The organism is Streptomyces sp. NPDC086787, from assembly GCF_044745865.1.
Lineage (GTDB): Bacteria > Actinomycetota > Actinomycetes > Streptomycetales > Streptomycetaceae > Streptomyces.
In genome coordinates, this window is sequence record NZ_JBIVBC010000016.1 from 57,984 (window position 1) to 112,842 (window position 54,859).

55 protein-coding genes (2 of these 55 only partly in view) are annotated in these 54,859 nt (G+C 71.9%); 25 read left to right on the forward strand and 30 right to left on the reverse strand.

All coding sequences use genetic code 11. The features are described 5' to 3' along the window. Positions 1-277: the 3' end of a family 2B encapsulin nanocompartment shell protein gene (locus ACIPK3_RS28605; RefSeq protein ID WP_402574215.1), read on the forward strand. 1,145 nt of this gene lie to the left of the window's left edge; the window shows 277 of its 1,422 coding nt (coding positions 1,146-1,422); its start codon lies off the left edge, out of view; its stop codon occupies positions 275-277. 578 nt (positions 278-855) lie between these two features. On the opposite strand, the gene ACIPK3_RS28610 is transcribed toward ACIPK3_RS28605, so the two are convergent. Next, positions 856-1,830, reverse strand: coding sequence for a threo-3-hydroxy-L-aspartate ammonia-lyase (locus ACIPK3_RS28610; protein ID WP_402574217.1), 975 nt, complete (start codon positions 1,828-1,830; stop codon positions 856-858). 236 nt (positions 1,831-2,066) lie between these two features. Here ACIPK3_RS28610 and ACIPK3_RS28615 point away from each other — a divergent pair, with 236 nt between their 5' ends. Further along, the gene (locus tag ACIPK3_RS28615; RefSeq protein ID WP_402574218.1) at positions 2,067-3,113 is read left to right on the forward strand and encodes a ricin-type beta-trefoil lectin domain protein; all 1,047 of its coding nucleotides are present in this window, start codon (positions 2,067-2,069) and stop codon (positions 3,111-3,113) included. Between the two features lie 21 nt (positions 3,114-3,134). Here ACIPK3_RS28615 and ACIPK3_RS28620 read toward each other — a convergent pair whose 3' ends face one another. Next, positions 3,135-3,962 carry a TetR/AcrR family transcriptional regulator gene (locus ACIPK3_RS28620; protein WP_402574220.1) on the reverse strand — a complete coding sequence of 276 codons (828 nt, stop codon included), beginning with the start codon at positions 3,960-3,962 and terminating at the stop codon, positions 3,135-3,137. A 237-nt stretch (positions 3,963-4,199) separates the two neighbouring features. Here ACIPK3_RS28620 and ACIPK3_RS28625 point away from each other — a divergent pair, with 237 nt between their 5' ends. Beyond that, on the forward strand, positions 4,200-5,912 hold the full coding sequence (locus ACIPK3_RS28625; protein ID WP_402574222.1) for an MFS transporter: 1,713 nt from the start codon (positions 4,200-4,202) through the stop codon (positions 5,910-5,912). Positions 5,913-5,992: 80 nt separating this feature from the next. Here the strand turns inward: ACIPK3_RS28625 and ACIPK3_RS28630 are convergent, their stop codons facing one another. The 4 genes from ACIPK3_RS28630 to ACIPK3_RS28645 form a co-directional block, all read right to left on the reverse strand. Then, complete coding sequence (locus tag ACIPK3_RS28630) at positions 5,993-6,472, reverse strand: NUDIX hydrolase (RefSeq protein ID WP_402574224.1); 480 nt, start codon at positions 6,470-6,472, stop codon at positions 5,993-5,995. A gap of 21 nt (positions 6,473-6,493) precedes the next feature. Continuing rightward, entirely contained in the window at positions 6,494-8,107 is a 1,614-nt protein-coding gene (gene lnt, locus ACIPK3_RS28635; protein WP_402574226.1) for an apolipoprotein N-acyltransferase, read from the reverse strand. Between the two features lie 70 nt (positions 8,108-8,177). Continuing rightward, entirely contained in the window at positions 8,178-8,723 is a 546-nt protein-coding gene (locus ACIPK3_RS28640) for a hypothetical protein (protein ID WP_402574227.1), read from the reverse strand. 24 nt (positions 8,724-8,747) lie between these two features. Further along, positions 8,748-9,533 (reverse strand): glutamate racemase, encoded by a 786-nt coding sequence (locus tag ACIPK3_RS28645; protein ID WP_402574229.1) that lies wholly within the window; start codon positions 9,531-9,533, stop codon positions 8,748-8,750. Positions 9,534-9,572: 39 nt separating this feature from the next. Between ACIPK3_RS28645 and ACIPK3_RS28650 the strand changes: the two genes are divergently transcribed. Continuing rightward, positions 9,573-10,769 (forward strand): glycosyltransferase, encoded by a 1,197-nt coding sequence (locus ACIPK3_RS28650; protein ID WP_402574231.1) that lies wholly within the window; start codon positions 9,573-9,575, stop codon positions 10,767-10,769. 38 nt (positions 10,770-10,807) lie between these two features. Here the strand turns inward: ACIPK3_RS28650 and ACIPK3_RS28655 are convergent, their stop codons facing one another. Next, complete coding sequence (locus ACIPK3_RS28655; protein WP_402574368.1) at positions 10,808-12,109, reverse strand: TerD family protein; 1,302 nt, start codon at positions 12,107-12,109, stop codon at positions 10,808-10,810. Positions 12,110-12,412: 303 nt separating this feature from the next. Here ACIPK3_RS28655 and ACIPK3_RS28660 point away from each other — a divergent pair, with 303 nt between their 5' ends. The 4 genes from ACIPK3_RS28660 (at position 12,413) to ACIPK3_RS28675 (ending at position 17,067) form a co-directional block, all read left to right on the forward strand. After that, entirely contained in the window at positions 12,413-12,868 is a 456-nt protein-coding gene (locus tag ACIPK3_RS28660; protein WP_402574233.1) for a DUF6643 family protein, read from the forward strand. A gap of 42 nt (positions 12,869-12,910) precedes the next feature. Continuing rightward, complete coding sequence (locus tag ACIPK3_RS28665; protein ID WP_402574235.1) at positions 12,911-13,735, forward strand: MOSC domain-containing protein; 825 nt, start codon at positions 12,911-12,913, stop codon at positions 13,733-13,735. A gap of 133 nt (positions 13,736-13,868) precedes the next feature. Then, positions 13,869-14,471: a hypothetical protein gene (locus tag ACIPK3_RS28670; protein WP_402574237.1), complete on the forward strand. Its 603-nt coding sequence runs from the start codon at positions 13,869-13,871 to the stop codon at positions 14,469-14,471. A gap of 157 nt (positions 14,472-14,628) precedes the next feature. After that, the gene (locus ACIPK3_RS28675; RefSeq protein ID WP_402574238.1) at positions 14,629-17,067 is read left to right on the forward strand and encodes a right-handed parallel beta-helix repeat-containing protein; all 2,439 of its coding nucleotides are present in this window, start codon (positions 14,629-14,631) and stop codon (positions 17,065-17,067) included. On the opposite strand, the gene ACIPK3_RS28680 is transcribed toward ACIPK3_RS28675, so the two are convergent. Next, a complete protein-coding gene (locus ACIPK3_RS28680) occupies positions 17,037-19,415 on the reverse strand; it encodes a hypothetical protein (protein WP_402574240.1) in 2,379 nt (792 codons plus the stop codon). The two genes, ACIPK3_RS28675 and ACIPK3_RS28680, sit on opposite strands and share 31 nt — an antisense overlap. A gap of 226 nt (positions 19,416-19,641) precedes the next feature. Here ACIPK3_RS28680 and ACIPK3_RS28685 point away from each other — a divergent pair, with 226 nt between their 5' ends. Together ACIPK3_RS28685 and ACIPK3_RS28690 are read left to right on the forward strand one after the other, a co-directional pair. Continuing rightward, entirely contained in the window at positions 19,642-20,472 is an 831-nt protein-coding gene (locus tag ACIPK3_RS28685) for a DeoR/GlpR family DNA-binding transcription regulator (RefSeq protein ID WP_402574242.1), read from the forward strand. Between the two features lie 71 nt (positions 20,473-20,543). Next, positions 20,544-21,008 (forward strand): SRPBCC family protein, encoded by a 465-nt coding sequence (locus tag ACIPK3_RS28690; RefSeq protein ID WP_402574244.1) that lies wholly within the window; start codon positions 20,544-20,546, stop codon positions 21,006-21,008. Between the two features lie 101 nt (positions 21,009-21,109). Here ACIPK3_RS28690 and ACIPK3_RS28695 read toward each other — a convergent pair whose 3' ends face one another. After that, the gene (locus tag ACIPK3_RS28695; RefSeq protein ID WP_402574245.1) at positions 21,110-22,234 is read right to left on the reverse strand and encodes a PLP-dependent cysteine synthase family protein; all 1,125 of its coding nucleotides are present in this window, start codon (positions 22,232-22,234) and stop codon (positions 21,110-21,112) included. 367 nt (positions 22,235-22,601) lie between these two features. Here ACIPK3_RS28695 and ACIPK3_RS28700 point away from each other — a divergent pair, with 367 nt between their 5' ends. Both ACIPK3_RS28700 and ACIPK3_RS28705 read left to right on the forward strand, forming a co-directional pair. Continuing rightward, positions 22,602-22,925, forward strand: coding sequence for a hypothetical protein (locus ACIPK3_RS28700; RefSeq protein WP_402574247.1), 324 nt, complete (start codon positions 22,602-22,604; stop codon positions 22,923-22,925). Between the two features lie 188 nt (positions 22,926-23,113). Continuing rightward, complete coding sequence (locus ACIPK3_RS28705; protein WP_402574249.1) at positions 23,114-23,677, forward strand: ATP-binding protein; 564 nt, start codon at positions 23,114-23,116, stop codon at positions 23,675-23,677. 26 nt (positions 23,678-23,703) lie between these two features. On the opposite strand, the gene ACIPK3_RS28710 is transcribed toward ACIPK3_RS28705, so the two are convergent. After that, complete coding sequence (locus ACIPK3_RS28710) at positions 23,704-24,942, reverse strand: ROK family protein (protein ID WP_402574250.1); 1,239 nt, start codon at positions 24,940-24,942, stop codon at positions 23,704-23,706. A gap of 191 nt (positions 24,943-25,133) precedes the next feature. Between ACIPK3_RS28710 and ACIPK3_RS28715 the strand changes: the two genes are divergently transcribed. Then, positions 25,134-26,270: a methyltransferase gene (locus ACIPK3_RS28715; RefSeq protein ID WP_402574252.1), complete on the forward strand. Its 1,137-nt coding sequence runs from the start codon at positions 25,134-25,136 to the stop codon at positions 26,268-26,270. Here the strand turns inward: ACIPK3_RS28715 and ACIPK3_RS28720 are convergent. Further along, on the reverse strand, positions 26,257-27,123 hold the full coding sequence (locus ACIPK3_RS28720; protein WP_402574254.1) for a ketose-bisphosphate aldolase: 867 nt from the start codon (positions 27,121-27,123) through the stop codon (positions 26,257-26,259). The two genes, ACIPK3_RS28715 and ACIPK3_RS28720, sit on opposite strands and share 14 nt — an antisense overlap. Positions 27,124-27,146: 23 nt before the next feature. Beyond that, entirely contained in the window at positions 27,147-28,028 is an 882-nt protein-coding gene (locus ACIPK3_RS28725) for an SIS domain-containing protein (RefSeq protein WP_402574256.1), read from the reverse strand. Between the two features lie 130 nt (positions 28,029-28,158). On the opposite strand from ACIPK3_RS28725, the gene ACIPK3_RS28730 reads away from it, so the two are divergent. Further along, positions 28,159-28,938 (forward strand): DeoR/GlpR family DNA-binding transcription regulator, encoded by a 780-nt coding sequence (locus tag ACIPK3_RS28730; protein WP_402574257.1) that lies wholly within the window; start codon positions 28,159-28,161, stop codon positions 28,936-28,938. Between the two features lie 19 nt (positions 28,939-28,957). On the opposite strand, the gene ACIPK3_RS28735 is transcribed toward ACIPK3_RS28730, so the two are convergent. Together ACIPK3_RS28735 and ACIPK3_RS28740 are read right to left on the reverse strand one after the other, a co-directional pair. Continuing rightward, positions 28,958-29,353, reverse strand: a complete 396-nt coding sequence (locus ACIPK3_RS28735; protein WP_402574259.1) for a luciferase family protein — start codon at positions 29,351-29,353, stop codon at positions 28,958-28,960. 125 nt (positions 29,354-29,478) lie between these two features. After that, on the reverse strand, positions 29,479-30,462 hold the full coding sequence (locus ACIPK3_RS28740) for a hypothetical protein (protein ID WP_402574261.1): 984 nt from the start codon (positions 30,460-30,462) through the stop codon (positions 29,479-29,481). Positions 30,463-30,700: 238 nt separating this feature from the next. Between ACIPK3_RS28740 and ACIPK3_RS28745 the strand changes: the two genes are divergently transcribed. Continuing rightward, positions 30,701-31,435 (forward strand): maleylpyruvate isomerase family mycothiol-dependent enzyme, encoded by a 735-nt coding sequence (locus ACIPK3_RS28745; protein ID WP_402574263.1) that lies wholly within the window; start codon positions 30,701-30,703, stop codon positions 31,433-31,435. Positions 31,436-31,445: 10 nt separating this feature from the next. Here ACIPK3_RS28745 and ACIPK3_RS28750 read toward each other — a convergent pair whose 3' ends face one another. After that, entirely contained in the window at positions 31,446-31,853 is a 408-nt protein-coding gene (locus tag ACIPK3_RS28750) for a MarR family winged helix-turn-helix transcriptional regulator (RefSeq protein WP_402574265.1), read from the reverse strand. An 85-nt stretch (positions 31,854-31,938) separates the two neighbouring features. Here ACIPK3_RS28750 and ACIPK3_RS28755 point away from each other — a divergent pair, with 85 nt between their 5' ends. Next, entirely contained in the window at positions 31,939-33,453 is a 1,515-nt protein-coding gene (locus ACIPK3_RS28755) for an MFS transporter (protein ID WP_402574267.1), read from the forward strand. Positions 33,454-33,746: 293 nt separating this feature from the next. Then, positions 33,747-33,998 carry a DUF6332 family protein gene (locus tag ACIPK3_RS28760; protein ID WP_402574269.1) on the forward strand — a complete coding sequence of 84 codons (252 nt, stop codon included), beginning with the start codon at positions 33,747-33,749 and terminating at the stop codon, positions 33,996-33,998. Here the strand turns inward: ACIPK3_RS28760 and ACIPK3_RS28765 are convergent, their stop codons facing one another. Continuing rightward, entirely contained in the window at positions 33,999-34,652 is a 654-nt protein-coding gene (locus tag ACIPK3_RS28765; protein ID WP_402574271.1) for a TetR/AcrR family transcriptional regulator, read from the reverse strand. 190 nt (positions 34,653-34,842) lie between these two features. On the opposite strand from ACIPK3_RS28765, the gene ACIPK3_RS28770 reads away from it, so the two are divergent. Further along, positions 34,843-35,907, forward strand: a complete 1,065-nt coding sequence (locus ACIPK3_RS28770) for a medium chain dehydrogenase/reductase family protein (RefSeq protein ID WP_402574273.1) — start codon at positions 34,843-34,845, stop codon at positions 35,905-35,907. 229 nt (positions 35,908-36,136) lie between these two features. Beyond that, on the forward strand, positions 36,137-36,586 hold the full coding sequence (locus ACIPK3_RS28775; RefSeq protein WP_402574274.1) for a nitroreductase family deazaflavin-dependent oxidoreductase: 450 nt from the start codon (positions 36,137-36,139) through the stop codon (positions 36,584-36,586). On the opposite strand, the gene ACIPK3_RS28780 is transcribed toward ACIPK3_RS28775, so the two are convergent. Further along, on the reverse strand, positions 36,576-37,829 hold the full coding sequence (locus ACIPK3_RS28780) for a geranylgeranyl reductase family protein (protein ID WP_402574276.1): 1,254 nt from the start codon (positions 37,827-37,829) through the stop codon (positions 36,576-36,578). The genes ACIPK3_RS28775 and ACIPK3_RS28780 overlap by 11 nt on opposite strands. Positions 37,830-37,989: 160 nt before the next feature. On the opposite strand from ACIPK3_RS28780, the gene ACIPK3_RS28785 reads away from it, so the two are divergent. Beyond that, positions 37,990-39,345 carry a dipeptidase gene (locus tag ACIPK3_RS28785; RefSeq protein ID WP_402574278.1) on the forward strand — a complete coding sequence of 452 codons (1,356 nt, stop codon included), beginning with the start codon at positions 37,990-37,992 and terminating at the stop codon, positions 39,343-39,345. Positions 39,346-39,801: 456 nt separating this feature from the next. Here ACIPK3_RS28785 and ACIPK3_RS28790 read toward each other — a convergent pair whose 3' ends face one another. The 4 genes from ACIPK3_RS28790 to ACIPK3_RS28805 form a co-directional block, all read right to left on the reverse strand. Next, the gene (locus tag ACIPK3_RS28790; protein ID WP_402574280.1) at positions 39,802-40,845 is read right to left on the reverse strand and encodes an NUDIX domain-containing protein; all 1,044 of its coding nucleotides are present in this window, start codon (positions 40,843-40,845) and stop codon (positions 39,802-39,804) included. Positions 40,846-40,997: 152 nt separating this feature from the next. Next, on the reverse strand, positions 40,998-41,189 hold the full coding sequence (locus tag ACIPK3_RS28795) for a hypothetical protein (protein ID WP_402574281.1): 192 nt from the start codon (positions 41,187-41,189) through the stop codon (positions 40,998-41,000). 39 nt (positions 41,190-41,228) lie between these two features. Then, entirely contained in the window at positions 41,229-42,158 is a 930-nt protein-coding gene (locus ACIPK3_RS28800; RefSeq protein ID WP_402574283.1) for an alpha/beta fold hydrolase, read from the reverse strand. 40 nt (positions 42,159-42,198) lie between these two features. Continuing rightward, the gene (locus tag ACIPK3_RS28805; protein ID WP_402574285.1) at positions 42,199-42,846 is read right to left on the reverse strand and encodes a winged helix-turn-helix transcriptional regulator; all 648 of its coding nucleotides are present in this window, start codon (positions 42,844-42,846) and stop codon (positions 42,199-42,201) included. A 338-nt stretch (positions 42,847-43,184) separates the two neighbouring features. Here ACIPK3_RS28805 and ACIPK3_RS28810 point away from each other — a divergent pair, with 338 nt between their 5' ends. Next, positions 43,185-43,697, forward strand: a complete 513-nt coding sequence (locus ACIPK3_RS28810) for a DUF998 domain-containing protein (RefSeq protein WP_402574370.1) — start codon at positions 43,185-43,187, stop codon at positions 43,695-43,697. Between the two features lie 82 nt (positions 43,698-43,779). Then, positions 43,780-43,992 (forward strand): DUF4287 domain-containing protein, encoded by a 213-nt coding sequence (locus ACIPK3_RS28815; RefSeq protein ID WP_402574287.1) that lies wholly within the window; start codon positions 43,780-43,782, stop codon positions 43,990-43,992. Here the strand turns inward: ACIPK3_RS28815 and ACIPK3_RS28820 are convergent. Together ACIPK3_RS28820 and ACIPK3_RS28825 are read right to left on the reverse strand one after the other, a co-directional pair. After that, positions 43,913-44,545 carry a DUF4158 domain-containing protein gene (locus tag ACIPK3_RS28820; protein WP_402574289.1) on the reverse strand — a complete coding sequence of 211 codons (633 nt, stop codon included), beginning with the start codon at positions 44,543-44,545 and terminating at the stop codon, positions 43,913-43,915. The genes ACIPK3_RS28815 and ACIPK3_RS28820 overlap by 80 nt on opposite strands. A gap of 339 nt (positions 44,546-44,884) precedes the next feature. Next, complete coding sequence (locus ACIPK3_RS28825) at positions 44,885-45,838, reverse strand: ROK family protein (protein ID WP_402574291.1); 954 nt, start codon at positions 45,836-45,838, stop codon at positions 44,885-44,887. Positions 45,839-46,002: 164 nt separating this feature from the next. Between ACIPK3_RS28825 and ACIPK3_RS28830 the strand changes: the two genes are divergently transcribed. Beyond that, positions 46,003-47,091, forward strand: a complete 1,089-nt coding sequence (locus ACIPK3_RS28830) for a LacI family DNA-binding transcriptional regulator (RefSeq protein ID WP_402574293.1) — start codon at positions 46,003-46,005, stop codon at positions 47,089-47,091. A 55-nt stretch (positions 47,092-47,146) separates the two neighbouring features. Here ACIPK3_RS28830 and ACIPK3_RS28835 read toward each other — a convergent pair whose 3' ends face one another. The 5 genes from ACIPK3_RS28835 to ACIPK3_RS28855 all read right to left on the reverse strand — a co-directional run bounded on the left by ACIPK3_RS28835 (position 47,147) and on the right by ACIPK3_RS28855 (position 51,695). After that, a complete protein-coding gene (locus ACIPK3_RS28835) occupies positions 47,147-48,457 on the reverse strand; it encodes a DUF6986 family protein (protein ID WP_402574295.1) in 1,311 nt (436 codons plus the stop codon). Between the two features lie 149 nt (positions 48,458-48,606). Then, positions 48,607-49,569, reverse strand: a complete 963-nt coding sequence (locus ACIPK3_RS28840) for an electron transfer flavoprotein subunit alpha/FixB family protein (protein WP_402574297.1) — start codon at positions 49,567-49,569, stop codon at positions 48,607-48,609. A 52-nt stretch (positions 49,570-49,621) separates the two neighbouring features. Beyond that, on the reverse strand, positions 49,622-50,410 hold the full coding sequence (locus ACIPK3_RS28845) for an electron transfer flavoprotein subunit beta/FixA family protein (RefSeq protein ID WP_402574299.1): 789 nt from the start codon (positions 50,408-50,410) through the stop codon (positions 49,622-49,624). 216 nt (positions 50,411-50,626) lie between these two features. Continuing rightward, the gene (locus ACIPK3_RS28850; protein ID WP_402574300.1) at positions 50,627-51,136 is read right to left on the reverse strand and encodes a flavin reductase family protein; all 510 of its coding nucleotides are present in this window, start codon (positions 51,134-51,136) and stop codon (positions 50,627-50,629) included. 217 nt (positions 51,137-51,353) lie between these two features. Next, the gene (locus tag ACIPK3_RS28855) at positions 51,354-51,695 is read right to left on the reverse strand and encodes a TlpA family protein disulfide reductase (RefSeq protein ID WP_402574372.1); all 342 of its coding nucleotides are present in this window, start codon (positions 51,693-51,695) and stop codon (positions 51,354-51,356) included. A gap of 240 nt (positions 51,696-51,935) precedes the next feature. Here ACIPK3_RS28855 and ACIPK3_RS28860 point away from each other — a divergent pair, with 240 nt between their 5' ends. Beyond that, positions 51,936-52,664 (forward strand): lysophospholipid acyltransferase family protein, encoded by a 729-nt coding sequence (locus tag ACIPK3_RS28860; RefSeq protein ID WP_402574302.1) that lies wholly within the window; start codon positions 51,936-51,938, stop codon positions 52,662-52,664. 88 nt (positions 52,665-52,752) lie between these two features. Here ACIPK3_RS28860 and ACIPK3_RS28865 read toward each other — a convergent pair whose 3' ends face one another. Then, on the reverse strand, positions 52,753-53,484 hold the full coding sequence (locus tag ACIPK3_RS28865) for an SDR family oxidoreductase (RefSeq protein ID WP_402574304.1): 732 nt from the start codon (positions 53,482-53,484) through the stop codon (positions 52,753-52,755). A gap of 95 nt (positions 53,485-53,579) precedes the next feature. Between ACIPK3_RS28865 and ACIPK3_RS28870 the strand changes: the two genes are divergently transcribed. Then, a complete protein-coding gene (locus ACIPK3_RS28870) occupies positions 53,580-54,431 on the forward strand; it encodes a LysR family transcriptional regulator (RefSeq protein ID WP_402574306.1) in 852 nt (283 codons plus the stop codon). Between the two features lie 171 nt (positions 54,432-54,602). Here ACIPK3_RS28870 and ACIPK3_RS28875 read toward each other — a convergent pair whose 3' ends face one another. After that, positions 54,603-54,859, reverse strand: partial view of a threonine aldolase family protein gene (locus ACIPK3_RS28875; RefSeq protein WP_402574308.1) — the 3' end only. The gene runs 814 nt beyond the window's last position; 257 of the gene's 1,071 nt are visible here — the last part of the coding sequence; the start codon falls outside the window, past its right edge; its stop codon occupies positions 54,603-54,605.

Genomic DNA, 54,859 nt, shown 5'->3' on the forward strand with positions numbered 1-54,859 from the left:
GCCGCTGCTGCCGTGCGGCAAGATCCCGGTGAGCGGTGCCCGTACGTCGTCGATCATCGCGATGCGTACCGGGGAGGACGACCAGGGTGTGATCGGCCTGCACCGGACAGGTCTCGCGGACGAGGTCGAACCGGGCCTGAGCGTCCGCTTCATGGGCGTGGGTGAGCAGGCGGTGAGCTCCTATCTGGTGAGCGCCTACTACTCGGCGGCGGTCCTGGTGCCGGACGCGCTGGGCATCCTGGAGAACGTGGAGGTCTCGCGCCGCGACGCGGGCTGAGCGGGGCGCCGGGGCGCGGGACCCCGGCGGGCGTTCCCGGGCGTTTGACGGCCTGTCCGACGTCGGTGGTCTCGACGCCGTCGACGCCGAGACCACCGACGTCGCGGGCGATGAACCGGTAGAGGTACGCCAGGTCACGCGTCCACACCGCGACATGCATGTCGGAGGTGCCGGTGGTGGCGAACACGCCGTGAGTCGCCGGATGGTCGTCCGGGGGCGACCCGCAGCATCAGGTTCGCGTCGATGTCCAGGCAGACCCGGCGCCGGCCGTGGTGACGACCGGGCACCCGCCCATCGTCAACCGGCAGCCGTGGGCGGCCGCCGAGGCGGGCCGGTCGCCGGCGGTGCTGCCGAGGGTGGCCGCCGTCCGCAATCACGGCCCCGCGAGCCGCTAGATCGCCGACACCGCCGCCGGACGCCTCGACGGTTTCCGGGAGTCCGGCCGCGACGCGGACGGTAAGCCCTGGACGGCTTCCTCCGAGAGTTCCCACGCCGCGGCCGCCGGGCTGTACGACATGCCGCTCGACGCGCTCCGGGACCGGTGAGCGCCGTATGCCCGCACCGCGCCGGACCGGGGTTCAGTCGCCCAGGAGTTCCGCGAACCGCTGTGCGCTGATGTTGCCGCCGGACAGCACGATGCCGATCCTGCGCGGAGCCGGGTCGAGGGCGGTGCGGTGGGACAGCAGAGCGGCGAGGGCGGTCGCGCCGCTGGGCTCGACCACGGTCTTCAGGCGCTCGAAGGCGAACCGCATCGCGTCACGGATCTGGTCGTCGCTGACCAGGGCGATTCCGTCCACCAGCCGCCGGTTGACAGAGAAGGTGAGTTCGCCGGGGATGTCGGCGGCCTGGCCGTCGGCGATGGTGCGCGGCACCGGGATGGAGACGCGCCGGCCCGCTTCGAGGGAGCGCTTGGTGTCGTCACCCTCCTCGGGCTCGACCCCGATGACACGGATGCCCGGTTGCAGCCCCTTGGCGGCGACGGCGCTGCCCGCGATCAGCCCGCCGCCCCCCACCGGCACGACCAGGGTGTCCAACTCCCCTACTTCCTCAAGGAGTTCAAGGGCTGCCGTGCCCTGCCCCGCGATGACGTGCGGGTGCTCGTACGGCGGCACCAGCGCCAGCCCGCGTTCCGCCGCGAGGGCCTCGCCCATCGCGGTCCGGTTGCCGGTGTAGCGGTCGTAGGTGACGATCTCCGCGCCGTACCCGGCGGTCGCCTCCAGCTTGGAGCGGGGCGTGTCCTCCGGCATCAGGATGACGGCGGTGGTGCCCAGCTCCCGGGCGGCCAGCGCGACGGCCTGCGCGTGGTTGCCGGAGGAGTAGGCGGCGACGCCCCTGGCCAGCTGCTCCGCGGACAGCCGGGACACGGCGTTGTACGCGCCACGGAACTTGAACGCGCCGATCCGCTGGAGGTTCTCGCACTTGACGAAGACCTGCGCGCCGACGAGTTCGTCCAGGGTGCGGGAGCGCAGCACGGGCGTGCGGTGGGCCACTCCCTTGATCTGCGCGGCGGCGTCCTGGATGTCCTGCAGAGTGACGGGCTGGGCGTCGGACATTGCTCGTGGTCCCTTCGGTGGTGCGGAGATCGGTGGCGCGGTGACGTATCTGGAATTATTGTCCAACATCTATAGCTCATGTCCAGGGCACTCCTTGCCCCCGGCAGGCCGGGCGCCAAGAAGACTCCAAGCCTCCGCCAAGAGGTCACCCCGACAATCCGTTGCCGCGGCGGCTCGCCGTACCGGAAGCGCCGTGCGTGCTCTCCGCGTCGACCACGACCCGAAAGCAGTACGTCATGACCTCATCCCCCGGCGATCAGCAGCCGGAGGCCTCCGCCGACGCGCTGGAGCCGACCGGCGCCGGCCTGCCGACGCGCCTTCCGCGCCGCACGCCGGGCCCGTCGGCGATCACCGAGGCAGGTCGGGCCACGCGCGACCCCGTCGCGTCCCGGCCGGGTTCCCCGGTCACGTCCCGGGCACCGGACGAGCCCGAGGCCGTACCGCCGATGTCCGCGGCGGCCGCCGATTTCGTGGCGCTCACCACCGAGCCACCACGGCCGCCGGAGCCGAGCGGCCCCGGTTTCCCCGCGCCGACCGGCGAACCGGTGCGGCCACCCCGGCGCGGACCGTCGGACCGTGCCCGGTGGGTCGCGGCCGGGACAGTGGTCGCCCTGCTGACCGGCGGGACGCTGCTGGTGCTGGGCACCGGCGGTACGCACTACTCCACGCCGGACACACGGACGGCGGCGGGCACACCGGGCATGACCGACTCGGCCCCACCGTCACCCGAGACCTCCGCCCCCGCGTCGGCGACTCCGTCGGCGTCGGCGACCCCGACGGTCACGCGCCCGGCCTCCGGGCCACCCGCACCGAGCGCTTCCGCCAGGGGCGCGGCGACCGGCCCGGGCGACCACCGGGCTTCGCCCTCGGCGTCACCCGCGAAGCCGGTCGCGGCCGTCACGGGCACACTCATCCGGGGTGCGGGCTCGGGTCGTTGCATCGAGGCGGCCGGCAGCGGAGAGGCCGCCCGCACTCCCCTGCGCCTCGGGAACTGCGACAACTCGGCCGCCCAGAAGTGGGCCCCGGGCGAGGGGGGTTCGCTGCGGGCGCTGGGCAAGTGCATGGCGGTCGAGGGCGGTTCGTCGCAGGACGGCGCGGCGATCGTGCTGGTCGGCTGTGACGGCGGCGGAGCGCAGCGGTTCCGTCTCAACGCGGCCCACGACCTGGTCAGCACCCAGGCGGACAAGTGCGTGGACGTGAAGGACGTGGGCACCGCGAACGGCACTCCTCTTCAGCTGTGGACCTGCACCGGCGGCGACAACCAGAAGTGGAGCGGCGGCTGACCGACGCGGGCACCGCCCGGATCAGTCGGCGGCGGACGCGCCCGCCTCCCCGGGCGCTCCGGCACCGGAGCCGGAGCCGGTGGTGGCGGTCGGCAGATAGCTCGCCAGGCCGCGCAGGATGATCTCCAGGCCGATCTCGAACCTCTCGTCGGAGGAGCCCGTCACCATCAACCCGGACAGGGCGCGCAGATGGGGGAAGCCCCCGGCCGGCAGGGACGCGAAGTAGTTCTGCATCTCGTCGGCCATCTCAAGCCAGTCGGGGCGGGCCAGGGAGGAGTCGCCGCCGCCGTGCTGGACGGCCCGGTCCCGCCACATGTCCTCCTCCAGGACGAACCCGTCGATGTAGGTCGAGATGAGGTCTCCGGCCTCCGCCGCGATGCGGTCGGGCAGCCCGGCGGTGCGGAAGATCGCGAGCAACGCCTCCACGTGCGGCAGCAGTTCGGCAGTGAAGGGGACGTGCGCCATGGAGATCCTGGCCATGTCACGGTGGGACAGCAGGCGTTGCCGTCCGGCGCGGGCGAAGTCCCGGATGTGCTCCTGCCACCGCTCGGGGTCGGGTTCGGGCATTCCGAAGCCGACGAAGAGCCGGGTGTACATCAGCTCCAGGAGGTCGTCCTTGGAACTCACGTGGGCGTACAGGGCGGAGACCGTGACCCCGAGTTCGGCCGCCACCTGGCGCATCGACAGCCCGTCGAGTCCCTGACGGTCCAGCACGGTGAAGGCCGCCTCGACGACCCGTTCGCGCGAGAGCGGAGTGCGCGCGGGGGCGACGCGGGCGCGGGCGGGGCGCTCACGCTCCCACGGGGACGGCGGTGGAGGTACTGGGGTGTCGGCTGCCGCGTCGGTCATGAGCACAGTCTAGGTGTCGCATGAACAGTGTTCTCCTCGGGCGAGCGGTGTTCACACCCTCTGGACGCGATACATCTTGACCCTCATCACCGCCCCCCGAGCTCACAGTCTTTGCGAAGTCGTTGCGCTATATCTCAATGAACACCGTTCTCCAGGTGAGCACCGTTCTGCTACGGTGAACACCGTTCTCTCATAGGGTCCCGAAATCCGGGCCCTCCATCCATCCGAGGAGTACCGATGTCCACCACCGGTGTCGCGTCCGCCGAGACGTCCACCGATTCGCCAGCGCCCTACCGGTGGCGCTGGGCTGCGCTCTTCGTGATCCTCGCGGCCGAGGTGATGGACCTCCTCGACGCCGTCGTCACGAACATCGCGGGCCCCTCCATGCGGGCCGACCTCGGCGGCGGCGCCTCCACCCTCCAGTGGCTCGCCGCCGCGTACACGCTCGCGATGGCCGTCGGACTCGTCACCGGAGGACGGCTCGGCGACATCCACGGTCGCCGCAGGATGTTCCTGGTGGGAGCCGCCGGCTTCACCGTGGGCTCGCTGCTGTGCGCGATATCCGGGTTGCCCGAGATGCTGATCGCCTCGCGCGTCGTACAGGGACTGTTCGGCGCGGTGATGCTGCCGCAGGGCCTCGGCATGATCAAGGAGATGTTCCCGCCGAAGGAGTCACAGAAGGCCTTCGGCATGTTCGGCCCTGTCATGGGGATGTCCGCGGTGTGCGGGCCGATCCTGGCGGGGTGGCTCGTGGACGCCGACTACTTCGGCACGGGCTGGCGGATGATCTTCCTGATCAACCTGCCGCTCGGCGGGGCGGCCATCCTCGGCGCCCTGCGCTACCTGCCGCGCGGCCGCTCCGAGACCAAGCCGCGCCTGGATATTCCGGGCATGCTCCTGGTGTCGCTGGCGGCACTGCTGATCATCTTCCCGCTGGTCCAGGGCCGCGAGTACGACTGGCCCGTGTGGACGTTCGTGATGATGGCCGCCTCGGTGGGCGTCTTCGTCGCCTTCGCCGTGTACGAGTCGCGCCGCAGCAGGGCCGGCCGGGACCCGCTGGTCGTCCCCAGCCTGTTCCGCAAGCGCGGCTTCAGCGGCGGTATGACCCTCGGACTGGTCTTCTTCTCGACCATGCAGGGCTTCATGCTCGTCTTCAACCTCTACACCCAGATCGGCCTCGGCTACTCGACGCTCAAGGCGGGACTGGTGATGGTGCCCTGGTCCGGCGGCATGATCGTCGGCTTCGGGATCGCCCAGGGCATCGCCAGGTTCGGACGTGCCGTGCTCCAGGCGGGCACCGTGGTCATGGCGGGCGGCGTGTTCGGTGTGTGGCTCACCCTCGACACCGTGGGGTCCGGCGTCGGCCCCTGGCAGCTCCTGCCGGCCCTGCTCGTCACCGGCATCGGCATGGGCCTGCTCATGGCACCGTTCTTCGACATCGTGCTCGCCAGCGTCGAGCAGCACGAGACGGGGTCGGCGTCCGGCACGATGACCGCCGTCCAGCAGCTCGGCGGCGCCTTCGGCGTGGCCATCCTCGGCACCGTGTTCTTCGGTCTGCTGGGCGGCGGTATCGCCACCGCCGTCGACCACCGGTCTGACGACCTGCGGGGGAAGCTGACCGCCGCGCACGTCGCTCCCGCGGCTCAGGACCGCGTCGTGACGGACCTGCGGTCGTGCGCCTCGGACCGTGCCGTCGCCAAGGATCCCGCCGCGACACCGGAATCCTGCGCGCGTCTGGCGAAGGACACCCGGGCCGCCGTCACCTCACCCCAGGCGGGCGCACAGGTGACCGGCGTCCTCCGGGCCACCGCGTCGTCCGCCTTCCAGAGCGGCTTCGGCTCCGTCATGAAGACGCTGCTGTGGATCGTCGACGGCATGCTCGCCCTCACCTTCGTCCTCTCGTTCCTCCTCCCCCGCCACGCGCGCCCGGAGGAATCCCCCGGCCACTGAACACCGCCGGAACAACGCCGGAACAACGCGGCCGGGCACCCCTTGCGAGGGGTGCCCGGCCGTCCCGTTCGCCGGCGGGGTCAGTCCAGGCCGATCGGTTCGAACCACGTGGGCGAGTCCGACAGGGCCTGCTTGATGCGGAGCAGCGCGAACTCGTTGAGATCCGGGAGCGCGTCGACCGGGAACCAGCCGACCTCCAGTGACTCGTCGTCGTTGACCCGCGCCTCACCGCCGACGGCGCGGCAGCGGAAGGTGATGTCCATGAACTGGCAGACGTCCCCGTTGTCGTAGGTGACGGGAGCGAGGGCCTGTACCAGCACCACGCGCTCGGCGACGCAGTGCACGGCGGTCTCCTCGAAGACCTCCCGCACCGCGCAGGCCGCGGGCTGCTCCCCCGGCTCCGGGATGCCGCCGATCAGCGCCCACCGGCCGTTGTCGGCGCGTCGCCCCAGCAGCACCCTGCCCTCGTCGTCGAAGACGACGGCGGCGACCCCCGGAAGCCACAGCAGCTGATGCCCGGCGGAGGCCCGGATCGTACGGATGAAATCGGGAGTAGCCATGGTCCCGACCCTAACCGGAACCTACTGTCCGGCGTCGCCTGCGCGCCGTCCGCGCACCCCTGCTCCGATCGCCCATCCGATGCCGCCCGCGGCGACCAGCAGCAGGGCGATCTCGGGCAGGACGCCCAGCTCGGTGGCGGGCGTCTCGGAGGAGCGCAGCGGCACCTTCTGGACCAGGTGGGCGGGCACGAACATGCCGGTCTTCTGGGTGATCCGGCCGTCCGGCATGATGATCGCGCTGACGCCGCTGGTCACCGGCACGGTCACGGTCCGGCTGTGCTCGACGGCGCGGACGCGGGACATGGCGAGCTGCTGGTAGGTCATCTCGCTGCGGTCGAAGGTCGCGTTGTTGCTGGGCACGGAGATCAGCTGGGCTCCGTCGGTGACCTCGGAGCGCACGGCCCAGTCGAAGGCGGCCTCGTAGCAGGTGACCAGGCCGACCTTGGTGTCGCCGAAGTCGAACACACCCGGCTTGCTGCCCCGGCTGAAGTCCTGGCGGACCATGCTGGTCCAGTCCTTGTTGATCGCCCCGACGAGCGACCGCAGCGGAAGGTACTCACCGAACGGCTGGATCTGCCGCTTGTCGTACGTCTGCGTCGGCCCCTTGGCCGGGTCCCACAGGATCTGTTCGTTGAGCAGCTTCCCGTCCCGCTCGACGACACCGCCCACCGAGATGGGCACACCGACCGCCTTGGCCGCCCGGTCGATCACCTGGGCCGCGTCGGCGTTGGTGAACGGGTCGATGTCGGAGGAGTTCTCCGGCCAGAGCACGAAGTCGGGCTGCGCGGCCTTGCCTGCCTTGATGTCGGCGGCCAGCTTCATCGTCTCGCGCGCGTGGTGGTCGAGCACCGCGCGCCGCTGGGCACTGAACTCAAGACCGGCGCGCGGCACGTTGCCCTGGATGACCGCGACGGTCGCGGTGCCGTTCTCCGCCTTGTCGCTGATCAGCGCACGGGCGGCCAGCGCCCCGACGACCGGGACCGCCACGCTCAGCAGGGCCGTGGCCGCGGCCGCCTTCCGTACGGTCCGGGTACGGCGCCCCTCGACCGCCAGCCGCCCCGCCTCGTACAGACCGAAGCCGCACAGGACGACGGCGAAGCCCATCACCGGGGTGCCGCCCACCGCGGCGAGCGGCAGGAACACTCCGTCCGCCTGGCCGAACGCGATCTTGCCCCAGGGGAAGCCGTTGAAGGGTACGCGCGCGCGAAGCGCCTCACCGGCGATCCAGACGGCCGCCGCCCACACGGGCCAGCCGGGCAGCCTGGACACCGCCGCCACCCCCGCGCCGGCCAGCGCGACGAAGACCGCCTCGATGGCCACCAGCGCCAGCCAGGGGCCGGGGCCGACCTCCACACCCGTCCACACCAGCAGGGGCAGCAGGAAGCCGAGGCCGAAGAGGTAACCGAGGCCCAGGGCCGCCTTCCAGCGGCGGCCGCGCAGGACCCAGGCGAAACCGGCGAACGCGGGCAGGGCGAGCCACCACAGGGTGCGGGGCGGGAAGCTGACGTAGAGCAGCAGTCCGCTGAGGGCGGCGACGACGGCCGGGACCAGGCGCCGCAGCCGTACGGCACGGGCACCGAGCGTGCGCTCCGGCAGCTGTTCGGGCTGGTCCACGGGGGTTGCGGTGACGGTCACCCCGGGAGTGTACGGCGGGTGACTTCGGCGGCGGCGACGCACGGGTGCCGGGCGGCCGGGTACGTGTGCCTCAGCGCGCGGCGCCCGGGGCGATGGCACGCAGCCGGTCCTTGATGGCGCTGACCGCGGATTGAGCGTCGTCCACGGTGATCGTGAAGGTGTGCCCGTCCCACAGGCTCAGGACGACACCCTCGCCCCGGCGCACGACGACCGCCGTGCCCCGCTCCGGGCGCCAGCGGTAGCCCCAGCCGCCCCAGTGGCGGGGGGTGACGAGGGGGACGAACTCGGCGCCGACGACCTGAGAGAGCGGGATACGGCGGCGGGGCAGGCCCATGTGGCCGCAGCGGACCTCGACGCACTCACCGTCGAGCTTCAGATCGACGTGCACGAAGGCGAGGGTGCCGAACAGGACCAGCAGTCCGACCATGATGCAGCCCACGACGGACATGACCAGCGCGATGATGCCCGAGGTCCAGGCGGACTGCACGGCCAGCACGATACCGAGGGCCAGGCAGGCGGCTCCGGCCAGCGCCGGCAGCCACTGCACCCGGTTGGTCGCGCGCCCGTGCCAGACCTCGGGCTGTGGGGCGTCCTGGTCGCGGGGATGGTCCCTCATAACCATGAGGTTACTAAGGTTTGCTCACCGGGTGGGCATGACTACGGGCAGAATCCTGCCCTCGGCGTAGTTCAGGGCGGCTGCGGGCAGCTCGCCCGCGCGGCCGCTCAGCAGGACGGTCAGCGTGCCCTCGGCGGGGGCGTCCGGTGCGGGAGGTTCACCGATCCGGCGCAGCGCCTGAGCGGCCACCGCGACAGCGGAGCCGAGCAGGATCAACGGGGGCGCGTCGGGCTGCTGCACCGCGGCGCGGATACGTTCCGTCACCAGCTCGTAGTGGGTGCAGCCGAGGACGACGGTCGTGACGTCGGCCGGGGTCAGCTCGGCGGCCGCGGCGACAGCGGCGTCGATCGCCGCCTCGTCCGCGTGCTCCACGGCCTCGGCGAGTCCCCAGCACGGCACTTCGGTGACCCGGACGCCGTCGGCGAACTGCTCGATGAGCCCGCGCTGGTAGGGGCTCCGGGTGGTCGCGGGCGTCGCCCAGATGGCGAGCGGGCCACCGCCGGCCGCGGCCGGCTTGATCGCCGGGACGGTGCCGACCACGGGGATGCCGGGTTCCAGACGGGCGCGCAGCGCGGGCAGCGCGTGCACGGTCGCCGTGTTGCAGCCGACGATGAGGGCCTCGGGCCCGTACGCCGCCGCCGCCTCGGCCACGGCGAGGGCCCGCCCGGTGAGGTCCTCCGGGGTGCGCGGCCCCCACGGCATACCGTCGGGGTCCAGGGAGAGCACGAGATCCGCGTCGGGGCGCAGGCGTCGTACCGCTGCGGTGGCCGCCAGCAGGCCGATTCCGGAGTCCATGAGCGCGATCTTCACCCGGCCACGATAGACGATGGACCCCCTTGCGCCGGTCGGGTGGGGCACACTGCGCGGGTGAGCGCCTTCGTGTGGATCTCCGCCGTGTCCCTCGCCGCCTGGCTGTGGCTGTTGCTCTGTCAGGGCTTTTTCTGGCGCACGGACGTGCGGCTGCCGCCGCTGGGTGATCTGGCCGACTGGCCTTCGGTCTGTGTCGTCGTACCGGCCCGTGACGAGGCCGAGATACTGCCCGCGAGCCTTCCGTCGCTGCTGGCGCAGGAGTACCCGGGGCGGGCGGAGGTGTTCCTGGTCGACGACGGCAGCACGGACGGCACCGGTGAGCTGGCCCGCGATCTGGCCCGGCGCCTCGGTGGGCTGCCGCTGACGGTGGGCTCCCCGGGCGACCCGCCGGCGGGCTGGACGGGCAAGCTGTGGGCGGTGCGTCACGGCGTCGCCCTGGCACGCGCGCGTGGGCCCGAATACCTGCTGCTCACGGACGCCGACATCGCGCACGGGCCGGACAGTCTGCGACGGCTGGTGGCGGCCGCCCGTGGCGGGGGCTTCGACGTGGTGTCGCTGATGGCCCGGCTGCGGGTGGCGAGCCGGTGGGAACGGCTCGTGGTGCCCGCGTTCGTCTATTTCTTCGCCCAGCTGTACCCGTTCCGCCGGATCGGACGGGAGCGGGCGCGGACGGCGGCCGCGGCGGGCGGCTGTGTGCTGCTGCGCGCGGACATGGCGGAGCGGGCCCGGATCCCGGACGCCATCCGGCACGCCGTCATCGACGACGTGGCCCTCGCGCGGGCCGTGAAGGGGGCGGGAGGCCGGGTGTGGCTCGGGCTCGCCGAGGAGGTGGACAGCGTGCGCCCCTACCCCCGGCTGCGCGATCTGTGGCGGATGGTCTCGCGCAGCGCGTACGCGCAGCTGCGGCACAGTCCCCCGCTGCTGCTCGGTACGGTCGCCGGGCTCGCCCTGGTGTATCTGGTGCCGCCCGCCGCCCTGGTGGCCGGTTCGGCGGCGGGGAGTACGGCGGCCGCGGTCACCGGCGGGGCGGCGTGGCTCGTGATGACGGCGACGTACGTCCCCATGCTCCGCTACTACCGGCAGCCGCTGTGGCTCGCGCCCCTGCTGCCGTTCACCGCGTTCCTCTACCTCCTCATGACCGTCGATTCAGCGGTGCTGCACTACCGGGGACGCGGGGCGGCGTGGAAGGGACGTACCTACGCGCGGCCGGACACCGCGGTGCCGGACGAGGGCTGATCCCGCGCTGGTCCCGCGCTGAGGCCGCTGCCCGGTGGCTACTTGCGGCCCGGGGTCCAGTTCATGCCCCAGCCGTAGGCCTGGTCGACGGTCCGCTGGGGGCTGACCCCGCGCTGCGGCACGAGGTACCGGGCCTCCCGCCGTACGACGAGGTCGGATCCCGTGTTGGTGATCAGGGCGAGCGCGCAGACCGTGGAGGGGACCGTGCACTCGTCCAGGGAGAAGTCGACCGCCGCGCCGTGCTGCGGCTGGAGGGTGACCGTGGCGTGCAGGTCGGCGAAGGAGCTGGCGCCTTCGTAGATGGTCACGAAGACGAGGATGCGCCGGAAGTCGCGGGTGTGGTCGAGGTTGACGGTGAGGTTCTCACCGCTCGCCACGGCACCGCTGCGGTCGTCGCCGTCGAGGTGCATGTACGGCGGCCGGTTCAGCGAACCGAAGGAGTTGCCGAGGGCCTGTACGACGCCCTTGCGGCCGTCGGCGAGTTCGTAGAGGGCGCACAGGTCCAGGTCGAGGTCGCCGCCGCGCCGGGCGCCCCATCCGGAGAACTGGGTGCGTGTCTGCCAGTTGAGGTTGACCCGCAGGGCGCCCGACGTGCCGCCCTGCTTCATCAGGGACACCGAGGGTGCCGCCTTGGTCAGCGTCACCTTGGTCAGGCGGACGGGTGCCGTGGGCGGGGCGGACGGCGGCGGGGGTGGCGGGGCGGCGGGGCCGGTCGGCGGGGGCAGGCGGACGGGCGGCCCCGACGGCGGGGGCAGGTGGGCCGGAGGGGCCGGCGGGGGTGTCATGGTCACCGGGGGCGCGACGGGCGGGGCGGGGCGCTGCGGCTCGTCGACGGTGATGCCGAAGTCCGTGGCCAGGCCTTCGAGTCCGCTGCTGTAGCCCTGGCCCACGGCCCGGAACTTCCAGGCGCCCTGCCGGCGGTAGAACTCGCCGAGCACGAAGGCCGTCTCCACCGTGGCGCCGGCGCTGTCGAAGCGGGCGACCACACCGCCCCGGCCGGCGTCCTGGACCTCGATGTACAGATCCGGCACCTGCCCGAACGTGCCGCCGTCCGCGGAGGCCGCGAGGACCACCCGCTCGATGCCGTCCTCCACGCGCGCGAGGTCCACGAGGAGCGTGTCGGTGATCCGTGTTCCGGTGTTCGTCTTGCCCTCGTGCCGGACCGCGCCGGACGTGTGCGCGGGCTGGTTGTAGAACACGAAGTCCCCGTCGGAGCGCACCTTCCCCGCCGCGAGCAGCAGAGCCGAGGCATCCGCGTCCGGCACGCCCGGCCCCGGACGCCAGCCCAGTTCGACGCGCAGGGCCGTCGTCGGCACCGGCACATTCGACCCCTTCGGCATTGACATGTACGCCCCCAATTCGTGTGCTGCCCCGCCGGTACGCGTCCCGGCCGCGCATTGCCCATCCCTACCCGCCCCAACCTATTCCCGGAGGGCGGTGAACTCGCACGGGCGGGCCGTGAAGATCGCTGGCCAACCCCCGGTAACCCACCGAAAACCTGGCCTTTACGCGATCCAAACGCCGACCGCAGTCCTTTTTTGCCGAATTCGCTCGGATTGAGGATCCCACGTCACTGCCGACACGGAAATCAACCCTCTTATCGGTCTCCCCAACCAGCACATCGTGGGCTTAACTTATGTGCCATGACCTCCCCCCGCTCCACCTATGGCGGCGGCTACTACTCCGCCTCCTTCCCGGACACTCCGATCTACGACTCGCTCGTGGCCGAGCGGGGCACCCCGCAGATCGCCCCGATCCGGGTCCCCGCCGCCTACGACACGGGCGTCGGCCTGGGCGGCGGCAACCTGCCCGCCCTGCCGTCCGCGCTCCCCGCGCTCCCGGCGGCCCCCGCACAGCAGTACCCCTCCTACGGCTACCCGCAGCAGGCACAGCAGCCCGCCCCGCTGCACCAGGCGCCCACCGCCTACATCCCGCAGCAGGCCACCGCGCCCCGCGGCTACCCCGGCCAGCAGCCGCAGCCGCAGCGGCCGATGGCGGGGAACTCCGGTTACGAGGCCATGCGCCCCGCCGCCCCGCGGCCCATGCAGGCTCCCTACCAGGACCCCTACAACAACCAGCAGCAGTACCGGGGCTACTGACCGGCCCCTCCGGCTGTCGGTGCCGCCTGGCACCATGGCTACATGGGGAGTTCCGTTCTGCAGTCGATCCACGTCCACCCGGTCAAGGCGTTCCGGGGCATTTCGCCCCGGCAGGCCGTGGTGGAGCCCTGGGGGCTGTCCGGTGACCGCCGCTGGGCACTGGTGGACGACGGGGGCAAGGTCGTCACACAACGCGAGCAGCCGCGTCTCGCACGCGCCGCCGCCGAGCCGATGCCCGGCGGCGGCATTCTGCTGTCCGCGCCCGGCCGGGAGCCCCTCGAGGTGCCCGTGCCCGAGTCGCGGGACACGGTCCCGCTGAGCATCTTCGGCACCAAGGTGGACGCCGTGCCGGCGGTGCAGGCCGCGCACGCCTGGTGCGGCGACTATCTGGGAACCGGCGTGCGCCTGGTCCACCTCGACGATCCGGCCACCCGCCGCCCGATCGATCCTGACTACGCGTTGCCGGGCGAGACCGTGAGCTTCGCGGACGGTTTCCCCCTGCTGGTCACCACGGTCGCCTCCCTCGACGCCCTGAACTCGCTGATCGCCCGGGGCGACCACGCCCACGAGGGTCCGCTGCCCATGAACCGCTTCCGGCCCAACGCGGTCGTGGCGGGCACGGAAGCCTGGGCCGAGGACGACTGGTCGCGCGTCGCGATCGGCGAGGTGGTCTTCCGGGTGGCCAAGATGTGCGGGCGGTGCGTCGTGACCACCACCGACCAGTCGACCGCCGCGCGCGGCCGGGAACCCCTGCGCACCCTCTCCCGGCACCGCAGGTTCGGCACTCGCCTGGTCTTCGGCCAGAACCTGGTACCGCAGACGGCCGGCGTCATCCGCGTCGGGGACCCGGTGCGGATCCTCGACTGAGCCCTCGCCGGACCTGCCGGAGAACCCGGAGAACCCGGAGGAGAAATCCCTCCCGTGCGGGAACCGTACCCCGCCTCCGGCACGTTCAGGTTTTGTGAGGGGTGCGTGAGAGGGGGGAAGGGGGTGAGGGGCTGTGCGAGCGATCAGCGGTCTCTGGCACTGGCGGCACAATCCGCTGTGCCGCGGGACCGACCTGGCCGAGGCCTGGGTGGCTCTCGTCGCCCTGCTGCTGAGCGTGCTGGCCGCACCCGCGATCGGCTTCACCGTCGGCCAGGCCGCGCAGAGTTCGCTGCAACGGTCCGTCCAGGCCCAACACCGCGCCCGCCAGCAGGTCACGGCGACCGTGGTGCGCGAGCTGGAGTACGCCCGGCCCGATCCGGACCCCGACGTCACCACGCGCGACACCCGCAGCCGGGTGCTCGCCAACTGGACGGCGCCCGACGGCACCCGGCGACACGGCGCGGTCATGTCCGCCCTGAAGTCCCCGCACAGCGGCGACCGCTTCGGACTGTGGACCGACCCGCACGGCCGAATAACCACCCGCCCCCTGGACACCACGACGGCGACCACGCACGCCGTGCTCGCGGGCCTCGGCGCCGCCCTGCTGACCGTGGCGGCGGCCGAGTGCGCCAGACGGCTGACCGTCTGGCGTCTGGTCCGCCGCAGGTACACGCGCTGGGACCAGGCATGGGACCGCGCGGGCCCGGACTGGGGCAGGGCCGGCACCGGCAGCTGACGGCCTTTCCTCTCTGGTCAACCCACCGCCCGCGCGCACGCTACGGTGGACCGGCCGAACCGATCGGCACGACCCGCGCGCAAGGGAGTCGCAGGGGCCGCCGTGCCCCGGCGGCGAACGAGCCATCAGCACGACCAGGTGGGGGCACGGCAACACCATGGCACAGGGCACGGTCCAGGTGACGCACACCGGCACTTCGCGGTGGCGGCGCCGCACGGGTGAGTACGCTTCGCTCGCCGCCGCCCTGGAGGCCGCGGCAGACGGCGACGTCCTCACCGTCGCCCCCGGCACCTACCGGGAGAATCTCGTCATCGGGCGGGCGGTGACCCTGCGCGGCCCCGAGGGATCGCCCGGCTCGGTCCGGATCGCGCCCGCCGACGGAGTGCCGCTGACCCTGCGCGCCTCGGCCGTGGTGCAGGACCTGCATGTGGAGGGCCAGGACACCGCCGCGCCCGCGCTGCTCGTCGAAGAGGGCACACCCGAGCTGCTGGACGTGCGGATCGTCACCCGCTCGGCCACCGGCATCGAAGTGCGCGGCGGGGCACGTCCGACCGTGCGCCGGTGCACCGTCGACAATCCGGCCGGCATCGGCATCGCCGTACTCGACGGCGGCGGCGGGGTGTTCGAGGACTGCGAAGTGGTCGCGGCCGGCCAGTCGGGTGTCACGGTGCGCGGCGGGGCGCACCCCCGGCTGGAGCGCTGCCGGGTGCACCACGCCTCGGGCGCCGGTCTGATGGTCACGGGCGAGGGCTCCGCGCTGGAGGCCGTGGGCTGCGAGGTCTACGAGATCCGGGGCTCCGGGGCCCAGATCACCGCGCGTGCCACCGCGCAGCTGACCGACTGCGATGTGCACCGCACCACCGCCGACGGTGTCACCCTCGACACGGATGCCGTGCTCACGCTCGCCGACTGCCGCATCCACGACATCCCGGAGAACGCGGTCGACCTGCGGTCGCGCTCGGTGCTCACGCTCACCCGGACCACGGTGCGTCAGTTCGGCCGCAACGGTCTGTCGGTGTGGGACCCGGGCACCCGGGTGGACGCCAACCAGTGCGAGATCTTCGACAGCACGGGCGACTATCCCGCGGTGTGGGTGAGCGACGGCGCGACGGCGGTCCTCGACTCGTGCCGGGTGCACGACGTGCCGGACGCGCTGTTCGTGCTGGACCGCGGCTCGCGCGCGGACGTCGTCGACAGCGACCTGTCCCAGGTGCGCAACACGGCCGTGTCGGTGAGCGACGGCGCCTCCGCGCAGCTCGACGACTGCCGGATCCGGGACGCGGCCACCGGCGCCTGGTTCCGGGACCACGGCAGCGGCGGCACCCTCAACAACTGCACACTGGCCGGCACCCAGACCGGTGTGATCGTCACCAAGGGCGCCGATCCCACCATCGAGCGCTGCACGGTCGACTCACCGTCGGAGGCGGGCTTCTATGTGTCGGCCGGCGGCCGGGGCAGCTTCCTCGACTGCCGGGTGACGGGCAGCTCCGGGTACGGCTTCCACGTCCTGGACGGATGCCGTACGACCCTGCGGAAGTGCCGTACGGAACGCTGTGCGCGCGGCGGGTACGAGTTCGCCGAAGGCGGCCCCGACAGCGGTTCCGGTACCGGCCCGGTGGTGGAGGACTGCACGAGTGACGAGAGCGGAGCCGCGTTCGGGCCGCCCCCGGCGCAGAGCGCCGTGCAGACCGCACACCAGTCCGCCGGTCTGCTGGGCGCGATCCCGGGACAGCGTGCCACCGAGCAGGAGCCGCAGATCACGGCCGTGGAGAACGAGAAGCCGGCGCGAGACTCGAAGGCCGTGCTCGGCGAACTCGACGCGCTGGTCGGTCTGGAGAGCGTCAAGCGCGAGGTCCGCGCCCTCACCGACATGATCGAGGTCGGACGGCGCCGCCGGGAGGCGGGTCTCAAGGCCGCCTCCGTCAAGCGTCACCTGGTCTTCACCGGCTCCCCCGGCACCGGCAAGACCACCGTCGCCCGGCTCTACGGAGAGATCCTCGCCTCCCTCGGCGTCCTGGAGAAGGGGCACCTCGTCGAGGTCTCCCGCGTGGACCTGGTCGGCGAGCACATCGGTTCCACGGCGATCCGGACCCAGGAGGCCTTCGAACGGGCCCGGGGCGGCGTGCTGTTCATCGACGAGGCGTACGCGCTGTCGCCGGAGGACGCCGGCCGGGACTTCGGCAAGGAGGCCATCGACACGCTGGTGAAGCTGATGGAGGACCAACGTGACGCGGTGGTGGTGATCGTCGCGGGCTACACCGCCGAGATGGAGCGTTTCCTGTCCATCAACCCCGGTGTGGCTTCCCGTTTCTCACGGACCATCACCTTCACCGACTACGGCCCCGGCGAACTGCTGCGCATCGTGGAGCAGCAGGCGGACGAGCACGAGTACCGGCTGGCGCCGGGCACGCCGGAGGCGCTGCTGAGGTACTTCTGGGAGATGCCCAAGGGCGCCGCCTTCGGCAACGGCCGCACCGCCCGCCAGACGTTCGAGGCGATGGTGGAACGGCACGCGAGCCGGGTCGCGCAGCTCGGCGATCCCAGCACCGACGACCTCACCCTGCTCTACGTGGAGGATCTGCCGGAGCTTCCCTGAGTCCCGGCCTCGCCGCCCGGTTCGTCCCGGCGCGGCCCCGGCAGGTCCGGCCGCAACCGCGCAAGCAGCAGCTCCCGTTCCTCCGCGAAGGCCGGATCCGCCTGGTAGCCCGAGTGACCGAGGACCGGGGCGGGCAGCGGGTGCTCGGGCGTGCGGCCGTAGGCGAGGGGGTCGCGCAGGGGCGGTCGGTCCACCTCTGCCCCCGAGCCGCCGGGGAGACGGACCGGGCCTCCGATGGGATCGGTGCGGCGGTGGAGATTGCGCCAGCAGGCGACCTCCCGGTGCAGGGCGCCGAGCGCGGCGGGGCCGAAGTAGGCCGGAAACCAGCGACCGTACAGGCGCTCCAGCGGGGAGCCGTATGTCAGCAGCGCGACCCGCCCGCGCACGGCCTGCGGCAGCTGCCAGGCCGCCGCGGCCGCCAGCACGCTGCCCTGGGAGTGCCCGGAGATGACAAGGCGTCCGCCGGTGCGGCGCGTCCAGGTGGCCATCCGCCAGGTCAGGTCCGGTACCGCACGCTCGGCGTAGCAGGGCGGCGCGAAGGGGTGGGCCGCGCGCGGCCAGAAGGTGCCGATGTCCCAGAGGATGCCGATGGTGCGCCGGGCGGAGGCGTCCCGGTAGGCGCGGCGGCCCCAGGTGACGAACAGTGCGAAACCGAGGCCGACCAGCCAGGAGCCCAGCGTCTGCGCGGTCTGGGCCGCGTCATGGACGACCGCCCAGGTGTGCCGGGTCGCCTCGGCGGGGGTTCGCCGCGTGGCCAGCGCGCCCGCCTGCGCCGCGGCACCCAGCACGAACATGGCGGCCGAGACATGGGCGACGGCGAGGGGCATCTGGTCGGTGAGGGCGGCCGTCGCCCGGATGCGCGCGATACGGCGGGTACGCGCGGTGTCCTCGGGCTCCCCCGGGTGGTCGAGCGCGACCAGGAGGCGCTCGGCGCGGCAGCGCCGCCAGGTGCGCCACCCGAGCAGACAGACCGGCGCCAGGAGCAGGACGATGAACAGCGGGATCACCGCGGCCTGCCAGGTCAGCACCACGGGTGGTCCGGCGAGGGAACCGCCGTCGCCGTCCAGCCAGTCCGCCACCCGCAGCGCGACCCCGCCGGTCATGACCGCGCCCAGTGCGCAGGCGAGCAGCGCGACCGCCGGTCCGCCGAGGCCTCGCATCGCGGCACGCGGGTCGGGGTGGCCGCGGTGCAGGCCGTGGGCGACCGCGCCGAGAGCGACGACCAGCGCGCCCTGCACCAGGACCAGGGTGCCGAAGGCCGCCTCCCCCGGCAGCAGCCGCCCGGCCGACTGCCATCCGGGACGCGACCAGGCGGCGTACAGCAGGACAAGCGCCAGCAGGGCGAGAGCGCCGAGCGGCAGCCGTCGCACGAGGTGCGCGTCGAGCTGGTGGTCGAGCCGGTGCTCGCTGCGCCCCCGTCGGCAGACCACCCAGACCACCGCGGCGGCCCAGCCGAGCGTCGCCGTGGTCAGCAGCCATCCCGTCGCGTCGAGGACGGGGGGTCCACCGCCCTGGCGGTCGAAGGCGGTGGTGGGAGCGAGGACGGCCGCGGACACGGTCAGCAGGCCGGTCGCGGTGTGCGCGGCGCGCAGCCGGGCGACCAGGCGGCGCCCGTACCAGAAGCCGGGGCTGCCGAGCGAGGCGGAGCCTGGGATGTCGCTGGAGCCGGGTGGGCCGGGCATGGGCTTCTCGGACTCGTAGGCGCTCCAGGTGCGGTGGGACAGGTACCAGAGCAGGCCGGTGAGTGCGGTCGGCACCAGTGCGGCCACGGCGAGCCTGCGGCCGGGCGGACTCCACCAGCCGTCGCCGGAGGCCTCGGGTGACAGGAAGCCCAGCCAGGAGTGGCGGCGGGCGCAGACGCGGACACCCGCGCACTGCCAGGCCGCCAGGTCCAGGGCCACCTCGCAGGCGCCCGCCACCAGCAGCACCGTGAGGGTGAGTCCGGCGAGCCGCACCAGCAGGCCGTACACCCGTGCCGCCCGGGTCCGGCCGGGTGCGGCGGGGCGCGTCCAGTGTGCGAGGTTGACGACCATGAAGGGCAGCAGCAACAGCCACAGGGCACGGGAGGCGTTTCCGGAGGTGAGGTTGCACCAGACGTAGGCCTCGGGCACCGGCCGGGACGGGTGACGGCCGGGACGGGACTCGGCGTCGACGTCGTCGGCGCGCCGGAAGATGGCGGCGGTGCCGTCGCCGGTGATGCGTACCGTGCGCGGGTCGCCGAGCATCTCCTCGGGTGTGGCGCCGCCGACTCCGTGCACGAGCAGTTCCAGGGCGCATTCCGGCCCCCCGGTGCGGGGGCCGGGCCCCGTGGGCCCGTCCTCGGTGGCGCGTTCGCGTGCGCGTTCCACTGCTCTTCCCGTTTTCCGTTTGCCCTTCTCGTTCTCCGTTTCCGGTGTGCGCTACACCTCGCGCCTCGGAAACTCCCCGGTTCGTGTGACAGGCGCCGTGACGGCCCTGTCCGGATGTCATGTGCGCATCCAGACAGGTGCTGGCGCACCATGGGCCGTGCCGTGAAAGGATTGGGGCGCCCGATGGGCGTGTCGGACGGCTGAGGCGAAAGGAACCGGAGCGTACGTGAGCGAGAATCAGAACCTCCTCGCGGAGCAGCGGCGCGCCTTGATCCTGGACGAGGTCCGGCGCCGCGGCGGGGTCCGGGTCAACGAACTGACCCGAAAGCTCGGCGTGTCGGACATGACCGTGCGTCGTGACCTGGACGCGCTGGCCCGTCAGGGGATGCTGGAGAAGGTGCACGGCGGCGCCGTGCCGGTCGTCGAGGCGAGCACCCACGAGCCGGGGTTCGAGGCGAAGTCGGGCCTGGAGCTGTCCGCCAAGGAGGACATCGCGCGCACGGCGGCGCAACTGGTCACTCCGGGTACCGCGATCGCGCTGTCGGGCGGTACGACGACATACGCGCTCGCGCACCACCTGGTGGAGGTGCCCGACCTGACCGTGGTGACCAACTCGGTGCGGGTCGCGGACGTGTTCCACGCGGCGCAGCGCGTTTCCGGACAGCGGCAGGGCGCGGCCACGGTGGTGCTGACCGGCGGGGTGCGCACCCCCTCGGACTCACTCGTGGGGCCGGTGGCCGACCGGGCGATCGCGGCGCTCCACTTCGACCTGCTGTTCCTCGGGGTGCACGGGATCTCGGCCGAGGCCGGCCTGTCGACGCCGAATCTCGCGGAGGCCGAGACCAACCGGCGTCTGGTGCAGTCGGCGCGACGGGTCGTGGTGGTCGCCGACCACACCAAGTGGGGCACGGTGGGGCTGAGTTCGTTCGCCGCGCTGGATCAGGTCGACGTACTGGTCACGGATGCGGGCCTGCCGGCCGAGGCGCGGGCGGAGATCTCCGAGCAGCTGCGGCGGCTGGTGGTGGCGGGCGAGTCCGATGAGGACACAGACTTCTGACGACTCGTCAGCTACGCTCGCTGTCCAACCACCCCGTATCCGCACGGGACTTCACGGGAAGGCCTGTCATCATGGCTCACCGACTGCGTCCGGTGGGGCTCGACTTCGTCGACACCGCCCCGGTCCGTCTGGTGTTCGAGCGGCAGATCTCGGCGACTCCTGACGCCGTCTTCCACGCCCTGGCCGAGGATGTGCCGGGCTGGCCGCGCTGGTTCTCGGCGGTGGCCTCGGCCCGGCCGACCGAGGGCGGCCGCGAGGTCCGGCTCAGGGGCGGCACCCGCTTCGAGGAGTCGGTGCTCGTCGCGAAGGCTCCCGAGGTGTACACGTACCGGGTCGACCTGACGAACCTGCCGGGCCCCCGAGCCTGGGTCGAGGAGTGGCGACTGTCCCCGGCCGGCACCGGCACCCTGGTACGCATGACCTTCGCCGTCGACGGCACGGCCCCGTTCCGCTTCCTGTTCACCCGCACCCGCCCGGCCACGGGCCGCGCCTTCCGCGGCGCCGTCACGGCACTGGACCGTCGGCTGGCAGGGTGAACACGGCCGCCGCGGTCAGCAGGACCGTCGGCCGGGCTGCCTGCCGCACCCAGGATACGGAGTTCGTCAGCCTGCCTCGCTGACGGCGCCCCCGGCCCCGCTCAGCCCGGCCACACGCCCGTCTCCAGGAGGGACTCGATCGCCGCCGTGTACGGCGTGATGTCCAAACCCTGCTCCTCCAGCCAGGAGTCGGAGTAGTACTTGTCGAGGTACCGGTCGCCGGGGTCGCACAGCAGCGTGACCACGCTGCCCTGCCGGCCCGCGGCGACCATCTCGGAGACGATCTTCAGCGCGCTCCACAGACCGGTGCCGGTCGAGCCGCCCGCCCTGCGGCCGATGGCCCGTTCCAGGGCGCGCACGGCGGCGACGCTGGCCGCGTCCGGCACCTTCATCATCCGGTCGACGGCACCGGGGACGAAGCTCGGCTCCATGCGCGGGCGGCCGATGCCCTCGATGCGCGAGCTGCAGTCGCACGTGACGTCCGGATCGCCGGTGGTCCAGCCCTCGAAGAAGCAGGAGTTCTCCGGGTCGGCGACACAGATGCGGGTGTCGTACTGCATGTAGTGGACGTAGCGCGCGATGGTCGCGGAGGTGCCGCCGGTTCCCGCGGTCGCGACGATCCACGTCGGCTCCGGGAAGCGCTCCAACTCCATCTGACGGAAGACGGATTCGGCGATGTTGTTGTTGCCGCGCCAGTCCGTGGCCCGTTCGGCGTAGGTGAACTGGTCCATGTAGTGGCCGCCGGTCTCCGTCGCGAGGCGGGCCGACTCCTCGTACATGGTGCGCGGGTCGTCCACGAAGTGGCACTGCCCGCCGTGGAACTCGATGAGTCGGCACTTCTCCGCGCTCGTCGTGCGTGGCATGACCGCGATGAAGGGCACCCCGATCAGCTTCGCGAAGTACGCCTCGGAGACGGCTGTCGAGCCGCTGGACGCCTCGATCACCGGGCAGCCGGGCCGGATCCAGCCATTGCACAGGCCGTACAGGAACAGTGAACGGGCCAGCCGGTGCTTGAGGCTTCCGGTGGGGTGGGTGGACTCGTCCTTCAGATACAGGTCGACCCCCCATCTCTCGGGAAGCGGAAAGCGCAGGAGATGCGTGTCCGCGGAGCGGTTCGCGTCGGCCTGCACCTTGCGGACGGCCTCTTTCAGCCAGCTCCGGTAGCCGATGTCACTGTGGTCGACGTCGAGGGTGGCGCCGGTCCGGGGTTGTGGGGTGGTGCTCACGGCGGGGCTCCTTACGCTTTGCTCGGGCAGCGCCGAACGCGGCCGGCCCTTCGATCATAAACAGCATCCGTACCACTTCCCACCTGCATAAACACACCTTTGGGCGTCCCAAAGCGGCTCCGCAGGCCGGCGTGTCGGCCCGCGCACGCCAACGAGTGGGGGCGCATTGCGCACGAGTGCTCCGGTCATCGCTCCCGCACGCCCCGCGTGCTCTGGTGCTCGCCGCCCGGCGCGGGCAGACTGCACCGGGCGGGACGAACGTCCCGGACGGGGGCGCACACTGGTTCACGACACGAGCCGAATCACGCCGGACCAAGGCCGGAAGGCACACGGCCCGGCGGGCGACGCACACAAGGGGGCGGGAAGGATGGCGGAGCCGGAGTTCACGGCCACGGGCGTGCGGATCGGGAAACGTCTGCGTTCGCTCACCCGGGCCGGTCAGGTCCGGATCAGCGACGGCAGGCTGGAGTTGCTCACCAGTTACGGCAGTGAGATCGACAGCGCCCCGGTACAGGCGGTGCGCGCCTCCAAGCCCTGGTTCGCGCCCGACGGCCGGGCGTTGGCCGACATCAACGGCCAGCGGTATCTACTCACCCTGGGTGATCACGACCCGGCACCCGGCGAGCCTGGCCCGCCCGCAGCACGCCGGTTCATCGAGGCGGTGCGCAGGGCGGCGGGGCGCGGCGGCTGAACCGTGCGGCGAGTTGCGCGACCGTGACCGCTGCGTCACGCTGGTCTCACGTCACTCTGGGTTTACCGGCGATAACGCTGCGAACCAGCCCGCCGGCCAAGACAGCAGGCGCGGCGGTCTGAACGCGAGCAATCCTGCTGGATCCGTACTCCGTGTTCTTCCGGACCTCACGTCGGGGAGTCGCAGCCGTGACCAGTCATCCAAGCAGGCACTGCACGGTGGAGCTGCAAGCCCTGCCGTCGCGGATCGGCCAGGTCCGCAGAATCGTATCTGCGCAGTTGCGCTACTGGCATCTGGACCCGTTGATAGACCGAGCCACGCTCGGTGTGACGGAGCTGCTGAGCAACGTCCACCGGCACGCCCAGCCCGACAAGTCGTGCACCGTGGAGATCGAGCTGCTGCTCGACCGGCTCACGGTCTCCGTGCGCGACCACGATCCGCGCCTACCCATGATGGAAGCGGTGGCCCACGCGGCGGACATCGCGCCCCTCGCCACCTGCGGACGGGGCCTCGCGATGGTGGCCGCGGTGAGCGAGAGCTGGGGGGTGCGGCCCGAGGGAGACAACGGCAAGGTCGTCTGGTTCACCCTCCCCACCGCCTCCCCGGCCAGGCCCCAGCCGCAGCCCGCGCGGCGGCCGCGTCGTGGCACCTCCGAGAAGCCCGTGCATCTCTTCACCGAGCCGGCACCGGAACCCGCCGTCTGCGCCACCTCCGGGGCACACGCTCCCGCCCGGTCAGCCGTTGTCGGCTGACCGGGCGGTGACCTTCCCGGACGGCGTCAGCGCAGCGCTCCCAGCGGATCGTCCAGCACCGGCTGCCAGGCCAGTTCCGCCGCGCCGACCAGGCTGTTGTGGTCGAGGGTGCAGGCGTGGATCGGGACGCCGCCGCTCTGGCCCCACAGGCTGCGGTCGGCGACGACCGCGCGGAGCCGGTCGGGGTCGGTGTCGAGGAGGGAACGGTGCAGACCGCCGAGAATGATGCGGTCCGGGTTGAGGATGTTCACCAGTCCGGCGAGCCCGAGGCCCAGGCGGTCGATGAGGGTCTCGGCGGCGGTACGGACGACGGGGTCGTGGTAGTGGTTGCGCAGCAGGTCGTTGGCCTGCTGGAGCAGGGACACCTCGGGTCCCGGGGCACGGCCCGCCTCGATCAGCAGGGCCAGCGGATCGGCCTCGACGTCCAGGCAGCCCCGGCTGCCGCAGTGACAGGCGCGGCCCTCGGGGTTGACCGTGAGATGGCCGACCTCCAGGGCCAGGCCCGAACTGCCCGTGTGCAGACGGCCGTCCAGGACCAGCGCGCCACCGACACCCCGGTGGCCGGTGGCCACGCAGAGCAGGTCCCGGGCGCCCCGGCCCGCCCCGTGCCGGTGCTCGGCGAGCGCGGCGAGGTTGACGTCGTTGCCCGCGAAGGCCGGGCCCGGGATCCCGGCCGCGCGCACACACTCGGTGAAGATGCGGCGGACCGGTGCGCCGACGGGCCAGGCCAGATGGAGCGGGTTCAGGGCGAGGCCGTCGGGTTCGGCGACGGCGGACGGTACGGCCAGACCGGCCCCCACGCAGCGGCGGCCGGTCGTGCGCAGGAGTTCGGCGCCGGCCTCGACCACCGAGGCCAGGACCTTCGCCGGGTCGGCGGCCACGGTCTCGCACCCCGGCGCGGTCGCCACGATCCGGCCGCCCAGTCCGACCAGCGCGGCCCGGAACCCGTCGGAGTGGACCTGCGCGGCCAGCGCGACGGGTCCGTCCTCGGCGACCTCCAGCCGGTGCGAGGGGCGCCCCTGGGAGCCGGCCGCCGCACCCGGCCGGGAGTCGACCCTGATCAGGCCGAGCGCTTCGAGCTCTGCGGCCACCGCGCCGGCCGTCGCACGGGTGACCCCCAGCTCCGCGGTGAGCACGGCGCGGGTCGGCGCCCGCCCGGTGTGCACGAGCTCCAGCGCGGGGCCCAACGCGCCGCGCCCCCGGTCGAGTCGCGTCCTGGACGTGGTCCCTTCCCCTGCCGCCCGGGGGTCCGCCTTGCCGCTCATGGGAGCGAGTCTCCCATGATCCACGAGCCACCTCGCCTGCGCCGCCGACTGGATGTCGGCCCCTGGGGCGTGGTGTTCCCGGGGAACGGCTCCACCGCGATGGGCTCCAGCCCGCCGAACCGGCCCGAAGGATCCGGCCGACCGGGGCTGAGCTGCGGCTCCGCTAGCCTGGTCGCACGATGAGCGAGCGTATGACGAGTGCGTGGGGCGAGTTCGAACTGTCCCGCTTCCCCGAGGATCCCCGCGACCGGCTGCGTGCCTGGGACGCCTCCGACGTGTATCTGCTGCGGCACCTCGACGAGGAGGCCATCCCACTGTCCGGCACGGTGGTGGTCGTCGGAGACCGCTGGGGCGCGCTGGTCACGGCATTGGCGGAGCACCGGCCCGTACAGATCACCGACTCCTTCCTCGGCCAGGAGGCGACCCGGGCGAACCTCGCCCGGGCCGGTGTCGAGCCCGGTGTCGTACGGCTGCTCACCACCCAGGACCCGCCGCCCGAGCGTGTCGACGTCCTGCTCGTCAGGGTGCCGAAGAGCCTGGCCCTGCTGGAGGACCAGCTGCAGCGGCTGGCCCCCGCCGTGCACGCGGGCACGGTCGTCGTCGGCACCGGGATGGTGAAGGACATCCACACCTCGACACTGCGGTTGTTCGAGCGGATCCTCGGCCCGACCCGGACCTCGCTCGCCCGGCAGAAGGCCCGGCTCATCCACTGCACGCCCGACCCGTCGCTGAGGCGGGCGGCCAATCCGTGGCCGTACACCTACACACTCCCGGACGGGATCGGCGCCGCCTCCGGACACACCGTCGTCAACCACGCGGGCGTGTTCTGCGCCGACCGGCTCGACATCGGCACCCGGTTCTTCCTGCGACATCTGCCCGTCGGACGGGGCCCGCGCCGGGTCGTGGACCTCGGCTGCGGCAACGGAGTGGTCGGTACGGCGGTGTCACTGGCCGACCCCGAGGCCGAAGTGCTGTTCGTGGACGAGTCGTTCCAGGCCGTGGCCTCGGCGGAGGCCACCTTCAAGGCCAACGGGATGCCGGGCCACGCGGAGTTCCGGGTCGGGGACGGGATCGCCGGGGTGCCGGCCGGCAGTGTGGACGTCGTGCTCAACAACCCGCCCTTCCACTCCCACCAGGCGACGACCGAGGCGACCGCGTGGCGGATGTTCAGCGGGGCACAACGCGCGCTGCGGCCGGGTGGCGAGCTGTGGGTGGTCGGCAACCGGCACCTCGGCTACCACGTGACGCTCCGGCGGCTGTTCGGCAACAGCCAACTGGTGGCCTCGGACCCGAAGTTCGTGGTGCTGAAGGCCGTCAAGCGGGGGTAGCGCGCGGCTGGGCGAGGACGCGGATGATCCGTGCCACCTCGTGGGCCATCGCCTCCCGGCAGACGACGAGGTACTTCCGCGGGTCGACCACCTCGCGGTGGGCGGCGAGGAAGGCGCGGATCGCCCCGGTCATCGCCATGTTGAGCGCGGTCCCGACGTTCACCTTGGCGATACCGCCCGCGACGGCGGCCAGCAGCCCTTCGTCCGGGATCCCGGAGGAGCCGTGCAGAACAAGCGGCAGGCGCAGGGTGGTGGAGAGCCGTCCGAGGAGTTCGTGGTCGAGGGCGGCGGTGCGGGTGGTCATGGCGTGGGCGCTGCCGATGGCGACGGCGAGGGCGTCGACACCGGTCCCGGCGACGAAGGCGCGGGCCTCAGCGGGGTCGGTGCGGGCGCCGGGGGCGTGGGCGTCGAGGGCCGGGCCGCCCTTGCCGCCGATCCTCCCCAACTCGGCCTCGATCCAGATTCCCTGGCTGTGCGCCCACTGAACGGCCGCCCGGGTGGCGGCGAGGTTCTCGGTGTAGGGCAGCCGGGCCGCGTCGTACATCACGGAGCTGAAGCCCGCGTCGGACGCCTGGCGCAGCAGGTCGTCGCTCTGGACGTGGTCGAGGTGCAGCGCGACGGGCACCCGGGCGTGTTCCGCGGCGGCGGTGGCGGCGCGGGCGAGGGGGAGCAGGCGTCCGCCCCGGAACCGGACGGCGTTCTCGCTGACTTGGAGCACGACGGGCGCGCGGGCCGACTCGGCGCCGGTGACGACGGCCTCGACGTGTTCGAGGGTGATGACGTTGAAGGCGGCGACGGCGGAGCAGGTTTCGGCGGCGCGGGTGACCAGTTCGCCGGTGGACGCGAGAGACACGGTTTCTCCTGCCGGGTCGTGGGTCAGGGGGCGAGGATCACCGAGCGGGTGAGGTGGCGCGGGCGGTCGGGGTCGAGGCCACGGCGGGTGGCGACGGCCACGGCGAGGCGTTGGGCGCGGACGAGTTCGGCGAGCGGGTCGAGCCTGCCCTCGATCCACAAGGCGCCGGTTGCGCACACCTGTTCGGCGAGGCCGGCCGGCGGCTCGCCGATCATCCAGGTGGCGGTGCCCCGGGTGGTGACGCTGACCGGACCGTGCCGGTATTCCATCGCCGGGTAGGCCTCGGTCCAGGCAAGCGCGGCCTCACGCATCTTGAGCGCGGCCTCGTTCGCGAGTCCGACGGTCCAATCGCGACCGAGGAAGGTGAACTGGCCGCAGTCGGCGAGCCCTTCGGGCAGGGGCGTGGACAGGGCCGTGCGGGCGTCGGCCACGGCGGTGTCGGTGTGCAGGCCGAGGTGAGCGCGGAGCAGGGTCAGCGCGCTGGTGGCGAACCGGGTCTGCACGACGGAGCGTTCGTCGGCGAAGTCGAGCACGACGGCCTCGTCGGCGGCCGTCATCACCGGTGTGCGGGGGTCGGCGGTGATGGCGATGGTGCGGGTCTGTCCGCGCAACTCGGCCAGTAGGTCCAGGACTTCGGTGGTGGTGCCGGACCGGGTGAGGGCGATGACCCGGTCGTAGCGGCGGGTGGGCGGGAACTCGGAGGCGGCGAACGCGTCGGTCTCGCCCAGTCCGGCGCCCTCGCGCAGGGCGGCGGCGGCCTGGGCCATGAAGTAGGAGGTGCCGCAGCCGATCACCGCGACCCGCTCCCCCGGTTCCGGCAGTGCGCCGCCGTGCCGGTGCGCCGCGTCGGCCGCGCGTGCCCAGCACTCGGGCTGACTGTTCAGCTCGTCCTCGACGTGGGTCATGGCAGGCCCTTCCTCAGACTGGCACTGATTTTTCATGCAAGATATAGCGTGCTTTCAAGCACAATCAAGCAGTCCGTCAGGACCAGGGCGTGCAGAATCGTGGTGGAACATCAACGAACGGAGGCTCCGGATGGCGCGCGACGACCGCTGGCAGGCCCTGCTGGAACTGCTGGCCGGGCGCGGTCGGCTGGAGGTCGAGGAGGCGGCGGCCGAGCTGTCGGTGTCGGCCGCGACGATCCGCCGGGACTTCGACCGGCTGGCCGAGCAGCGGATGCTGGTACGCACCCGGGGCGGAGCGGTCGCGCACGGAGTGTCGTACGAGCTGCCGCTGCGCTACAAGACGGCCCGCCGCGCCTCCGAGAAGCAGCGCATCGCCCAAGCGGTCGCGGAACTCGTCTCGCCCGGTGAGGCGGTGGGCCTGACCGGCGGCACGACCACGACCGAGGTGGCCCGGGCGCTGGCCGTGCGCGGCGACCTGGCCTCGGGCTCCCCGGCACTGACCGTGGTCACCAACGCGCTCAACATCGCGGGCGAACTGGCCGTACGTCCCCAGTTCAAGATCGTGGTGACGGGCGGGGTCGCGCGCCCGCAGTCGTTCGAACTGGTCGGCCCGCTCGCGGATGGCGTGCTGGCGCAGCTCACGGTCGACGTGACCGTGCTCGGGGTGGTGGCCTTCGACGTCATGCATGGCGCGGCGGCCCACGACGAGGCGGAGGCCGCGGTCAACCGGGTGTTGTGCGAAAGGGCCCGGCGGGTCGTCGTGGCGGCCGACTCCAGCAAGCTGGGGCAGCGGGCCTTCGCCCGGATCTGCGCGGCGGAGGTGGTGAACACGCTGGTGACGGACTCGGCGGCGGATCCGGACACCGTCCGGCGGTTCGAGGAGGCGGGCGTCCGGGTCGTCACCGTGTGAGGGGGCCGGCAGGGCGGTGTCAGATACCGCCGGAGGCCGCCCGCACAAAGCCCGCGCCCTGCATGTCGTTGCATCCCGCCTCGACCCGGCCGGCCGGGTCGGTCCAGGTGAGCTGGGCCTGGAGGGCGACGCTGACCAGGGTCATGAGCAGATCGACGTCGCTCGTGGCGTCGAGGCGTATGGTCACCCACTGGGAGCCCGGCACGACACGGATCGCTCCCGAGCCCCTGAAGTCCTGGGCGAAGCGGCGGATGGCACGGTCCGTCAGATGCAGGTCGACGTCCCGGTCCGAGTGGAAGTGGGCGATCTCGCCCCGGTCGGAACCGAGTGCCTGACCGAGTCCGCAGCTCGGTACGACACGTCTCAGGTCCGGCCAGGTCGTCAGTTGCGTGAGGGCACGCGAGGCCAACGTCATGGGCCCATCATGGACCGCTCACTCGCACGCAACCAGCAAGTGCGCGAGTATTGACCGCCCCGTGCGGCCGGTCTGTCCGAAGTCGTACCCGTGTTCTGTCCGAAACGACGGGCGGCGTACGACGGTTACAGACCGACGCGCCGGTCCATGCGCGCCAGCAGCAGGTTCGGGTTGCGCTTGGTGAAGTAGGCGGCGCCCGGGATGTATACGTTCCGGTTCCGCACGGCGACGGCGGTGGGGTTGGACAGGCCGTTCTGCCCGGTGAGCACGACCGAGTGGCTGCCGTCCGGGTGCACCAGGGCGATCCGGCTGGTGGTGGCCAGCGCGGCGAGGATCGTGTGGCCGCGTCCGGTGAAGGTGAAGTCGTCGATCCCGTCCAGTCCGGTGGCTCTGGTCTGGATCGCGCCCGCCCGGTCGCCCGGGCCCACGGGGATGCTGAGCAGCGTGCCGCGGTCGCTGTTGGACACCCATACGGTGTGGCCATGGACCTTGATGCCGTTGACGCCGGTGCCCCCGGTACCGCCCGAGCGTGCCGCGCCCGGGGCGAGCGCGGTGCCCTTGGCCCACGCCGTGGCCCGACCGCCCGCTCTGGGGATGCGCCAGACCGTGCCCAGTGAGGAATCGGCGGCGTACAGCACACCGCGGTACTCGTCGAGGGCGAGCCCGTTGGGCAGGCCGTTCGACGGCAGTTTCGCGATCTGCCGGGGCGCCCCGCCGCCGGGCGCGATGCGCCAGACACCGGTGCTGCTGGTGCCGGTGGCGTAGGTGACGTAGAGCGTGCCGTCGTGGGCGCGCGCGATGCCGAGGACCACGGCCTTGCCGACGCGGGGGGTCTTCGGGTTCGACACGGCCGGCAGGGTCGCGAGGACGCGGGTGTCGCCGTCCTTGTTCACGTTGACGACCTGCCGGGCGAACGCGAAGGTCAGGTCGACGGAACCGTCGCGCTCCAGCGCAATGTTCTCCGGTGTCCGTCCGGCGGCGAAGTCGAAGTGGGCGACGACGCGTGCCTCCGACAGCTGGGGCTCGCTGCCCGAGGCGGGAGCCGACGCGAGCACGCCCAGAGCGATGGCTGCCGCTGCGGCTCCGGCCGTGCGGGGAAGACGGAGCATGGGAACCTCTCTTCGAACGGGTCGTGAGGCACCGGCACACGGGCCCCGATCCACCATGACGGCCGCGGGACGGGCGGCACCGACAGCCGGGGCCGGGGAGTCGCCCGCGCGGGCCACGCCATGGGGCCGCCTGCCGCGCACGCGGGTGACCGTGGTGAACGCCCGAGGCACCATCGCGATGTGCCGGGGATCCCGACGCCGGCCCTTCAGGAACGGCCGGTCCGGCACACTCGGGTGCATGGAGACTGCCGAATACCTTCAGACACTGGACCGCGAGGGCCGGTTGCTGGCCGCGGCCGCCGCGGCGGCGGGGACCGACGCCAAGGTGCCGACCTGCCCGGAGTGGCAGGTGCGCGACCTGCTGCGGCACACGGGCGCGGTACACCGCTGGGCCACGGAGATCGTCGCCGACGGACACCCCTCGCCCCGCCCCTTCGGCGACCCCCCGGACCTCGACGGCGCCGAGCTGGTGGCCTGGTACCGGGACAGCCACCGCCGCCTCGTCGACACGCTGGCCGCCGCGCCGTCCGACGTGCGGTGCTGGACCTTTCATCCTGCCCCCTCCCCGTCGCCACTGGCCTTCTGGACCCGGCGGCAGGCGCACGAGACGACCGTGCACCGCCATGACGCGGAGTCGGCGCGCGGCGGCGTCCCCTTCGCGGTCGCACGGGACTTCGCGGTGGACGGGATCGACGAACTGCTGCGTGGCTTCCATGCCCGGTCGAGGAGCCGGATACGCGTCGAGAAGCCGCGCCTGCTACGGGTGCGCGCCTCGGACACCGGGGACGTGTGGACCGTACGGCTGTCGGCGGAGCCGCCCGTGACCACGCGCGACGAGTTCGGCGAGGCGGAGACCGAACTGACCGGTCCCGCCGATGCGTTGTACCTGGCGTTGTGGAACCGCGGTCCGGTGCCCGACGTGACCGGCGACGCCGGACTCGCCGAGCTGTGGCGGGAGGCGTCCGCGATCTGACTGCGGGCGGTCAGCCCGCCAGCATCCGGGTGAGCACCGCGCGCTGCACGGGCAGCACCTCGTCGTGCAGCGCGCGCCCCTTGCCGGTGAGCGCCACCCGCACACCCCGCCGGTCCTCAGCGCACATGGCACGGTCGACCAGGCCGTCCTTCTCCAGACGGGCGATGAGCCGGGACAGCGCGCTCTGGCTGAGGTGCACGCGCTCCGAGATCTCCTGGACGCGATAGGTGCAGCCGCCGTCCGCCGCGTCGCCTTCGGCGAGCAGGTCGAGCACCTCGAAGTCGCTGGCGCACAGGCCGTGTCCGTGCAGGGCACGGTCCAGCTCACACTGGGTGCGGGCGTGCAGGGCCAGGATTCCCCGCCACTCTTCCACGAGCTGCCGCTCGACCTTCGTACGCCCGGCCTTCTTCGCCGTCATGGCCGCACCGTAGCAGAAAATCGAACTCATTGCGTCGGAATTTAATGCATTTGCATTCGATGCATGCGCATGTAGTCTCGTCGGCATGACCTCTCCGCTCACCACCCCCGCTTCGCCGTCACCGACGGTCAGCTGGACCCCCCGACTGTGGGGCACGCTCCTGGTGCTCTGCGCCGCGATGTTCCTCGACGCGCTCGACGTGTCGATGGTCGGCGTCGCACTGCCGTCCATCGGCTCGGACCTCCACCTGTCCACCTCGACGCTGCAATGGATCGTCAGCGGCTACATCCTGGGATACGGCGGCCTGCTGCTCCTCGGCGGCCGCACCGCCGATCTGCTCGGCCGGCGTCAGGTGTTCCTGGTGGCCCTCGGCGTCTTCGCGCTCGCCTCGCTGCTCGGCGGGCTCGTGGACTCGGGCCCGCTGCTGATCGCGAGCCGCTTCATCAAGGGGCTGAGCGCGGCGTTCACGGCACCCGCAGGTCTGTCCATCATCACCACGACGTTCCCGGAGGGCCCGCTGCGCAACCGCGCCCTCTCCATCTACACCACCTGCGCCGCCACCGGCTTCTCCATGGGGCTGGTGCTGTCCGGCCTGCTCACCGAGGCCAGTTGGCGGCTGACCATGCTGCTGCCCGCCCCCATCGCCGTACTCGCGCTGCTGGCCGGACTGCGGCTGCTCCCGCGCAGCGCCCGCGAGCGCAACCACGCGGGCTACGACATACCGGGCGCCGTCCTCGGCACCGCCTCGATGCTGCTGCTCGTGTTCACCGTCGTCCAGGCCCCGGAGGACGGCTGGGCGTCCGCCCGCACCCTGCTGTCCTTCCTCGCGGTCGCCATCCTGCTGACCGCCTTCGTCCTGGTCGAGCGGCGCGCCGCGAGCCCCCTGATCCGCCTCGGCGTACTGCGCTCGGGCGACCAGATCCGAGCTCAGTTCGGCGCGCTGGCCTTCTTCGGGTCGTATGTCGGCTTCCAGTTCCTGACCACGCTGTACATGCAGGAGCTGCTCGACTGGTCCGCCCTGCACACCGCGCTGGCCTTCCTGCCCGCGGGCGCGCTGGTGGCGGTGTCCTCGACGAAGGTCGGCTCGATCGTCGACCGGTTCGGCACCCCGCGGCTGATCGCGACGGGCTTCGCACTGATGGTCGCGGGCTACGCGCTGTTCCTGCGGGTCGACCTCGATCCGGTGTACGCGGCCGTCATCCTGCCGTCGATGCTGCTGATCGGCGCGGCCTGCGCACTGGTCTTCCCGTCGCTCAACATCCAGGCCACCAACGGGGTCGAGGACCATGAGCAGGGCATGGTCTCCGGCCTGCTCAACACCTCGGTACAGGTGGGCGGGGCGATCTTCCTCGCGGTGGTCACGGCAGTGGTCACGGCGGGCGCCCCGGAGCACGCGTCACCCGAGGCCGTGCTCGACAGCTACCGGCCCGGCTTCCTGGTGGTCACCGGAATCGCCCTGGCGGGCCTGCTGATTACCCTCACCGGCCTGCGCACCCGGCACACCGCGCCGACGCTCGTGGTCGCGGGCTCCACCACGGATCCCGCCCCGGATGCCACCGCGAAGGAGACGGACGCGGAGCCTGTGGGAGTGCGCAACTAGGGTCTGTCGTTCGGGTCAGGCCGCAGACGCGGGGTCTGGCACGCACGGCTGCGGCGTTGTCGTCGGTCGCCGATGCGCCGCGTCGACTCCCTCCTCCGCCTTGCAGCCGCACGCACCAGACCCCGCTCACCCCCGCCGACAAGGCATCGCCGACATCCTGCGCCCTGACCCAAACGACAGACCCTGAGTTCGCCCCGGAGGCTACAGAGCCGGAGGCTGAAAGAGCTCCTCCAGTTGTGTGCCCGGCGGGATCTCGCTTGTCCCGCCGGGCACACGGCTGTGACAATCCCCGGGTGGACGGATATGGGGGACGCCGCAACAAGCCTCAACAGGACGCGGCGACGGTCGAGTTCGGCTATGCGCTGATCAGCGCGGTATTCGCGGCGGCCGTCGTGTTCGGAGCCGTCGCCGGACCGGCGCTGCTCTTCGAGCCCCCGCGCGTCGTCGCCACGGCGCTGCTCTGGACGGGCCTGGCACTCGCGGCCGTGGTCCTTGTGGTCCGGTTCGTGAGCGTGCTGGTCCGATTCCACCGTACGGCGAGGTGATCAGCGACCGGCCACCAGCCGCTCGACCTCGGTGGTGAAGAAGAGCTCGGGGTCGAAGCCCATCCCGGCGAAGTGACCCGCGAGTTCCAGCGAGATCAGCCCGTGCAGCCGGGTCCAGAACGCCAGTGCCCGATGCAGGGCGGCGGGTGTCGCCTGATGGTCGCCGGCCCACTGCCGGTGGTCCACGAGGTGGGCGTCGAACGCGTCCGGCGCCCCGGCGACGGCCTGCGCGTCCGCGCAGACGTCGAGCAGCGCGGACATGATCTCGCGAGCGATCCCGGTGATGTCCCCCGGCGCGTGATAGCCGGGGACCGGCGTGCCGTAGACGAGGAAGTACCGCTGGGGATCCGCGAGCGCCCAGCGGCGCAGCGCCCGGGCGAGGTCGGCGATCCCTGACTCCGGTTCCGCCACGGCGGTGCGCATGGCGTCGGCCAGGCCGCGGTAGGCGTCCCGGATCAGCTCGGTGATCAGTTCGTCCCGGCCGGCGTAGTAGCGGTAGAGCGCCGGGCCGCTCATCCCCAGCTCCTTGGCGATGGCGTTGAGCGACAGGCCCGAGGCTCCCGCCACGGCGATCTGCTTCCAGGCCAGCTCCTTGATCTCCGCACGCACCTGGCTGCGGTAGCGCTCACGGGGACTCCCCGTACCTGCCGCCATCACCCTCACGCTCCTCGTCCGTCCGACCTGTCTGCATGTCTTCCTGTTTCAGGTTATCACTATCGCAATAAGCCATAACTCAACATGGCGGCAGCTTGACACGTTCACTATTGCCCAGTCATCTTTGTTATAGCTTCTAACGCAAGCGAATGGCTCCACAACGGAGTCGCATTTCTGGGCGGAGGTCGTCATGGAGAACGTCAGCGAGAACACGGAACTGGTCGAGGTCGTCCTGCCGGGAACGGTGGAGCCGGAGGACCTCCAGATCCGGCGGGGTCTGGTGCCGGCGGCGGGCAAGGGACAGATCGTGGTCCGCATGGAGGCCACCGGGGTCTCCTTCGCGGAGCAGCAGATGCGCCGCGGGCGTTACTACGACCAGCCGCCGTTCCCCTTCGTGCCGGGCTACGACCTGGTCGGCACGGTAGTCGCGGCCGGCCCCGGTGTGGCGACCGACCTGGTCGGGCGGAGGGTCGCGGCGCTGGTCAAGGTCGGCGGCTGGGCCAGCCACGTGGTGCTCGACGCGGCCGACGCCGTCGAGGTGCCCGCCGGTGTCGCCGCGGAGGAGGCGGAGACCCTGGTGGTCAACGGCATCACCGCGTGGCAGATGCTCCACCGCAAGGCCCGGGTGCGCGGCGGGGGGACGATCCTCGTCCACGGAGCCAACGGCGGGGTCGGAACCGTCCTCGTCCAGCTCGCGCGGGCCGCCGGCCTGAACGTGATCGGCACCGCGTCCGCCCGTCACCACGACGCACTGCGGAACATGGGCGTGACGCCGATCGACTACCGCAACGAGGACATCCCGGCCCGGGTCCGCGCACTCGCTCCCGGCGGTGTCGACGCCGTCTTCGACCACGTCGGCGGCCGCAGCGTCATCGACTCGTGGCACCTGCTCGCGCCCGGCGGCACACTCGTCTCCTACGGCAGCGCCGCGACCCGTGACGACTCGGGCTCCAAGCAGTGGCCCGTTCTGAAGATCCTCGGCCGGGTGTGGCTGTGGAACGCGCTGCCCAACGGACGCCGGGCGTACTTCTTCAACGTCTGGGCGGGCCGCGCCCTGAACAAGAGCGGCTTCCGGGACCGGCTCAACGCCGACCTGACCGAGGTGTTCCACGCGCTCCAGCGCGGCGATGTCACCGCCCGGATCGCCGCCAGGCTGCCGCTCACGGAGGTCGCCGAGGCCATGCGGCTCGCCGAGTCCGGCACGGTCGCGGGCAAGATCATCCTGGTCCCGGAGAACACACCTTCCGGACGCTAGGCCACCTCGGAACCGCGCCCGAGCCGCCCCGACAAGAGTGCGACGACCGCCTCCGGGCGGCAGGCCGGGCGCCGGGCCCGCGGGCACACGTCGGACCGCGGGTGGTTGTCCGCGCGCCACCGCCCCGATGACGGCGGTGACTTCGGTCCCGACCCGTGCGCCCTGTGTCCGCGCTCGTGCAGACTCCTTCCACGCGAGAGCGCTGCTCTCCTCGTCACAGGGGGTCGCCATGTCCACACACGTCAAGAAGCCCGGTTGGTTCACCGTCAACGTGCTCAACCGCTTCGTCGCCTGGCTGACCCGGCGCGGCATCAGCGTCTGGGGCTCCCGGGTCCTGGCGGTCCGTGGCCGCAGGAGCGGGGAGTGGCGGACCACCCCGGTGAACCTGCTGACCGTGGACGGGCAGCAGTATCTGCTCGCCCCGCGCGGCCACGTCCAGTGGACCCACAACATGCGCGCGGCCGGCGGGGGCGAACTGCGTCTGGGCGGGAACGTGGACGAGTTCACCGCGACCGAGGTCGCGGACGGGGACAAGGTCCCGCTCCTGCGGGCCTACCTCAAGCGCTGGAAGGCCGAGGTAGGTGTCTTCTTCAACGGCGTCGGCCCCGACTCGTCCGACGACGAGATCCGCCGCATCGCCCCGAACCACCCGGTCTTCAGGATCACCGTCAGGAACTGACCGCGTCCTCCGCCGCGGCTCCCGCCGCGTCGGCCTGCCGCCGGTCCAGCGCGGTCAGGGCACGCTGGGCCATGGGGTGGGCGCGGACCAGCTCACCGAGGGACGTCGAACCCCGCGTGATGTCCCTGAACGCCCTCCAGACGGGACGCAGGCCCGTGAGACCCGCGTGGAACAGCCCGGGACGACGCTCGAACGCCGCCAGCATCCGCTTGCCGACGCTCATCTCGACGCCAAGACCCGCCTTGATGGCGAACGCGTAGTTGAGGGCCTGACGACGGGCGTCCACCGCGTCATGCGCCTCGGCGATCCTGACCGCCCACTCCCCCGCGAGGCGCCCCGAGCGCAGCGCGAAGGAGATGCCCTCACGGGTCCACGGCTCAAGGAGTCCCGCCGCGTCACCGCACACCAGCACCCGGCCGCGCGACAGCGGCGAGTCGTCGGCCCGGCATCGAGTCAAGTGCCCGGAGGAGATGGCCGGTTCGAAACCGGCGAGACCGAGCCGGGCGATGAAGTCCTCCAAGTACCGCTTGGTGGCAGCACCTTCGCCGCGTGCCGAGATCACGCCGACCGTGAGCGTGTCCCGCTTGGGGAACACCCAGCCGTAACTGCCGGGCAGCGGGCCCCAGTCGATGAGAACGCGTCCCCGCCAGTCCTCGGCGACCGTCTCCGGCACCGGGATTTCCGCCTCCAGGCCGAGGTCGACCTGGTCGAGCTTCACGCCGACATGCGCCCCTATCCGGCTGGCGCTGCCGTCGGCGCCCACCACGGCCCGCGCCAGCAACGTCTCACCGCCCTGGAGCACCACGGCGACCGTGCGCCGGTCCGGCACCACCGAGCCGTGCTGCTCGACCCGCGTCACCGTGACGCCGGTACGCAGCTCGGCGCCCGCCTTCTGCGCGTGCTCGACCAACTGGTGGTCGAACTCGGGCCGGTTGATGAGCCCGAACAGCATCTGCTTGGAGCGGCGGGTGCGGGTGAAGCGCCCGTTGTTCGAGAAGGTGACCGCGTGCACCCGGTCCTGCAGGGGCAGTTCGAAGCCGGGCGGCAGCGCGTCGCGCGACGGGCCGATGATGCCGCCTCCGCAGGTTTTGTACCGGGGCAGGTCGGCCTTCTCCAGCAGCAGCACACGCCGTCCCGTGACCGCCGCCGCGTAGGCCGCCGAGGCGCCCGCGGGTCCCGCGCCCACCACGACGACGTCCCACACCTGCTGCACGTCGTCCGCCGAAGAGTTCTCGCCGCTCACGATGGTCCGCTGCTCCGATCAATCCGATCAAGCCGATCAAGGCGTCTGCCGTTGTGTCCTGCGCGTCCCCCGCATCCTACGGCGCAGGTCGTCGCAGGCCGCTGTGGGAGGATCGGTGTACCCACCCAGGTACAACGTCGCACCTACGAGGAGCGTGCCCATGTCGTCGAATCCGGTCGCCGAGACCGTCGCCTCGCTGCTGCCCAGGGCGAAGGCCGAGCTCGCCGAGCTGGTGTCCTTCAAGTCGGTGGCGGACTTCGACCAGTTCCCGAAGAGCGAGAGCGAGGGCGCCGCGAACTGGGTCGCCGACGCGCTGCGCGCCGAGGGCTTCGAGGACGTGGCACTGCTGGACACCCCGGACGGCACCCAGTCGGTGTACGGCCATCTGCGGGGCCCGGAGGGCGCGAAGACGGTTCTTCTCTACGCCCACTACGACGTGCAGCCGCCGCTGGACGAGGCCGCCTGGACCACCCCGCCGTTCGAGCTGACCGAGCGCGACGGCCGCTGGTACGGCCGAGGCAGCGCCGACTGCAAGGGCGGCCTGATCATGCACCTGCTCGCGCTGCGCGCCCTGAAGGCGAACGGCGGGGTCCCGGTGCACGTCAAGGTGATCGCCGAGGGCTCGGAGGAGATGGGCACGGGCGGCCTGGAGCGCTACGCGGAGCAGCACCCCGAGCTGCTGCGGGCGGACGCGATCGTCATCGGCGACACGGGCAACTTCCGTGTCGGCCTGCCGACGGTCACCACCACCCTGCGCGGAATGACCCAGGTCCGCGTGCGGATCGACACGCTCGCGGGCAACCTCCACTCGGGCCAGTTCGGCGGCGCCGCCCCGGACGCGCTGGCCGCGCTGATCCGCGTACTGGACTCGCTGCGCGCCGAGGACGGCTCGACGACCGTCGACGGGCTGTCCGCCGACGCCGCCTGGGAGGGCCTCGCCTACGAGGAGGCGCAGTTCCGCACGGACGCCAAGGTTCTCGACGGCGTCGGGCTGATCGGCGGCGGCTCGGTGGCCGACCGGATCTGGGCCCGCCCGGCCGTCACGGTCCTCGGCATCGACTGCCCGCCGGTCGTGGGTGCCACCCCGTCCGTGCAGTCGAGCGCCCGCGCCGTGATCAGCCTGCGGGTACCGCCGGGCGTCGACGCGGCCGAGGCGACCAAGCTGCTCCAGGCGCACGTGGAGGCGCACACGCCGTGGGGCGCCCGGGTGCACACCGAGCAGGTCGGGCAGGGCCAGGCGTTCCGCGCCGACACCGACAGCCCGGCCTACCAGGCGATGACCGACGCGATGGCGGTCGCCTACCCGGGCGAGCGGTTGCAGTACGCCGGCCAGGGCGGCTCGATCCCGCTGTGCAACACGCTCGCGGGCCTCTACCCGGACGCGGAGATCCTGCTCATCGGCCTGAGCGAGCCGGAGGCCCAGATCCACGCCGTGGACGAGAGCGTCTCCCCCGAGGAACTGGAGCGGCTGTCGGTGGCGGAGGCGCTGTTCCTGCGCAACTACGCGGCGGGCTGAACCACTCCGCTCCTGGCAGAGGGGCCCCGCCCATCGGCGGGGCCCTGCCTACGGTCGGCGCATGGACGTCTCGGCGACCGGCGACAACGCCTCAGGCGTGCGTGCCGGGCCCGCGTCTGCGGCCCGATCCAAACGACAGGCACCAGCCGCCCTGACCGGCGCCCAGGTGCTGACCCATCGCCTGGGCGCGCCTCGTCCGGGATGAGCTCGCCGGTGCCCGCCGCCACGGTTCGAGGAGCGGGAACGGCCGATCCACGCGGCCGCACCGGCCGACGGGACCGTGATGCCGGGGGTGTTCAACCTCGACCGGCCCCGGCTCCTCCACTCCGTGGCCCGGCCGGCGGAGCCCGGCGCCCGGACGGCCTGCTTCGGCCGCGGTGAACCAATGGTGGGCGGCGCGGCGGCCGCGCTGCGCGGGGCGACCGCGTTGTCGTGAGCCGGCGTCCTGGGCGGACGTCAGCCGACAGGCACACCGGCCTCCAGGTAGAGCGCGCTCCCCCGCTCACGAGCCCGCAGCGCCCAGCGGAGCCGCTCGTAGCGGACCGGCGGCAGCATCTCGGCGGCCTCCTGCTCGGTGGCGAAACGCCAGGCCCGCAGCTCCGGGCCGGGCAGCAGCACCCGGGACGCCTCGCCGGACTCCAGCCGACCGCCGTCGAAGAGGAGACGGAGCCCGCCGAAGCCGGGGGGCGCCGGCTCCTCCCAGTCCACGACCAGCAGCCGCGGCACGTCCCCGAGCCGTATCCCGGTCTCCTCGGCCACCTCGCGCATACCGGCACGGGCCGGTGCCTCGCCGGGCTCGACGACACCGCCGGGGAACTCCCACCCGGCCTTGTAGGTGGGGTCGACGAGCAGCACCCGGTCCTCCTCGTCGAAGAGCAGCACACCCGACGCGAGTGTCTCGGCGGTGGGTTCCCGGGTCTGCACGATGTCGCAGGGGGCGACGGCTCCGCTGCCGACGGCCTCGGCGATCCGCACGGCGGTCTCCCGCGGGGTGAGGGACCCGGAGTCGACGGGGTGGGCGTCGGCGGTGAGCCAGGAGGCGAGGGCGGCGCGGTAGGGCTCGATGTGGTCGTACGACCACTGCCGTATCCGCGTCTCCCCGTCGGGGAGGTCGGCGGGGACCTCCCGCCCGGCTATGCGCTCCCGCAGGATCGTTTCCGCCGGTGCGAGGAGGATGTGCCGGACCGCAATACGACGCGCAGCGAGGCCACCGAAGATCTCGTCGCGGTACTCCTGGCGCAGCAGGGTCATCGGGACCACGAGAGTCCCGCCGAGCTCGGCGAGCATCGCCGCGACGGTGTCGATGACCAGCCGTCGCCAGATCGGCAGGTCCTGGAAGTCGCCGACCTCGGTGAGGTGTTTGGGCGGGAGCAGGTGGGTGAGCGCCCCGCCGATGACCTCGGGGTCGAAGAGCGTGCTGTTCGGGATCAGTTCGATCAGTTCCCGTGCGGTGGTGGTCTTCCCCGCACCGAACGCGCCGTTGATCCAGACGACGGTCACGGACTTCCCCCTCTTCTGTTGGCTCCCTGTGGCCTGCCCGCTCCACGCTGTAGCGGAAACCAGCCCAGTTGAGAGCGTACACACCAAGGTGCCGGTGCCCCCATGACGGGAACTCCGGCACCACGCCTGTCAGAGGTTCTCCTCCTGGGGTCCTACTCCTGTCCCAGCGCGCCGTCTTCGAAGTCGAGGCTGTCATGGCTGACAAGGTGGCCGACGGTGTCCACGGTGTCCGACACGCTGGTGTCCCCGACCACGTCGGTGTCCACCCCGTGGGAGGGAGTGATGGCGGCCACGACGAACCCGGTGGCCAGCGAGGCGATGGCGAGCATGCTGCGCTTCTTCATGCCCTGACCAACTGCGGAAACGGCCGGGAGTCACGCGGATCACGACGGTTGTTCTCCAAAGGCGGGGCGCGGCCGCAATTCCATGGCCGGTTGCGCCACAGGGTCGTCGTCGGTCGCGAGTCGGGGCCCGCGCGCGGCGGGCCGGGATGCGGGACGATACCGGGAGGGATGCGCGGCGATCTCGTCGAGGAACTCCTGGAGCAGATGCAGTAGGGCGTCGGGGTGCTCCAGGTGTACGTCGTGGCCTGTGCCGGGGATGCTCACGGCCGTTGTCCCCGGGTGCCGTCGGAGCATGGCCCCGGACTCCTGTGGAGAGATGATGCCGGACTGGCCAAGGACGGCCAGGACCGGACAGGTGATCCTCGCCCACTCGTCCCAGAAGGAACGCTGTGCGTTCTCGGCCAGCGAGGCCACCATGACGCTCCGGTCGAAGCGGGGCCACCAGCCGCCGCGCTCCTCCAACCCGGCGGCCCATCCCTCGCCGACCGCACCGCCGCCGAGGAATGCGACGGCAGCCTCCCGCGACGGGAACGGTGTGGGCCATGCGTCGAGCCATCCGCCGATCTCGGCCTGCACGTTCGGGTTCGGTCCGCCGGGGCCGGCTTCGACCAGGACGAGCGCGCGCACGAGGTGGGGGTGTGCGGCGGCGGTGAGCATGGCGGTATGGCCGCCCAGGGACTGGCCCACCAGGACGGGCTGGTGCAGGTCGAGCTGTTCGAGGACGGCGACGACATCGGCAACGTACGCAGCACGGCTCACCTCGCGTGGGAGGCGCTCGCTGGCGCCGTGGCCGCGCTGGTCGATGGCGACAACCCGGTAGCGAGGGCTCAGGGCTCGGGCGAGGATGTCCCATTCGCCTGCGTGTCCGGCAAGCCCGTGCAGGAGGACGATGGGCTGCCCCGAGCCGCCCCAGTCGCGGCAGGACAGGCGGACCCCGTCGCGTTCCACGGTGCGTTCAGACCACGTCACACAGGCCTTCTTCCAGGGTCGACGGAGGGGGGGTTGTTGATCAGAAGCGGAACATCTCGGCGAACCGGCTGAGAAAGGCGGGATCGCCTTCTGCGCGCACGCTGCCGTCAGCGAGTACTTCGTCGGCGGTCTTGCTGCCGCTCATCAGCTCGCGGATCGGGTGGCCGGACAAGCGCTCAACGACGAGGTCAGGAGCAGGATGCGCACCGAAGCCGACGGTCAGCGCGCCGTTCGTGATCTGTAGGCGGATGGTGAACTCGTCCATGCGGACCTCGAAACCGGCGGTGGTGCCCTGGGCCGTTTCGGGCCGGTAGGTGGTGCGGAAGGACATGGCCACCGACTCGGCGGTGATGGCCTCGCCGGGGCGGGGCTCCGTCATCGTCCGGGCTCCCCAGCGGCCCAGCGCGATGAGCGCCGGTTCGAGGTCCCTCCCGTAGTCGGTGAGCTCATAGACGACCGCCCGCTCGGGGTGCGGCAGCGCACGGCGGGTGGCCAGTCCGGCTTCTTCAAGTTGCTTCAGACGGGTCGACAGGATGTTGGTGGGGATGGCAGGCAGACCCTTACGCAGGTCCGTGTAGCGCTGGGGTCCGTTGAGCAGGTCGCGGACGATCAGCATGGTCCAGCGTTCACCGATCATTTCCATCGCCCGTGCCAGTCCACAGAACTGGCCGTACTCGCGAATCGCCATGATGCAGATGGTAACTCAGGATTCACTTGACAAAGTCTGCTTGTAAAAAGCAAGTTGGCACATGGCAGCCAACGCGTGCCATCGCTAACGGTGTCATCGAAGCCCACGACACCCCCCCCAGCCTCGCTGACCCGCCAGACCGTTCCGTCCACCCGCGACCAGGAAAGACCTCCGCATGTCCCAGACGCTCAACCCCCCGGCCGCCCTCGACGTGAGCCCGGTCCGCCCGGTGCCACCACTCCTGCCGACCGCCGGCATCGCAGCAGGCCCGATCTTCCTCGCCGGCGGCCTGGCCCCAGGGCCTGACCAGGGACGGGTTCGGCTTCACCCGCAACGCTCTGAGCCAGCTCAGTCTCGGCACCCTCGGCTGGATCCAGGTCACCGCCTTCCTGCTCACCGGCCTGTTGGTCATCGGCGGCGCGATCGCGATACGCCGGACACTGGGCGATGCGCCCGGCGGCACCTGGGCGCCCCGGCTGCTCGGCATGTTCGGTGCCTCGTTCCTGTTCGCCGGGGTCTTCCGCGCCGACCCGGGGGCCGGGTTCCCCGCCGGTACCTCGGAGAACCGGGTCACCACGCTGAGTGCACACGGCACCGTCCACATGCTCAGCGGCACGGTCGGCTACCTCGCGCTGTGCGGCGCGTTCCTCGTGCCCGCCCGGCACTTCGCTGCCCGCGGTCAGCGCGGCTGGGCCGTCACCTGCCGCCTCGTGCCGGTGGGAGTCCTCGCCGGATTCGCGGGCTCCTCCATCACCGTCCTGGCCTTCACCATCGGAGCGGGACTCGGCCTCCTCTGGCTCACCGCAGTGTCGGTCCGGCTCCTCACCGCCGCTCCGACAACGCAGCGGTAAGCACGCCCCTGCGGCTTGCAGGCCAGGCGAAGCGGAACGATGATCCCAGATCACTACGCACGGATAGACGGGACACTGCGACATGACTGAACCGGTGAAGGGCCCTGCGAGCTACTTCCCTTCGATCGAGAAGAAGTACGGCCGCCCGATCACGGAGTGGAAAGACGCCATCCGGTCCTCTCCCCTGACCAAGCACATGGAGCTCGTCTCCTGGCTCAAGACCGAGCACGGCCTGGGCCACGGCCACGCCAACGCGCTCGTTGCGCACACCCTCGCCGAGGACAGCAGACAGTGAACCGCACGTGATCCCGTACAGGGGGCGGACCAGCGGCTTCTCGCGGAATCATCCGCGGGAGGCCGCACTGCCTTTCCTGTCCAGGGCGGCCGGAAACGGCGCGGCTTCTTCGCCTTGTCCCGTCCCATGAGCTGCTCGACGACCGGGCGTGTACCAGGAGACTCGGCCTGACCGCACTGCCACCAGGCCTTGCCCCGTCAGGCGGCCGCGCCGAACCCTTCGGCGCGCAGGTCCTGGTCTCGGAGCGTACCTCCGCACGCTGCCGCTCAGCGGTGCGGCCCATCTCGTACAGCGGGAGCGTGCCTTCCGGCAGCTCGACCGCACGACGGACGAAGTCGACCACCATCTCCGGGTACTCGGCCGGCTTCGGGAACCGGCCCATCCGCTGGTACGACTTCAGCGCCAGCAGCAACGCGAGCTGATGACCGTCGGAGTCCATCCGCTCCGCTGCCCACGCTGCCTCCTCCCGCGTCGGCGCGCAGAACAGATGCAGCTCATGCGCGGTGATCAGCCGCTTGAACCGCGGGTACGCGGTCCGCTCGATCGAGGTCACAAGTCCCGCCCCAGGCCCACAGATCAGTCAGTACCAGCACCAACGACCTTCGGCCGATGAGTGACAGCTGCTACCGCGCAGGCGCCAGGATCAAGTACTGGCGGCTTTTGGGCTTACCTCGGCGCTACCCCTACCCCGTCAGGCAGGCAGGCAGGCGGCGAGACGACCCTGGAGCTCTGGGTGGCCGCCGAGGAGCTCGACGCGTTCAACGCCCACATCATCGGCACGATCGAGGTGGTGCACGAGTTCCACGAGGCGTCCGCCGGACCTGCCTAATGGCTGGCCCGGCGAGCGGGGCCGGGAACCCGGCGGAGTCGGCGCGAGTTCCCGGCGTCCGCCTCAGACGCCCGCCGCGGCCGTGTCCGGACGCCGGGCCAGGGCGGCGGCCGCCGCGCCCACCAGACCCGCGTCCGTGCCCATCTGAGCCGGTGTCACCGTCAGACGCCGGACGAAGGACAGGGTGGCGTAGTCGGCGAGAGCCTTGCGCAGGGGGGTGAACAGGACGTCGCCCGCCTTGCCCACGCCGCCGCCGATGACCGCGATGTCGATCTCGACCAGCGTCGCGGTGGCCGCGATTCCGGCGGCGAGGGCCTGCGCCGCGCGCTCGAAGGAGGCCAGGGCGACCGGGTCGCCGTCCTGGGCGGCGGCGGCCACCGCCGCGGCGGACGTGTCGCCGTCCGGGCCGGGTCGCCAGCCGCCCGCCAGTGCCCGTCGGGCGATGTTGGGGCCGCTGGCGAGGCGCTCGACGCAGCCGCGGGAACCACACGGGCACGGATCGCCGTCGAGGTCGACGCTGATGTGACCGATGTGGCCGGCGTTGCCGGTGGGTCCGGGATGCAGCCTGCCGTTCAGGACCAGACCACCGCCGACGCCGGTCGAGACCACCATGCACAGCGCGTTGTCGTGGCCACGGGCCGCGCCCTGCCAGTGCTCGGCCGCCGTGATCGCCACACCGTCGCCGATCAGCTCGACGGGCAGGCCGCCGGTGGCCGCTCGCACCCGCTCCACCAGTGGGAAGTCGCGCCAGCCGGGCACGTTGACCGGGCTCACGGTGCCGGCGGAGGCGTCGACCGGTCCCGCGCTGCCGATGCCGATGGATGCCGCGCGCCCCCACAGGGGCGATCCGGCCAGCTCTCCGAACACCTCCTCCACGGCCCGCATCACACGCGCGCCGTCCTCCTGCGCGGGCGTCGCGCGCTGCGCGCGCGCATGGATCCGTCCGTGGCCGTCCACCAGCGCGCCGGCGATCTTGGTGCCGCCGATGTCGAGCGCCGCCACGAGGTCGGTGTGCATCAGGTGAGATCTCCCCGTCAACCGTGAGAAAAGGCTGCCCGGTCAGCGGTGGGGGCGCGGGCCGGGGATTGCGATGGACAGTGTCTCCCGCATCTGACAACGTTGTCCAGGCTCTATGCTCGACGCCACATCCTCATACAACCCCATGGACCGACGCATCCCCCGTGGACGACAGGACAGGACACCGCACTGTGCCCGAGAGCCCCCGCCGCGCCTCCGGCTTCCCAGACCGCCACTCCGGGAGCCGCTACGGAAACCGTCCGACGATGAAGGACGTCGCGGCTCGGGCCGGAGTCGGCCTGAAGACGGTCTCGCGCGTGGTCAACGGGGAACCCGGTGTCACCCCGGACACCGAGCGCCGCGTCCAGGAGGCCATCGACGCACTGGGCTTCCGGCGCAACGACAGCGCCCGGGTGCTGCGCAAGGGCCGCACCGCGAGCATCGGGCTGGTCCTGGAGGACCTCGCCGACCCCTTCTACGGCCCGCTCAGCCGCGCGGTCGAGGAGGTGGCCCGCGCCCACGGCGCCCTGCTGATCAACGGCTCCAGCGCCGAGGACCCCGACCGTGAGCAGGAGCTGGCCCTCGCGCTGTGCGCGCGGCGGGTGGACGGGCTGGTGATCATCCCGGCCGGGGACGACCACCGTTACCTGGAGCCGGAGATGAAGGCCGGTGTCGCGACCGTGTTCGTGGACCGGCCCGCCGGGAAGATCGACGCCGACGTGGTGCTCTCCGACAGCTACGGCGGCGCCCGCGCCGGTGTCGCCCACCTCATCGCGCACGGCCACCGCCGGATCGGCTTCGTCGGCGACATGCCCCGCATCCACACGGCGGCGGAGCGGCTGCGCGGCTACCGGGCGGCCATGGAGGACGCGGGGATACCGGTCGAGGACTCGTGGATGTCCCTCGGGACCACCAGCCCGGAGCGGGTCCGCCGGGCGGCCGAGGAGATGCTGTCCGGCCCCTCCCCCGTGACCGCGATCTTCGCGGGCAACAACCGGGTGACGGTCACCGTGATCCGGGTGCTGGCCGAGCACTCCCGCCGTGTGGCCCTGGTCGGGTTCGACGACATCGAGCTCGCCGACCTGCTCCAGCCCGGCGTGACGGTGGTCGCCCAGGACGCGGCCGCGCTGGGCCGTACCGCGGCCGAACGTCTCTTCCGCCAGCTGGACGGCAGCCTCGTCACGCCGGAGCGCATCGAGCTGCCGACCCGGCTGATCACCCGCGGTTCGGGCGAGCTGCCGCCGGAGGACTGAGCCCGGGCGCGCAATTCGACCTGCGGCCCCGGCCAGGATCTGCGAACGCCCGGCCCTAACCGGCGGAGCCGGAGGCCGTCAGGCCGCCACGGCGGGGTGTCGCGTAGGCCTCCAGGTCGGCGCGGGTCAGTCCGGTCAGGCGCGCCACCTCGGCGATTCCGAGGGCGCCGCAGTCGAGTCCGCGCAGCAGATAGCCGCTGAGCGCCTTGGCGGTGGCCGGCTCGTCCATGACGTCGCCGCCGGTCCGGTTGACGTAGCGGGCGAGGCGGCCGGCAGCCTGTTCGAAGCCCTCGCGGTAGAAGGCGAAGACGGCGGCGTAGCGGGTCGGGATGTGACCGGGGTGCATGTCCCAGCCCTGGTAGTAGGCGCGGGCGAGGGCGCGGCGGGTGAGGCCGTAGTGCAGCCGCCAGGCGGCGTGGACCTTGTCGGTGGGGCCGACCGGGAGGACGTTGGTGGAACCGTCCGAGACACGTACGCCGGTGCCCGCCGCCGCCACCTGCATGACCGCCTTCGCGTGGTCGGCGGCGGGGTGGTCGCTGGCCTGGTGGGCGGCGGAGACACCGAGGCAGGCGCTGTAGTCGAAGGTGCCGTAGTGCAGTCCGGTGGCCCGGCCCTCGGCGGCCTGGATCATCCGGGCCACGGTGGCCGTGCCGTCGGCGGCGAGGATGGCCTGGCTGGTCTCGATCTGGATCTCGAAGCCGATCCGGCCGGGTTCGAGGCCGTGTGTCCTCTCGAAGGCCTCGAGCAACCGGACCATGGCGGTGACCTGCTCGGGGTACGTCACCTTGGGCAGGGTGAGGACGAGGCCGCCGGGCAGTCCGCCCGCCTGGATCAGCCCGGTGAGGAAGATGTCGAGGGTGCGGATCCCCCGGTCGCGTACGGCGGCCTCCATGCACTTCATGCGGATGCCCATGTACGGCGCCGCCGTGCCGTTCCGGTGGGCCTGCGCGACCAGCCGGGCCGCACGGGCGGCCGCCTCGTCCTCCTCGGCGTCCGGGCGCGGGCCGTAGCCGTCCTCGAAGTCGATCCGCAGGTCCTCGACCGGCTCACGCTCGAGCTTGGCGCGGACGCGCGTGTACACCGGCTCGGCGAGTTCGTCCGGCAGGCCGAGTACGGCGGCGAAGGCAGCGGCGTCCGGGGCGTGTTCGTCGAGGGCGGTGAGGGCCCGGTCGCCCCAGGAGCGGATGGTGTCGGCGGCGAAGGCGTCGCCGGGGACGTACACGGTGTGGACGGGCTGGCGGGTGCCGGGATCGCCGGGGTAGAGGCGGTCGAGTTCGGCGTCGACCGGCGCGAGGGAGGCGCCGATCTCCTCGGTGACGGCGCCCGCGAGGCTCGTCGTCACCCGCTCCTGCTGGCCCTGGCTCATGCCGCACCCTCCTGTTGCCCAGCCTACGAAATCAACAATCTGTTGAACGAAGCTATCGGTGCGCCTTCCTGATGGTCAACACCGGGAACGCGTGAGGCTCCCGTGACCGGTGCGGTCACGGGAGCCTCACGGATTCGGCCTGACGGGGATCAGCCCTTGCGGGCCTTGACCTCTTCGGTCAGCTGCGGCACGACGTCGAACAGGTCGCCGACCACGCCGTAGTCGACCAGCTCGAAGATCGGGGCTTCGGCGTCCTTGTTGACCGCCACGATCGTCTTCGAGGTCTGCATGCCGGCGCGGTGCTGGATCGCGCCGGAGATGCCGTTGGCGATGTACAGCTGCGGGGAGACCGACTTGCCGGTCTGACCGACCTGGTTGGTGTGCGGGTACCAGCCCGCGTCCACCGCGGCGCGGGAGGCGCCGACGGCCGCACCGAGGGAGTCGGCGAGGGCCTCGATGATCGCGAAGTTCTCGGCGCCGTTGACGCCTCGGCCACCGGAGACCACGATCGCGGCCTCGGTCAGCTCCGGGCGACCCGTGGACTCGCGCGGGGTGCGGGCGGTCACCTTGGTGCCGGTCGCCTTGTCGGAGAAGGACACCGACAGGGCCTCGACCGCACCGGCGGCCGGGGCGGCCTCGACGGCGGCCGAGTTCGGCTTGACCGTGATGACCGGGGTGCCCTTGCCGACACGGGACTTGGTGGTGAAGGACGCGGCGAACACCGACTGGGTGGCCACCGGGCCCTCGTCGCCGGCCTCCAGGTCGATGGCGTCGGTGATGATGCCGGAACCGATGCGCAGCGCCAGACGGGCGGCGATCTCCTTGCCCTCCGCGGAGGACGGGACCAGCACGGCGGCCGGGGAGACCGACTCGACGGCGGCCTGGAGGGCGTCCACCTTCGGGACGACCAGGTAGTCGGCGTACTCGGACGCCTCGTGGGTGAGGACCTTCACCGCGCCGTGCTCGGCGAGCGCGGCGGCGGTGTCGGCGGCGCCGTTGCCGAGGGCGACGGCGACCGGCTCGCCGATGCGGCGGGCGAGGGTCAGCAGCTCCAGAGTGGGCTTGCGGACGGCACCGTCCACGTGGTCGACGTAGACGAGGACTTCAGCCATGGGAATGCTCTCCTGCGTGCGAAAGTTGAGGGGCGGTCAGCGGGTGCGGGCCTCAGATGAACTTCTGGCTCGCGAGGAACTCAGCGAGCTGCTTGCCGCCCTCGCCCTCGTCCTTGACAATCGTGCCGGCCGTGCGGGCCGGGCGCTGGGCCGCGGTCTCGACCTTGGTCCAGGAACCGTCGAGGCCGACCTCCTCGGCGTCCACGTCGAGGTCGGACAGGTCCCAGGCCTCCACCGGCTTCTTCTTGGCCGCCATGATGCCCTTGAAGGACGGGTAGCGCGCCTCGCCCGACTGGTCGGTGACGGACACGACCGCCGGGAGCTGCGCCTCCAGCTGCTCCGAGGCGGCGTCGCCGTCGCGGCGGCCCTTGACCGTGCCGCCCTCGACGGAGACCTCGGACAGCAGGGTGACCTGCGGGACGCCGAGACGCTCGGCGAGCAGGGCGGGAACCACACCGGCGGTGCCGTCGGTGGAGGCCATGCCGGAGATGACCAGGTCGTAACCGGCCTTCTCGACGGCCTTGGCCAGCACCAGGGAGGTGCCGATGACATCGGTGCCGTGCAGGTCGTCGTCCTCGACGTGGATGGCCTTGTCGGCACCCATGGACAGGGCCTTGCGCAGGGCGTCCTTGGCGTCCTCGGGGCCGACGGTCAGCACGGTGACCTCGACGTCGTCGTCCGAGTTCTCGGCGATCTGCAGCGCCTGCTCGACGGCGTACTCGTCGAGTTCGGAGAGCAGACCGTCCACGTCGTCGCGGTCGACGGTCAGGTCATCGGCGAAGTGCCGGTCGCCAGTGGCGTCGGGCACGTACTTCACAGTGACAACGATCCTCAAGCTCACGCCGGCTCTCCTACTGCATCGTCAGTTCTGGGCTGCCTCTTGCAGGCAGCATAGGCGTCTCAGGCGGCCGATCCCGGTCGGGGCGGCTGCGCGCTCCGAACGAAATATTACTCGCCAGTACACCCAGTTCGTTCCCGCTAAGCAAGCGCTTTGAACTGTGACCTTCGCAACGCAGCGTAACCGGAACTCGACCGCCCCGCAGGCCGGGGTCGGCGCTCAGTCGCGCAGCCCGCCGAATCGCCCCTGGTGGTACAGCAGCGGCCGGCCGTCGCCCGCGGGGTCGCCCAGGACGACCTCGGCGAGCACGATGCGGTGGTCGCCCGCGGGGATCCGGCCCACGATCCGGCACACGAGCCACACCAGGACGTCGTCGAGGACCGGGACGCCCTCGGGACCGTCGCGCCACCCGGTGGGCGGGCCGAAGCGATTGGCGCCGCTGCGCGCGAAGGTGGCGGCCAGCTCACTCTGGTGCTCGCCGAGCACATGGACGCCGACATGGTCGGCCGTGGCTATCGCGGGCCAGCTGGAGGCCGTCGTACCGATGCCGAAGGAGAGCAACGGGGGTTCGGCCGAGACGGAGGTGAGGGAGGTGGCGGTGAAGCCGACCGGTCCGCCGTCGCCGCGGGCGGTGATCACCGCGACACCCGCCGCGTGCCGCCGGAAGGCGGAGCGCAGCAGGTCCGGGGAGGCCGGTCGGGGGGTGCGCAGGCCAGGAGCGGCCGTCATGGAGTTGTCCTTCTGAGAGAGATCACGAGGGGGTCCGTCGCCGCTCAACAGCTCGGACAGCACGCGCTCGCGGTGCGGCGGGCGTGGTCGGCGTGGACCGGCCCGAAGAGCCCGGAGAGAAGGAGTTCCCAACGCATGAGGTCAGGCTGGCGATGAATGACGTGTGCAGTCAAGCGCGTTCCGGGTTCTGCGACATGCCTCACCGTGCGCCCGGCGCTCACGGCTCCTCTGCGCCTCCTGCGGCGGCGCGGCGGCGGACCGCCTCGCCCAGCGCGGCGATCACATCGGCCTTGCGGGGCTGCCCCGCGGCACGCCGGACCACGCGTCCGTCCGCGTCGAGGACCAGCACGGTGGGGGTGCCGCGGACTTCCAGCGCGCGTACGAGGTCCAGGTGGGCTTCGGCGTCGATCTCGACGTGGGCGACGCCGGGGACCATGTCGGCCACCTCGCCGAGAACGCGCCTGGTGGCCCGGCAGGGCGCGCAGAAGGCACTGGAGAACTGGACGAGCGTGGCCCGCTCACCGAGCTCACCGCCCAACTCGGGCGCCCCGAGCCGCATTCCGTCGTCAAGGCCGCGCAACAGTGCTCTCCCGTTTCGTATCCGCGTAGTAAAGCCAGTTTAAAAGACCGAGGTGGGTAGTACGCCGACGTGACGAGGATCTCGCCGAACCGCGGCACCAGGGCTGGCTACCCGACCGTTCTTCGGGCACGATCTGCGAGACGCCGTAAACCTACGGCTGCGTAACTTGTCCGCCCGGGGCCCCTTTCCCAGGCAGAGCAGAAAGGGCCTGTCCCGCCCATGGCAGAGCTGGTCTACCGTCCCGTCGTCGGTCTCGCCCTGACGATGTTCAAGGCCTGGGACCTCAAGATCGACTGCAAGGGCTCGGAGAACATCCCGCGCTCGGGCGGTGCCGTGCTGGTGAGCAATCACATCAGCTACCTGGACTTCATCTTCAACGGGCTGGCGGCTCTGCCGCAGAAGCGCCTGGTGCGCTTCATGGCGAAGGACGCGGTCTTCCGGCACCGGATCTCCGGTCCGCTGATGCGCGGGATGAAGCACATTCCGGTGGACCGCGCGCAGGGCGAGGCCGCTTACGCGCACGCGCTGGACTCCCTCAAGTCGGGTGAGATCGTGGGTGTGTTCCCGGAGGCGACGATCTCGCAGTCCTTCACCCTGAAGGGCTTCAAGTCGGGCGCCGCGCGCCTCGCCCAGGAGGCGGGCGTACCGCTGGTGCCGATGGCCGTGTGGGGCACGCAGCGGCTGTGGACCAAGGGCCGCCCGCGCAACTTCAAGCGGAGCCACATCCCCGTCACCATTCGCGTGGGCGAGGCCATGGAGGCTCCCCGTGAGCAGTACGCGGGCGCCATCACCCGGCGGCTGCGCGAACGCGTGCAGGAGCTGCTCGAGGCCGCCCAGCGCGCCTACCCCGCCCGCCCCAAGGGCGCGGACGACACCTGGTGGCTCCCCTCCCACCTCGGCGGCACGGCCCCGACGCAGGAGGAACTGAAGGCTGCCGAGGCCCGCTGAGGCCTCCGTCAACCGGGTACGGGGCCCGGCCGGCTCTCCCGCCGGCCGGGCCCCGTCACGTACAGGACCGGCAGCCGCCACGCGCGCATCACCAGGGCACTACGCCGGCGTCGTCGAAGAACTGGCCGGTGGGGCCGTCGTCGGGCAGGGTCGCGAGTTCGATGGCGATCGCCGCGCCCTGTTCGGGGGTGCGCACGCCGCGGAAGCCGTTGAGGTCGGTGGCGACGTAGCCGGGGCAGCCGGTGTTGATCAGGATGTTCGTGCCGCTCAGCTCGCGGACGTACTGGAGAGTAACGGCGTTCAGGAACGTCTTCGACGGCGCGTACGCCACGGACACCGGACCTGCGGTCTGCTCGGCGGAGGGTCCTGACTGCCGGGTGAGGGAGCCGACGCTGCTGGACATGTTCACGATCCGTGGTGCGGCGGAGCGGCGCAGCAGCGGCAGCATCGCGTTGGTGACGCGGATGACGCCGATCACGTTGGTGTCCACGACCGTTCGGATGGTGGCGGGGTCGGTCCGGGTGGGCTCCTGTGGCATGTCGCCTGCGATGGCGGCGTTGTTGACGAGTACGTCGAGGCGTCCGGCCTGTTCGTCGATCAGCCGTGCGGCGGCGGTCGCGCTCGCGTCGTCGGTCACGTCAAGCGGTACGGCGAACGCGTCGACGCCGGCGGCACGCAGTTTCTCCACCGCGGCGCTTCGGCGCCGGTCGTCGCGGGCGCCGACGCCGACGCGCCAGCCGAGGGTGCCCAGGCCTGCGGCGATCTCGTAACCGATTCCCTTGTTCGCGCCGGTGACCAGTGCGATCGTTCGTTCAGTCATGGGGACGATGCTGCCTTCGGGCCCCGGCGGGGGTCCAAGACCGATCGAGTGCGCAACGATACCGTCAGGGTATCGATCCGGGATAGCGTGGCCGGATGGAGACCCGGGAACTGCGGTATTTCGTCGCTGTCGCCGAAGAGTTGCACTTCGGGCGTGCCGCGCAGCGGCTCGGGATCGCGCAGCCACCATTGTCACGGGCGATCCAGCGGCTCGAACGTCGGCTCGGGGCAGCACTGTTGGATCGGACCAGTCGCACCGTCACGCTGACCGAGGCCGGCTCGGTGTTGTTGGTCGAGGGCCGGGCGGCTCTCGACGCGGTCGAGGCCGCCGAGCGCCGGACCCGCCGCGCCGCCCTTTCCGTGACCGGCCGCCCCGGCCTGGTCCTGGTCACGAAGGCCAGCGCGTCCAGGGAACTGCTGGCGAGACTGCTCGACACGTACGCCGCCGAACCCGACGCGGTCCCCGTGGACGTCATCCTGTGCGGTCCGGCCGAGCAGGAACGACTCCTGCGCGAGGGCCGGGCCGATGTGGCGCTGCTGCACCGGCCGTTCGACTCGACGGCCGGATTCCACACCGAAGAGCTCAGCACGGAGGGTCAGGTCGTGGTCCTGCCGGCCGGGCATCCGCTCACCGCCCGGACCCATGTGAACATGGCCGACATCACCGGGCTGCCGGGCCTGCCCCTCCCCCGCTGGCCCGACCCCGACGGCACCTACCCGCCCGGGCCCGGCCCGCAGGTCCGCGACCACGCGCAGTTGTTGCAGCTCGTCGCGCTCGGCCGTGCCTGTGCGGTCTCACCGGAGTCGTGCCGAGCCCAACTGCACGGTGACCTCGCCGCCGTGCCCGTGCTGGACGCGCCGACAGTCACCACCGTGATCGCCTGGCCACCGCACAGCCGGTCCAGAGCCGTCGCCGACCTCGTCCGGACCGCGACCCGTCTGTCATAGGCCCGGTGCCACGGCCCATACCGCTCAGGCAGGTCGCACCAGATCAATACACCCAAGGCCTGCGTTTGGATCAGGCCGCAGACGCGGGGCCCGGCACGCACGCACCGGACCCCGCTCACCCCCGCCGACAAGCACCGCCGACATCTTGCGACCCGATCCGAACGACAGACCCTAGTGCGCCATCTCTTCCTTGACCGCCGTCACGAACGCGTCCACGTCGGACTCGCTCGTGTCGAAGGAGCACATCCAGCGCACGACACCGGCCGCTTCGTCCCAGAAGTAGAAGCGGAACCGCTTCTGGAGCCGCTCGCTCACGTCGTGCGGGAGCTTGGCGAAGACGCCGTTGGCCTGCACCGGGTAGAGGATCTCCACGCCGTCCACCGCGCGTACGCCCTCTGCGAGGCGCTGGGCCATCTCGTTGGCGTGGC

What these genes read in the sequence shown, in the direction of transcription:
- ACIPK3_RS28870 (WP_402574306.1), top strand. Translation starts at nt 53,580, where the DNA reads ATGGAGACCCGGGAACTGCGGTATTTCGTCGCTGTCGCCGAAGAGTTG.
- ACIPK3_RS28675 (WP_402574238.1), top strand. Translation starts at nt 14,629, where the DNA reads ATGGCACAGGGCACGGTCCAGGTGACGCACACCGGCACTTCGCGGTGG.
- ACIPK3_RS28775 (WP_402574274.1), top strand. Translation starts at nt 36,137, where the DNA reads ATGTCCACACACGTCAAGAAGCCCGGTTGGTTCACCGTCAACGTGCTC.
- ACIPK3_RS28725 (WP_402574256.1), bottom strand. Translation starts at nt 28,028, where the DNA reads ATGACCCACGTCGAGGACGAGCTGAACAGTCAGCCCGAGTGCTGGGCA.
- ACIPK3_RS28855 (WP_402574372.1), bottom strand. Translation starts at nt 51,695, where the DNA reads ATGCGGCTCGGGGCGCCCGAGTTGGGCGGTGAGCTCGGTGAGCGGGCC.
- ACIPK3_RS28610 (WP_402574217.1), bottom strand. Translation starts at nt 1,830, where the DNA reads ATGTCCGACGCCCAGCCCGTCACTCTGCAGGACATCCAGGACGCCGCC.
- ACIPK3_RS28655 (WP_402574368.1), bottom strand. Translation starts at nt 12,109, where the DNA reads ATGCCGAAGGGGTCGAATGTGCCGGTGCCGACGACGGCCCTGCGCGTC.
- ACIPK3_RS28795 (WP_402574281.1), bottom strand. Translation starts at nt 41,189, where the DNA reads ATGAAGAAGCGCAGCATGCTCGCCATCGCCTCGCTGGCCACCGGGTTC.
- ACIPK3_RS28785 (WP_402574278.1), top strand. Translation starts at nt 37,990, where the DNA reads ATGTCGTCGAATCCGGTCGCCGAGACCGTCGCCTCGCTGCTGCCCAGG.
- ACIPK3_RS28715 (WP_402574252.1), top strand. Translation starts at nt 25,134, where the DNA reads ATGACGAGTGCGTGGGGCGAGTTCGAACTGTCCCGCTTCCCCGAGGAT.
- ACIPK3_RS28815 (WP_402574287.1), top strand. Translation starts at nt 43,780, where the DNA reads ATGACTGAACCGGTGAAGGGCCCTGCGAGCTACTTCCCTTCGATCGAG.
- ACIPK3_RS28690 (WP_402574244.1), top strand. Translation starts at nt 20,544, where the DNA reads ATGGCTCACCGACTGCGTCCGGTGGGGCTCGACTTCGTCGACACCGCC.
- ACIPK3_RS28865 (WP_402574304.1), bottom strand. Translation starts at nt 53,484, where the DNA reads ATGACTGAACGAACGATCGCACTGGTCACCGGCGCGAACAAGGGAATC.
- ACIPK3_RS28835 (WP_402574295.1), bottom strand. Translation starts at nt 48,457, where the DNA reads ATGAGCCAGGGCCAGCAGGAGCGGGTGACGACGAGCCTCGCGGGCGCC.
- ACIPK3_RS28740 (WP_402574261.1), bottom strand. Translation starts at nt 30,462, where the DNA reads ATGCTCCGTCTTCCCCGCACGGCCGGAGCCGCAGCGGCAGCCATCGCT.
- ACIPK3_RS28615 (WP_402574218.1), top strand. Translation starts at nt 2,067, where the DNA reads ATGACCTCATCCCCCGGCGATCAGCAGCCGGAGGCCTCCGCCGACGCG.
- ACIPK3_RS28710 (WP_402574250.1), bottom strand. Translation starts at nt 24,942, where the DNA reads ATGAGCGGCAAGGCGGACCCCCGGGCGGCAGGGGAAGGGACCACGTCC.
- ACIPK3_RS28755 (WP_402574267.1), top strand. Translation starts at nt 31,939, where the DNA reads ATGACCTCTCCGCTCACCACCCCCGCTTCGCCGTCACCGACGGTCAGC.
- ACIPK3_RS28620 (WP_402574220.1), bottom strand. Translation starts at nt 3,962, where the DNA reads ATGACCGACGCGGCAGCCGACACCCCAGTACCTCCACCGCCGTCCCCG.
- ACIPK3_RS28860 (WP_402574302.1), top strand. Translation starts at nt 51,936, where the DNA reads ATGGCAGAGCTGGTCTACCGTCCCGTCGTCGGTCTCGCCCTGACGATG.
- ACIPK3_RS28840 (WP_402574297.1), bottom strand. Translation starts at nt 49,569, where the DNA reads ATGGCTGAAGTCCTCGTCTACGTCGACCACGTGGACGGTGCCGTCCGC.
- ACIPK3_RS28660 (WP_402574233.1), top strand. Translation starts at nt 12,413, where the DNA reads ATGACCTCCCCCCGCTCCACCTATGGCGGCGGCTACTACTCCGCCTCC.
- ACIPK3_RS28805 (WP_402574285.1), bottom strand. Translation starts at nt 42,846, where the DNA reads ATGGCGATTCGCGAGTACGGCCAGTTCTGTGGACTGGCACGGGCGATG.
- ACIPK3_RS28765 (WP_402574271.1), bottom strand. Translation starts at nt 34,652, where the DNA reads ATGGCGGCAGGTACGGGGAGTCCCCGTGAGCGCTACCGCAGCCAGGTG.
- ACIPK3_RS28825 (WP_402574291.1), bottom strand. Translation starts at nt 45,838, where the DNA reads ATGCACACCGACCTCGTGGCGGCGCTCGACATCGGCGGCACCAAGATC.
- ACIPK3_RS28750 (WP_402574265.1), bottom strand. Translation starts at nt 31,853, where the DNA reads ATGACGGCGAAGAAGGCCGGGCGTACGAAGGTCGAGCGGCAGCTCGTG.
- ACIPK3_RS28745 (WP_402574263.1), top strand. Translation starts at nt 30,701, where the DNA reads ATGGAGACTGCCGAATACCTTCAGACACTGGACCGCGAGGGCCGGTTG.
- ACIPK3_RS28640 (WP_402574227.1), bottom strand. Translation starts at nt 8,723, where the DNA reads ATGAGGGACCATCCCCGCGACCAGGACGCCCCACAGCCCGAGGTCTGG.
- ACIPK3_RS28730 (WP_402574257.1), top strand. Translation starts at nt 28,159, where the DNA reads ATGGCGCGCGACGACCGCTGGCAGGCCCTGCTGGAACTGCTGGCCGGG.
- ACIPK3_RS28770 (WP_402574273.1), top strand. Translation starts at nt 34,843, where the DNA reads ATGGAGAACGTCAGCGAGAACACGGAACTGGTCGAGGTCGTCCTGCCG.
- ACIPK3_RS28700 (WP_402574247.1), top strand. Translation starts at nt 22,602, where the DNA reads ATGGCGGAGCCGGAGTTCACGGCCACGGGCGTGCGGATCGGGAAACGT.
- ACIPK3_RS28665 (WP_402574235.1), top strand. Translation starts at nt 12,911, where the DNA reads ATGGGGAGTTCCGTTCTGCAGTCGATCCACGTCCACCCGGTCAAGGCG.
- ACIPK3_RS28630 (WP_402574224.1), bottom strand. Translation starts at nt 6,472, where the DNA reads ATGGCTACTCCCGATTTCATCCGTACGATCCGGGCCTCCGCCGGGCAT.
- ACIPK3_RS28625 (WP_402574222.1), top strand. Translation starts at nt 4,200, where the DNA reads ATGTCCACCACCGGTGTCGCGTCCGCCGAGACGTCCACCGATTCGCCA.
- ACIPK3_RS28850 (WP_402574300.1), bottom strand. Translation starts at nt 51,136, where the DNA reads ATGACGGCCGCTCCTGGCCTGCGCACCCCCCGACCGGCCTCCCCGGAC.
- ACIPK3_RS28735 (WP_402574259.1), bottom strand. Translation starts at nt 29,353, where the DNA reads ATGACGTTGGCCTCGCGTGCCCTCACGCAACTGACGACCTGGCCGGAC.